General features: G+C 72.8%; 50 protein-coding genes (1 of these 50 cut by a window edge). 23 read left to right on the top strand and 27 right to left on the bottom strand.

Going from position 1 to position 55,390, the window contains the following annotated elements; all coding sequences use genetic code 11:
* Together ACZ7G1_RS28980 and ACZ7G1_RS28975 are read left to right on the top strand one after the other, a co-directional pair.
* A protein-coding gene (locus tag ACZ7G1_RS28980) for a rhamnogalacturonan lyase B N-terminal domain-containing protein (RefSeq protein WP_470871790.1) crosses the window boundary here: on the top strand, positions 1 to 1,016 show its 3' portion. 664 nt of this gene lie to the left of the window's left edge; only the last 1,016 of its 1,680 coding nucleotides appear in the window; the start codon falls outside the window, past its left edge; it ends in the stop codon at positions 1,014 to 1,016.
* Positions 1,017 to 1,140: 124 nt separating this feature from the next.
* Positions 1,141 to 2,691 carry a carboxylesterase/lipase family protein gene (locus tag ACZ7G1_RS28975; RefSeq protein WP_470871789.1) on the top strand — a complete coding sequence of 517 codons (1,551 nt, stop codon included), beginning with the start codon at positions 1,141 to 1,143 and terminating at the stop codon, positions 2,689 to 2,691.
* Positions 2,692 to 2,746: 55 nt separating this feature from the next.
* On the opposite strand, the gene ACZ7G1_RS28970 is transcribed toward ACZ7G1_RS28975, so the two are convergent.
* From ACZ7G1_RS28970 to ACZ7G1_RS28915, 12 genes are all read right to left on the bottom strand, one after another.
* Positions 2,747 to 3,889, bottom strand: a complete 1,143-nt coding sequence (locus ACZ7G1_RS28970; RefSeq protein WP_470871787.1) for a pectinesterase family protein — start codon at positions 3,887 to 3,889, stop codon at positions 2,747 to 2,749.
* 25 nt (positions 3,890 to 3,914) lie between these two features.
* Entirely contained in the window at positions 3,915 to 5,210 is a 1,296-nt protein-coding gene (locus ACZ7G1_RS28965) for a pectate lyase family protein (RefSeq protein WP_470871785.1), read from the bottom strand.
* Entirely contained in the window at positions 5,207 to 6,016 is an 810-nt protein-coding gene (locus ACZ7G1_RS28960; protein ID WP_470871784.1) for a rhamnogalacturonan acetylesterase, read from the bottom strand. Before ACZ7G1_RS28960 ends, ACZ7G1_RS28965 begins: the two co-directional genes overlap by 4 nt.
* Positions 6,013 to 7,353: an ABC transporter substrate-binding protein gene (locus tag ACZ7G1_RS28955; protein ID WP_470871783.1), complete on the bottom strand. Its 1,341-nt coding sequence runs from the start codon at positions 7,351 to 7,353 to the stop codon at positions 6,013 to 6,015. The genes ACZ7G1_RS28960 and ACZ7G1_RS28955 overlap by 4 nt, the downstream gene beginning before the upstream one ends.
* 120 nt (positions 7,354 to 7,473) lie before the next feature.
* Complete coding sequence (locus ACZ7G1_RS28950; RefSeq protein WP_470871782.1) at positions 7,474 to 9,003, bottom strand: glycoside hydrolase family 43 protein; 1,530 nt, start codon at positions 9,001 to 9,003, stop codon at positions 7,474 to 7,476.
* A complete protein-coding gene (locus tag ACZ7G1_RS28945) occupies positions 9,000 to 9,845 on the bottom strand; it encodes a DUF6807 domain-containing protein (RefSeq protein WP_470871781.1) in 846 nt (281 codons plus the stop codon). The genes ACZ7G1_RS28950 and ACZ7G1_RS28945 overlap by 4 nt, the downstream gene beginning before the upstream one ends.
* Positions 9,842 to 11,005: a Gfo/Idh/MocA family protein gene (locus tag ACZ7G1_RS28940; RefSeq protein ID WP_470871779.1), complete on the bottom strand. Its 1,164-nt coding sequence runs from the start codon at positions 11,003 to 11,005 to the stop codon at positions 9,842 to 9,844. The genes ACZ7G1_RS28945 and ACZ7G1_RS28940 overlap by 4 nt, the downstream gene beginning before the upstream one ends.
* A gap of 26 nt (positions 11,006 to 11,031) precedes the next feature.
* Positions 11,032 to 11,955 (bottom strand): carbohydrate ABC transporter permease, encoded by a 924-nt coding sequence (locus ACZ7G1_RS28935; protein ID WP_470871778.1) that lies wholly within the window; start codon positions 11,953 to 11,955, stop codon positions 11,032 to 11,034.
* Positions 11,952 to 12,890, bottom strand: coding sequence for a carbohydrate ABC transporter permease (locus ACZ7G1_RS28930; RefSeq protein WP_470871776.1), 939 nt, complete (start codon positions 12,888 to 12,890; stop codon positions 11,952 to 11,954). The genes ACZ7G1_RS28935 and ACZ7G1_RS28930 overlap by 4 nt, the downstream gene beginning before the upstream one ends.
* A gap of 87 nt (positions 12,891 to 12,977) precedes the next feature.
* Complete coding sequence (araD, locus tag ACZ7G1_RS28925) at positions 12,978 to 14,786, bottom strand: L-arabinonate dehydratase (RefSeq protein ID WP_470872007.1); 1,809 nt, start codon at positions 14,784 to 14,786, stop codon at positions 12,978 to 12,980.
* Positions 14,783 to 15,685 (bottom strand): dihydrodipicolinate synthase family protein, encoded by a 903-nt coding sequence (locus tag ACZ7G1_RS28920; protein ID WP_470871774.1) that lies wholly within the window; start codon positions 15,683 to 15,685, stop codon positions 14,783 to 14,785. Before ACZ7G1_RS28920 ends, araD begins: the two co-directional genes overlap by 4 nt.
* Positions 15,686 to 15,792: 107 nt before the next feature.
* Positions 15,793 to 16,431, bottom strand: a complete 639-nt coding sequence (locus tag ACZ7G1_RS28915; RefSeq protein WP_470871772.1) for a GntR family transcriptional regulator — start codon at positions 16,429 to 16,431, stop codon at positions 15,793 to 15,795.
* A 359-nt stretch (positions 16,432 to 16,790) separates the two neighbouring features.
* Between ACZ7G1_RS28915 and ACZ7G1_RS28910 the strand changes: the two genes are divergently transcribed.
* Positions 16,791 to 17,225 carry a YdeI/OmpD-associated family protein gene (locus ACZ7G1_RS28910; RefSeq protein WP_470871770.1) on the top strand — a complete coding sequence of 145 codons (435 nt, stop codon included), beginning with the start codon at positions 16,791 to 16,793 and terminating at the stop codon, positions 17,223 to 17,225.
* A gap of 198 nt (positions 17,226 to 17,423) precedes the next feature.
* Here ACZ7G1_RS28910 and ACZ7G1_RS28905 read toward each other — a convergent pair whose 3' ends face one another.
* The gene (locus ACZ7G1_RS28905; protein ID WP_470871768.1) at positions 17,424 to 17,837 is read right to left on the bottom strand and encodes a hypothetical protein; all 414 of its coding nucleotides are present in this window, start codon (positions 17,835 to 17,837) and stop codon (positions 17,424 to 17,426) included.
* Between the two features lie 60 nt (positions 17,838 to 17,897).
* A complete protein-coding gene (locus tag ACZ7G1_RS28900; RefSeq protein ID WP_470871767.1) occupies positions 17,898 to 18,548 on the bottom strand; it encodes a gamma carbonic anhydrase family protein in 651 nt (216 codons plus the stop codon).
* Positions 18,549 to 18,686: 138 nt separating this feature from the next.
* Here ACZ7G1_RS28900 and ACZ7G1_RS28895 point away from each other — a divergent pair, with 138 nt between their 5' ends.
* The 3 genes from ACZ7G1_RS28895 (at position 18,687) to ACZ7G1_RS28885 (ending at position 20,749) form a co-directional block, all read left to right on the top strand.
* Positions 18,687 to 19,154: a hypothetical protein gene (locus tag ACZ7G1_RS28895; RefSeq protein WP_470871765.1), complete on the top strand. Its 468-nt coding sequence runs from the start codon at positions 18,687 to 18,689 to the stop codon at positions 19,152 to 19,154.
* 155 nt (positions 19,155 to 19,309) lie between these two features.
* The gene (locus ACZ7G1_RS28890) at positions 19,310 to 19,777 is read left to right on the top strand and encodes a pyridoxamine 5'-phosphate oxidase family protein (RefSeq protein WP_470871764.1); all 468 of its coding nucleotides are present in this window, start codon (positions 19,310 to 19,312) and stop codon (positions 19,775 to 19,777) included.
* Positions 19,778 to 19,936: 159 nt separating this feature from the next.
* Positions 19,937 to 20,749, top strand: a complete 813-nt coding sequence (locus ACZ7G1_RS28885) for a glycoside hydrolase family 95 protein (RefSeq protein ID WP_470871762.1) — start codon at positions 19,937 to 19,939, stop codon at positions 20,747 to 20,749.
* Positions 20,750 to 20,767: 18 nt separating this feature from the next.
* Here the strand turns inward: ACZ7G1_RS28885 and ACZ7G1_RS28880 are convergent, their stop codons facing one another.
* Positions 20,768 to 21,799 (bottom strand): LacI family DNA-binding transcriptional regulator, encoded by a 1,032-nt coding sequence (locus ACZ7G1_RS28880; protein ID WP_470871761.1) that lies wholly within the window; start codon positions 21,797 to 21,799, stop codon positions 20,768 to 20,770.
* Positions 21,800 to 21,955: 156 nt separating this feature from the next.
* Here ACZ7G1_RS28880 and ACZ7G1_RS28875 point away from each other — a divergent pair, with 156 nt between their 5' ends.
* Complete coding sequence (locus ACZ7G1_RS28875) at positions 21,956 to 22,300, top strand: antibiotic biosynthesis monooxygenase family protein (RefSeq protein WP_470871759.1); 345 nt, start codon at positions 21,956 to 21,958, stop codon at positions 22,298 to 22,300.
* Here the strand turns inward: ACZ7G1_RS28875 and ACZ7G1_RS28870 are convergent.
* Positions 22,272 to 23,300: a zinc-dependent alcohol dehydrogenase gene (locus ACZ7G1_RS28870; RefSeq protein WP_470872005.1), complete on the bottom strand. Its 1,029-nt coding sequence runs from the start codon at positions 23,298 to 23,300 to the stop codon at positions 22,272 to 22,274. The two genes, ACZ7G1_RS28875 and ACZ7G1_RS28870, sit on opposite strands and share 29 nt — an antisense overlap.
* 149 nt (positions 23,301 to 23,449) lie before the next feature.
* Positions 23,450 to 24,604, bottom strand: a complete 1,155-nt coding sequence (locus ACZ7G1_RS28865) for a mandelate racemase/muconate lactonizing enzyme family protein (protein ID WP_470871757.1) — start codon at positions 24,602 to 24,604, stop codon at positions 23,450 to 23,452.
* A 221-nt stretch (positions 24,605 to 24,825) separates the two neighbouring features.
* Between ACZ7G1_RS28865 and ACZ7G1_RS28860 the strand changes: the two genes are divergently transcribed.
* Positions 24,826 to 25,599, top strand: coding sequence for an IclR family transcriptional regulator (locus ACZ7G1_RS28860; protein WP_470871755.1), 774 nt, complete (start codon positions 24,826 to 24,828; stop codon positions 25,597 to 25,599).
* A 49-nt stretch (positions 25,600 to 25,648) separates the two neighbouring features.
* Here ACZ7G1_RS28860 and ACZ7G1_RS28855 read toward each other — a convergent pair whose 3' ends face one another.
* On the bottom strand, positions 25,649 to 26,926 hold the full coding sequence (locus tag ACZ7G1_RS28855) for an ROK family protein (protein ID WP_470871754.1): 1,278 nt from the start codon (positions 26,924 to 26,926) through the stop codon (positions 25,649 to 25,651).
* Between the two features lie 141 nt (positions 26,927 to 27,067).
* On the opposite strand from ACZ7G1_RS28855, the gene ACZ7G1_RS28850 reads away from it, so the two are divergent.
* From ACZ7G1_RS28850 to dgoD, 5 genes are all read left to right on the top strand, one after another.
* Positions 27,068 to 27,988: an SMP-30/gluconolactonase/LRE family protein gene (locus ACZ7G1_RS28850; RefSeq protein ID WP_470871753.1), complete on the top strand. Its 921-nt coding sequence runs from the start codon at positions 27,068 to 27,070 to the stop codon at positions 27,986 to 27,988.
* Positions 27,989 to 28,148: 160 nt separating this feature from the next.
* On the top strand, positions 28,149 to 28,787 hold the full coding sequence (locus tag ACZ7G1_RS28845; protein WP_470871751.1) for a bifunctional 4-hydroxy-2-oxoglutarate aldolase/2-dehydro-3-deoxy-phosphogluconate aldolase: 639 nt from the start codon (positions 28,149 to 28,151) through the stop codon (positions 28,785 to 28,787).
* A gap of 14 nt (positions 28,788 to 28,801) precedes the next feature.
* The gene (locus tag ACZ7G1_RS28840) at positions 28,802 to 29,833 is read left to right on the top strand and encodes a sugar kinase (RefSeq protein WP_470871749.1); all 1,032 of its coding nucleotides are present in this window, start codon (positions 28,802 to 28,804) and stop codon (positions 29,831 to 29,833) included.
* A 91-nt stretch (positions 29,834 to 29,924) separates the two neighbouring features.
* Positions 29,925 to 30,677, top strand: a complete 753-nt coding sequence (locus ACZ7G1_RS28835) for an SDR family NAD(P)-dependent oxidoreductase (RefSeq protein WP_470871747.1) — start codon at positions 29,925 to 29,927, stop codon at positions 30,675 to 30,677.
* The gene (gene dgoD / locus ACZ7G1_RS28830; protein ID WP_470871745.1) at positions 30,674 to 31,819 is read left to right on the top strand and encodes a galactonate dehydratase; all 1,146 of its coding nucleotides are present in this window, start codon (positions 30,674 to 30,676) and stop codon (positions 31,817 to 31,819) included. The genes ACZ7G1_RS28835 and dgoD overlap by 4 nt, the downstream gene beginning before the upstream one ends.
* A gap of 70 nt (positions 31,820 to 31,889) precedes the next feature.
* Here the strand turns inward: dgoD and ACZ7G1_RS28825 are convergent, their stop codons facing one another.
* Both ACZ7G1_RS28825 and ACZ7G1_RS28820 read right to left on the bottom strand, forming a co-directional pair.
* Positions 31,890 to 33,470: a glycoside hydrolase family 53 protein gene (locus tag ACZ7G1_RS28825; protein ID WP_470871743.1), complete on the bottom strand. Its 1,581-nt coding sequence runs from the start codon at positions 33,468 to 33,470 to the stop codon at positions 31,890 to 31,892.
* Between the two features lie 195 nt (positions 33,471 to 33,665).
* A complete protein-coding gene (locus ACZ7G1_RS28820) occupies positions 33,666 to 35,690 on the bottom strand; it encodes a beta-galactosidase (protein WP_470871741.1) in 2,025 nt (674 codons plus the stop codon).
* Between the two features lie 209 nt (positions 35,691 to 35,899).
* Between ACZ7G1_RS28820 and ACZ7G1_RS28815 the strand changes: the two genes are divergently transcribed.
* The 4 genes from ACZ7G1_RS28815 to ACZ7G1_RS28800 are packed head-to-tail and all read left to right on the top strand — an operon-like array spanning position 35,900 to position 40,108.
* Positions 35,900 to 37,213, top strand: a complete 1,314-nt coding sequence (locus ACZ7G1_RS28815; RefSeq protein ID WP_470871739.1) for an ABC transporter substrate-binding protein — start codon at positions 35,900 to 35,902, stop codon at positions 37,211 to 37,213.
* Complete coding sequence (locus tag ACZ7G1_RS28810; RefSeq protein WP_470871737.1) at positions 37,210 to 38,142, top strand: carbohydrate ABC transporter permease; 933 nt, start codon at positions 37,210 to 37,212, stop codon at positions 38,140 to 38,142. The genes ACZ7G1_RS28815 and ACZ7G1_RS28810 overlap by 4 nt, the downstream gene beginning before the upstream one ends.
* Complete coding sequence (locus tag ACZ7G1_RS28805; protein WP_470871736.1) at positions 38,139 to 39,053, top strand: carbohydrate ABC transporter permease; 915 nt, start codon at positions 38,139 to 38,141, stop codon at positions 39,051 to 39,053. Before ACZ7G1_RS28810 ends, ACZ7G1_RS28805 begins: the two co-directional genes overlap by 4 nt.
* A gap of 29 nt (positions 39,054 to 39,082) precedes the next feature.
* Entirely contained in the window at positions 39,083 to 40,108 is a 1,026-nt protein-coding gene (locus ACZ7G1_RS28800) for a LacI family DNA-binding transcriptional regulator (RefSeq protein WP_470871734.1), read from the top strand.
* An 82-nt stretch (positions 40,109 to 40,190) separates the two neighbouring features.
* Here the strand turns inward: ACZ7G1_RS28800 and ACZ7G1_RS28795 are convergent, their stop codons facing one another.
* The 6 genes from ACZ7G1_RS28795 to rhaI form a co-directional block, all read right to left on the bottom strand.
* The gene (locus ACZ7G1_RS28795) at positions 40,191 to 40,826 is read right to left on the bottom strand and encodes a LutC/YkgG family protein (RefSeq protein WP_470871732.1); all 636 of its coding nucleotides are present in this window, start codon (positions 40,824 to 40,826) and stop codon (positions 40,191 to 40,193) included.
* Complete coding sequence (locus ACZ7G1_RS28790; RefSeq protein WP_470872003.1) at positions 40,823 to 42,226, bottom strand: LutB/LldF family L-lactate oxidation iron-sulfur protein; 1,404 nt, start codon at positions 42,224 to 42,226, stop codon at positions 40,823 to 40,825. The genes ACZ7G1_RS28795 and ACZ7G1_RS28790 overlap by 4 nt, the downstream gene beginning before the upstream one ends.
* 71 nt (positions 42,227 to 42,297) lie before the next feature.
* Positions 42,298 to 43,014: a (Fe-S)-binding protein gene (locus tag ACZ7G1_RS28785; RefSeq protein ID WP_470871731.1), complete on the bottom strand. Its 717-nt coding sequence runs from the start codon at positions 43,012 to 43,014 to the stop codon at positions 42,298 to 42,300.
* Positions 43,014 to 44,504 (bottom strand): rhamnulokinase, encoded by a 1,491-nt coding sequence (locus ACZ7G1_RS28780; RefSeq protein ID WP_470871729.1) that lies wholly within the window; start codon positions 44,502 to 44,504, stop codon positions 43,014 to 43,016. The genes ACZ7G1_RS28785 and ACZ7G1_RS28780 overlap by 1 nt, the downstream gene beginning before the upstream one ends.
* On the bottom strand, positions 44,501 to 46,546 hold the full coding sequence (locus ACZ7G1_RS28775) for a bifunctional aldolase/short-chain dehydrogenase (protein ID WP_470871727.1): 2,046 nt from the start codon (positions 46,544 to 46,546) through the stop codon (positions 44,501 to 44,503). Before ACZ7G1_RS28775 ends, ACZ7G1_RS28780 begins: the two co-directional genes overlap by 4 nt.
* 86 nt (positions 46,547 to 46,632) lie before the next feature.
* Positions 46,633 to 47,799 (bottom strand): L-rhamnose isomerase, encoded by a 1,167-nt coding sequence (gene rhaI / locus ACZ7G1_RS28770; protein ID WP_470871725.1) that lies wholly within the window; start codon positions 47,797 to 47,799, stop codon positions 46,633 to 46,635.
* 157 nt (positions 47,800 to 47,956) lie between these two features.
* On the opposite strand from rhaI, the gene ACZ7G1_RS28765 reads away from it, so the two are divergent.
* A complete protein-coding gene (locus tag ACZ7G1_RS28765) occupies positions 47,957 to 48,277 on the top strand; it encodes an L-rhamnose mutarotase (RefSeq protein WP_470871724.1) in 321 nt (106 codons plus the stop codon).
* Positions 48,278 to 48,412: 135 nt separating this feature from the next.
* Complete coding sequence (locus ACZ7G1_RS28760; RefSeq protein WP_470871722.1) at positions 48,413 to 49,486, top strand: LacI family DNA-binding transcriptional regulator; 1,074 nt, start codon at positions 48,413 to 48,415, stop codon at positions 49,484 to 49,486.
* A 19-nt stretch (positions 49,487 to 49,505) separates the two neighbouring features.
* Here ACZ7G1_RS28760 and xylA read toward each other — a convergent pair whose 3' ends face one another.
* Positions 49,506 to 50,675 carry a xylose isomerase gene (gene xylA / locus ACZ7G1_RS28755; protein WP_470871720.1) on the bottom strand — a complete coding sequence of 390 codons (1,170 nt, stop codon included), beginning with the start codon at positions 50,673 to 50,675 and terminating at the stop codon, positions 49,506 to 49,508.
* 111 nt (positions 50,676 to 50,786) lie between these two features.
* Between xylA and ACZ7G1_RS28750 the strand changes: the two genes are divergently transcribed.
* From ACZ7G1_RS28750 to ACZ7G1_RS28735, 4 genes are all read left to right on the top strand, one after another.
* Entirely contained in the window at positions 50,787 to 52,706 is a 1,920-nt protein-coding gene (locus tag ACZ7G1_RS28750) for an FGGY family carbohydrate kinase (RefSeq protein ID WP_470871718.1), read from the top strand.
* Between the two features lie 148 nt (positions 52,707 to 52,854).
* Positions 52,855 to 53,460 carry a hypothetical protein gene (locus ACZ7G1_RS28745; RefSeq protein ID WP_470871716.1) on the top strand — a complete coding sequence of 202 codons (606 nt, stop codon included), beginning with the start codon at positions 52,855 to 52,857 and terminating at the stop codon, positions 53,458 to 53,460.
* Between the two features lie 46 nt (positions 53,461 to 53,506).
* The gene (locus ACZ7G1_RS28740; RefSeq protein ID WP_470871715.1) at positions 53,507 to 53,737 is read left to right on the top strand and encodes a hypothetical protein; all 231 of its coding nucleotides are present in this window, start codon (positions 53,507 to 53,509) and stop codon (positions 53,735 to 53,737) included.
* Positions 53,738 to 54,045: 308 nt separating this feature from the next.
* Positions 54,046 to 55,215 carry a serine hydrolase domain-containing protein gene (locus ACZ7G1_RS28735; protein ID WP_470871714.1) on the top strand — a complete coding sequence of 390 codons (1,170 nt, stop codon included), beginning with the start codon at positions 54,046 to 54,048 and terminating at the stop codon, positions 55,213 to 55,215.
* The last annotated feature ends 175 nt before the right edge of the window (positions 55,216 to 55,390 follow it).

The raw sequence follows: 55,390 nt of genomic DNA, 5'->3' as shown, positions 1-55,390 counted from the left end.
GCCCCTTCTACCGCTCCCTGCTCCGCCACTCGAACGAACTGGGCGTCGGCCTGTACGAGATCCTCCACTACAACCAGTCCCAGACGGAGGCCATGCGCTTCGGCCTCCAGGGCCCGTACATGCTCGCCTTCACCGACGGCGGCACACCCGACCCGGCGCTCCACGCGACCAACCACGACACCTCCTGGGTGGACGGCCTCGGCATCCCCGGCTGGGTCGGCGCCGCCGGACGCGGCAGGGTCGCCGGCGTCGGCCTCGCCGGCATGGACCCCGACCACGCCTACACCATCGGCTTCGCCAACGCCGACGCCCAGTACTGGACCCGCGCCACCGCGGGCACCGGCGCCTTCTCCTGCCGCGGAATGCTCCCCGGCACCTACACCCTCACCGTGTACAAGGGCGAACTCGCCGTCCACACCGCCACGGTGACGGTCACCGCCGGAACCGCCACCGCCCTCCACACCCTCACCCTCGTCAACGACCCCGCCACCGCCCCCGCCATCTGGCGCATCGGCGACTGGGACGGCACACCCGCCGGGTTCAAGAACGCCGCCCTCATGACGTACGCCCACCCCGCCGACGTCCGGGCCGCCTCCTGGACCGGGAACGTCGTCGTCGACGGCGGCGACGTCTCAGGCTCCTTCCCCTGCTACCTGTGGAAGGACGTCAACGACGGCGTCCTCGTGTACTTCCGGCTCACCGCCGCCCAGGCCGCGGCCGCCCACACCCTCCGCATCGGCGTCACCACCGCCTTCCTCAACGGGCGCCCCCAAGTCACCGTCAACGACTGGGTGTCCGCGATCCCCTCGCCGCCCGCCCAGCCCTCGACCCGCTCCCTGACGAACGGCTCCTACCGGGGCAACAACCACACCTTCACCTACGTCGTCCCGGCGAGCGCCTGGAAGACCGACCCCAGCCAGTACAACGTCCTCAGGCTCGGCATCGTCAGCGGCTCCTCCGGCACCGGCTTCCTCAGCCCCGGCACCGCGATCGACTGCGTCGACCTCCTGCCCTGACAACTTCCGGACGCCTCCCCGGGCGCCCCCGACCCGGCACCGGCACCCATTGACACCAGCGGCGCGTGAATCGTCGTGATCTTGGTGTTGGTGCCGGTCAGGGGTGTGATGGGAGGCTCCGTCCATGGACATCTTCAAGACGACGAACGGTGCCGTACGGGGCTTCCGGGCGTCCACCGGCGTCGTCGCCGCGCTCGGAATCCCCTACGCCGCCTCGCCGTTCGGCGCCGACCGCTTCCGGGCGCCACGCCCGGCCGCGCCCTGGAGCGGAGTGCGGGACGGTGCGGCCTTCGGCCCGATCTCCCCGCAGTCGGCCGAGCTGCCCGGCGCCCCCGGCTGGTCGCCCGGCGACGAGGACATCCTCACCCTCAACATCTGGACCCCGGCCCCGGCTCCGGCCGGCGGCGCCCTCCCCGTCCTCGTCTGGATCCACGGCGGCGCCTACACCTTCGGCTCCTCCGCCCAGCCCGACTTCGACGGTGCCGTCCTGGCCCGCGCGGGCCTCGTCGTCGTCACCCTCAACTACCGCGTCGGCTTCGAGGGGTTCGGACACATACCTCAAGACGGCAACGGCGAGAACGGCGAGAACGGCGAGCGCGGCGAACACCCCGACAACCGGGGCCTCCTCGACCAGATCGCGGCCCTGCGCTGGATCCGCGACAACATCGCCGCGTTCGGCGGCGACCCCGGCAACGTCACCCTCGCTGGCCAGTCCTCCGGCGCCGCCTCCGTCGCCTGCCTGACGGTCATGGACCGCGCCCGCGGCCTCTTCCACCGCGCCATCGTCCACAGCCCCGCAAGCCCCTGCTACACGCGGGAGATCGCGGCCGCCACCACTCGCGAGATCGCCGCAGCCGCAGGCCGCCCCGCCACCGCCGAGGGCCTCCTTGCCGCGAGCCCGCGTGACCTGGTCGAGGCCGCCGACCGGGTCGTCGACGCCTACCGGAACGACCCCTCATCGGGCTCCCGCCACTACGACCCCTCGCTCTACGCCCCCGTCCTCGACGACGACGTCCTGCCCGTCGACCCCCTCGCCGGGATGGCCTCCGGCGCGGCCGAGGGCATCGACCTCCTCGTCTGCCACACCACCGAGGAGTACTGGCTCCTCGACGCCGTCGGCAGCAGCGCCAAGGTGACCACCGACGGACAACTGGACCGATTCGCCGCCTACTTCGGCCTCCCCGACGGTCTCGTCGACGGCTACCGGGCCGAACTGCCCGACGCCCCCGTGCTCGACGTCTACCTCGCCGTCTTCGGCGACCTCCTGTTCGGCGCCTACGCCGAACGCCTCGCCGAGCGGCACGCACGGGCCGGCGGCCGGGCGTACCTCGCCCGCTTCGACCGCCGCCGCACCGGCCCCGACGGCCCCGTCCGCGCCTGGCACTGCGCCGACGTCCCCTTCGCCTTCGGCACCATCGACCGCGACTACGCGGCCTTCCTCATCGGCGGCGCCCCCACCCCCGCCGACCACGCCCTGTCCGACCGCATGGTCGACGCCTGGGCCCGTTTCGCCGCCACCGGGGACCCGGGCTGGCCCTCGTACGACGAGACCACCCGGCGGGTCCGGCTGTGGCGGACATCCGAAGACGCCGAAGCCCCGCACGACAGCCATGACCCCCACGCCGTCCTCCGCGCCCTCTGGGACCAGGCGCACTTCCCGCTCCTGCGCCCGTGAACACGGAAGCCACCCGGACCCCTGCCTGGGGGTCCGGGTGGTTCGGCCGTGGGCGTCAGGCGCGGGGCCGCCGGGGGGCCCAGTCGCCCAGGTAGCCGGTCCGGGTCGCGGTGGCGGCCCGGGCGGCGTCGAGCTGGGGGCGGTTCTCCGGGACGGGGAGCGCGGCCCCCGGGCCGGTGTTGCGGTACTCGGCGAAGCGCTGGGCCTGCCAGGGGTAGGCCTCGCGCATGTTCGCGTACGGGGCGGAGGAGTCGATCCCCGGGCCGAGGACGCTCTCGCGGACCACGAGCGAGGGCCAGGCGGTGGGGTCCGAACCGGGCACCCAGGGCCGGGCCAGCTTGTAGTAGCCGTCCGGCGCCTCGCCGGTGACCCGGCAGTGGGCGGCGAGGAAGCCGTACGGGTTGGCCCGGGCGGTGGAGGGGGCGAAGACGAAGCCGTGCGGGGCCGTGGCCAGGTCGGTGCGGAGCAGCGTGCGGAAGTGGCAGTGCTCGAAGACCGCGCGGGCCCGCCCGAAGACGAAGTCGACGTCGCCCTCGACGTGGCAGTGGGCGAAGTACTGGCGGGCGACGGCGGTCAGGGACGTCGAGTCGGCGTACAGGGTGTCCTGGTGGCCGAGGAACCGGCAGTGGAAGAAGGCCGATCGGTCGCCCTGCGCCTTGAGCGCGACGGCCTGGGTGCCGGGGTTCCCGGGGAGGTCGGTGCGGAGGAAGTCGTTGGCGAAGGTGACGGCCTGGGCGGTGAAGCCGTCCGCCTGGACGATGGTGGTCGCGGAGCCGCTCGTGCCGTACGTGCCGCCGTCGGGCCGGGGCGTGCCGGCTGCGTTGGCGTACACCACGACGACGTCCCGGGGGTCCCCGGTCGCGCCGAGCCACGTCATGTCCGTACGGGCCGGGCCGACCGTGACGGTCTCGCGGTAGGTGCCGGCGGCGAGGACCAGGGTCCAGCCGCCGCCGGAGGCCGCGGTGACCGCCGCCTGGACGGTGGTGTGGTCGCCGAGGCCGCCGGGATGCACGTACAGCGTCCGCCCGGTCGGACGGGCCGCGGGCGAGCCGAAGCGGCCGAACGGTCTCGGGTCGCGGTGGGGTGCGGCGGCGGTCGCCGTCCCGCCCGGCAGGGCCAGGGCGAGTGCGGCGCCTGCGCCGGCGGTGAGCAGGGAGCGGCGGCCGAGGGCCCCCGCTCCGGTGGAGTGCGCGGGCATGCGGGTCCTCCTGGGAAGCCGGGGGTCAGCGGAGCCGGCCGGCGCCGGCCAGGTGGTCGACGAGGGCGGGGACGGCCCGGGGGTGGTCGACCCGGGTGCGCAGGACGGGGGTCCAGCCCGCGTCGGCGCGCAGGGTCTCGGCCGGGTACTGCTCGTTGTGGACGGCGAGCAGGTCCACCGGGGCGCCGTTGACGTAGTTGCCGGCGACGGTGACCGGTGCGTCCTTCCACTTCTTCAGGATCTTCCCGGCGGGGACCTCGGAGGCGAGCGTGAACGCGTTCTTCTCGGCGACGAGCCGGGACTCCAGGCCGATGCCGAGGCTGTACACGTACGAGCCGTCCGGCACCACGAAGTGGTTGTTGTACGCGTCGACTTGGCCGAAGCGGACCCGCGGCGCGCGCTCCACGACGTTCTCGAAGAGGTTGTGGTGCAGGGTGACGCGGAGCTTGCCCCGGTCGGTGGCGCCGGCGCCGTCGCTGTTGCCGATCATCAGGGTCTTGTCGTGGTCGGTGAAGACGTTCCAGGAGGCGGTCACGAGGTCCGCGCCCCGCACGACGTCCAGCTCCCCGTCGTGCCGCTGGTAGACCTCCCCGTAGTACGAGGGCAGCGAACTGTCCGGGTGGGACCCGTCGGTGAACGTGTTGTGGTCGATCCAGACGTGGGTGGAGCCGTACACGACCAGGCTGTCGTACTCGGAGTTCCAGGCGCCCGTCGATCCGTCCTTCGGGTCCCACATGGGGAAGCAGTCGAGGGGGCTCTCCAGGGTGAGGCCGCGGACGATCACGTTGTCGACGCCCTGGACCTGGAGGCTGCCGCCGGTGATGCCCGCGTTCCGCCCGACGCCGACGATCGTGGTGTTGGCGGGGACCTTCGCCTTGACGGCCAGGGCCTGGGCGTCGGCCGAGGCGAGGCGCAGGTCCTCCTGCGGGCCGCTGACCGCGTTCTCGTACCCCCAGACGGCCGGGTCGTAGGCGGCGAGGTAGCGGGCGAAGTCGTAGCCGGGTGCCTCGAAGGCGGAGCAGCCGGCGGCGGTCGCGTCCAGCGTGCCCACGACCTTCACGATCCGCGGCGCGGTGCCGGGCACCGCGAGCGCGGCCCGGAACTCCTCCCAGGTGCTGACGGTGAAGACCCGCGAGGCGTCGGCGGCCGATCCGCCGGTGGTGCCGGTGCCGTCGGAGGCCCAGCCGTCCCCGGCCGGCAGGGTGGCACGGGCCGGGTCGCCGCCGGGCCGGTGGCCGGCGTGCGCGCCCGCCGCGGGCGCGGTGACGGTCAGAACGAGGGCGGTCGCGGCCACCACTCCCAGTCGCTTGCGTCGGTTCACGGTCTGCTCTCCTCGGAGACGGGCCAGGTGATCAGGGCGGTGGGTATCGCGTCGTCGAGGCGCCGGGTCTCCCTCGGCGCCAGGACATGGGTGCGCAGGAGCTCGGCGGCGACCATCCGTGCCACCTCGATCGCCCCCGGCGGGTTGAAGTGCGTGTTGTCCTGCTCGGTCGCCGTCCAGTTGAAGTACGTCTTCGTGGCCTCCGGACCGAGCCGCTGCCACAGGGCCAGGGACAGCGCCTCGATGTCGAGCAGCGGCACGTCCGACTCGGCCGCCACCTCCCGCATCGCCGCCGGATAGGCGCCGTGCGTGCGCAGCGCCGTCCCGTCCGCGGCGAACTTCCGCCGCTCCACCGAAGTGGCGAGCACCGGCAGTGCGCCCCGGGACCGCGCACCCTCGACGAATACGCGCAGGTTGTCCTGGTAGCTCGTCCAGGGTTCGGTGTGGCGGGTGGGGTCGGCGGCCTTCTCGTCGTTGTGCCCGAACTGGACGAGTAGCGGGTCGCCGGGGCGGATCGCCGCCAGGATGGGTTCGAGCCGTCCCTCGTCGAGGAAGCTCTTGGTGCTGCGCCCGTTGACCGCGTGGTTGGCGACCGTGATCTCCCGGTGGAGGAAGAACGGCAGGGCCATGCCCCAGCCGGTCTCGGGCGCCGCGTCCGCGTACTTCTGCGCGGCCGTCGAGTCCCCCGCGACGAACAGCGTCCGCGTACGGGGCCTCCCGGTCGTCGCCTGGGCCGCCGGCGCCCCGGCCAGGGCGAGCGCGAGGCCCGCCCCGGCCGTGACGACCTGGCGTCGGCCGACGCTCACCGGTTCTGCTGCTTCCACTCGGCCTGGGCGGCGTTCAGCTGCTCGGCGAAGTGGTCGAGGAACTCCTTGGCGGTGGACTTGCCGAGGAGGACCTTCTGGAAGGCGGGCTCGTTGTCGGCCTTGGAGAGGGTGTTCCAGTCGGGAAGGTAGTACGGCAGCTCGACGATGGTGGCCTTGCCGCTGAAGAGGACCTCGGCGCCGAGCTTGGTCGGCTCGGCCTTCCCGAGCCAGGGGTCGGCGGCGGCCTCGGTGTTGGCGGGGATCGCGCCGGCGGACTCGTTCCACTTGCTGTTGGACTCGTGGGAGGCGGCGAACTCGATGAACTTCCACGCCGCGGCCTTGTTCTTGCCGGACGAGAAGAGGCCGAGCCCGTCGACCGGGTTGGAGACCTGCACCCGGGTGCCGTCGTCCAGGGTCGGGTTGGGGATGCCCCGGAACTTCTCCGTCCCGAGCGCCTTCACGTGGTCCTTGTACGAGCCGAGGTTGTGGTTCAGCATGCCGATCTGGCCGCTGTCCCACTGGGCGACCATCTTGGTGAAGTCGTTGTTGACGTCGGCGGCCGGGGTGGTCCTCTTGAACAGGCCGGCGTACTTCTCCAGGGCCGCCACGTTCTTCGGGTCGTTCACCGTCGTCCGGTCGCCGTTCCAGAACGAGGTGATGCCGCTCTGGCCGTACATGGCGTCCAGGGCCTGGGCGATGGAGCCGGCGCCGCCGCGGATCGTGTAGCCGAAACGGTTCTTGTCGACGGCCGTCAGCTTCTCCGCCGCCGCGTAGAACTTCGACCAGGTGGACGGCTCTTCGAGACCGGCCGCCTCGAACAGGTCGGTGCGGTAGTACAGCACGCCGTTGCTCGCGGAGGTGGGGACGGTGAACAGCTTGTCCCGGCCGCCCGCCGCCTTCACGCTCGCCACCATCCCGGCGTTCAGCTTCCCCTTGAGCGGGCTGCCCTCGATCCGGGCGTCCAGCGGCTCCAGGGCGTTCTGCGCCGCGATCCCGGCGAGCATCGCCGCGCCGACTCCGCCGACGTCCGGCAGCCCGCCGCCCTGGATCGCCGTGTCGTACTTCGACTGCACCTCCTTGGAGGCGATCCCGACGTACTCGACGTCGATGTCGGGGTTCGCCTTCTCGAAGTCCGCGATGATCTCCTTCCAGACCTCGGTGCGGACCCCGCCGTTGTTGTCCCAGAAGGTGATCTTTCCCTTGCCCGAGCCCTCGGTGCCCTTGTCGCCGCCCGCACCGCTGCCGTCGTCACCGCAGGCGGTGGCGGTCAGGGCGAGGACGCCGGACAGGGCGAGGGCGAGGGCGGCTCTGCGGCGTCCGCCGTGGAAGATGGTCATCGTCGGCTCTCTTCTCTCGGTGCTTCGGGGTGACGCGGGGTGGTGCGGGGTGACTCGGGGTGACTCGGGGTGAACGGTGCGGGGGAGCGGGGGCCCCGGAGGGCCAGGTGCCGGTGCCGTTCAGGCGGTGACGCGGAAGGCGGAGAACACGGCCGTCCCGGCGTGCCCCGCGCCCACCGGCGCGCCCGCGAACAGGCCGAGCAGCGCGCCGACCCACCGCCAGGGCCGCGCCGTGAACTCCGGCCCTAGCCGGACCGGTTCCGCCGCGCCCCGCGCGTACGAGAACCGGCACCGTGCGTCCGGTGTGACCTCGATCCGCAGGAGGACGCGGTCGGTGGTGAGGGGCCGCGGGGGTGCCGCGTCCCGTTCCGTGGGGGTGTCGGCCGGGGCGAAGCGGTGGACGAGGTGGGCGGTGCCGTCCGGGGCGCGTTCCAGGCCGATCCAGGCGTAGGCGTCGCCCAGGACGGCGAGGCCGGCGCGGGCGCCGGGTGCCTCGCTGTCGAGCCGTAGCCCGACCTCGACGAGGCGGGCGCCGGCGGGCAGCCGCTGGGTGAGGACGTGCGGCACACCGCGCAGGTCGTCGAGGCGTTCCGTACGGACACAGGCGAGGCGCAGTCCGTCGCCTCCGTGCAGGGTGGCCCAGCCGTCCTCCGGGTTGGCGGTCCACTGCCACTGGCGGCCGAACCGCCCGCCGGGGAAGGTGTCGTCCACCGCGGGACGCGCGACGGTCTGTTCCGGCAGGTCCGGCTTGCGGTGCACCCGCACCGGGGATCCGCCGTCACCGAGCACCGGCCAGCCGTCCCCGTCCCAGCGCATCGGCTGGAGGTGGACGACCCTGCCGTACGCGCCCGCCTGCTGGAAGTGCAGGAACCAGTCCTCGCCCCGCGGGGTGCGCACCCAGCCGCCCTGGTGGGGTCCGTTGACGTCGGTGTCGCCCTGGGACAGGACGATCCGCTCCTCGTACGGTCCCTCGAACGACCGTGACCGCAGCGCGCCCTGCCAGCCGGTGGCCACGCCCCCGGCCGGGGCGAGAATCCAGAACCAGCCGTCGTGCACGTACAGCTTGGGGCCCTCCAGGGTGAACCAGCCGGGTATCAGGTCGGCGTCGACGAGGACCCGGCCCTCGTCGAGGAGCTTCGTGCCGTCGGGGCTCATCCGGTGGCCGACGAGCCGGTTGTTGACCCCGGCGCGCGACTTGGCGAGGGCGTGCACGAGGTACGCCTCGCCGGAGGCCTCGTCCCACAGCGGACAGGCGTCGATGAGGCCGCGCCCGGCCTTCACGAGGTGCGGCGCGGTCCAAGGGCCCCGCACCGAGGCCGCGTTGACCTGGTGAATCCCGTGGTCGGGGTCGCCCCAGAAGATCCAGAACCGCCCGTCGTGGTGCCGGATGGAGGGCGCCCACACTCCGCGGTCGTGCCGGGGCACGGTGAACGCGGCCGCGGGCTCCAGGCGTTCGAGCGCGTGGCCGACGAGCGTCCAGTTCACCAGGTCACGCGAGTGCAGCAGGGGCAGCCCCGGCGCCCGGCCGAAGCTCGACGCGGTGAGGTAGTAGTCCTCGCCCACCCGCACGACGTCGGGGTCCGACCAGTCGGCCGCCAGGACGGGATTGCGGTACGTGCCGTCCCCGAGGTCACCGGTGGCGGTCGTCACGAGACCACCGCCCTGCGGACGAGGGCCGCGGCCCCGGGCCGGTCGAGGCGGCCGTCGGCGACGACGGTCACCACCCGGCGTACGACGGTCTCCCCGGCGGGCACGGCGAGACGGGCGGTGTGGGCGAGGGAGGAGCCGACGCCGGGGTACTCGGCGGCGCGGACGAACCAGGGGTCGCCGCGGGTCGGCCCGGTCGCCCCGGCGAACACCAGCGTCCAGCCGTCGCCGGCGAGCGCCACCCAGTCCGCCGCGCGGCCGTGCACGGCCTCCTCGCCGTCCGCGTCCGGGCCGAACACCACCGGTGCGGCCGCCTCTTTGGGGGCGCGCCAGAAGAAGCCGCCGTACGCGGCGCCGGGGCGGCCGTTCGTGGCGGGGCTGCCGACGGAGAGGTCGCGGCCCGAGGTGTTGGTGAGGGAGAAGGTGAGGTCGAGGGCCCAGGCGGCGTCGGTGAGGGCGGCGGCGGCCACGGTGCGGTGCTCGCGGAGCAGCCGCTCGCCGCCCGCCGTCCACGTCAGGTCCTCGACGAAGCCGTCCGGGTCGCGGAGCTTGAAGCCGTCGTGCCGCTGCACGCCGTGGTTGTCGAGCGCGACGGAGCCGCGGCCCTCGACGAAGGTGCGCCCGCCCCAGAAGTTGTGCCCGGCGACGTCGGCCACGGCGATGCCCGCTCCGAGGTGGTGCGGGTGGTCGGCGGGCAGCGTCTCGGTCACCACGCGCCCCGCGAGGGTGGTGACGGGGTGCAGATACGGCCGGGGGGAGTGGTCGGCGGCCAGGTCGGGCCGGGTGGTGTAGCGGGCGACCGTGCGGCCCGCGCAGCGCAGTACGGTCGGCGGCTCGGGGTTCATCGGACCCCCGCCCGGTGCGAGGGCGCCCAGGCGGCGCCTAGTTCGGAGTAGAGCCGCAGCCCGTCGGCGCTCGCGTCGACCAGCGCGTCGACGCCGTCGACCACCCGGCGCGGCGCGCTCTCGCCGGGTTCGGCGCGCCAGTGCGCGGTGGGCACGGGCAGCGGGTCGGGGGCCGTGCGTACCGCCTCGACGACCCGCATGAACGCGCCGGTCGCGGACGGCGGCACCCACAGCGGCTCGCCGTCCGTGACGTGCGCGACCAGGTTCTCCAGGAGGTCGGTGCGGCCGTACTCGGTCTCGTCGGGCCCGTGCCCCGCGCGCTGCACGAGGACCCGGTCCTGCCGGTACCAGAAGGTGATCCGGCCCTGGCTGCCGTGCACGATCACGTACGGCTCCGAGGACCGCGCGGCGCAGAGCGTGGCGGCGACGGTGATCTGGGTGCCGGCGGAGGTGACCACCCGTACGGCGGAGGTGTCGTCGGACTCGATGGCGTGGGCGTGGAACAGCTCGGTCTCGATGTGCTCGACGTCCTCGGCGCGGGTGGAGCCGGAGAGCGCGAGGGCCGTGGCGACGGCGTGGGCGAGGGGGTTGGTGAGCGCACCGTCGACGACGTCGACGCCGTCGAGCCGCCGGTGGCCGGCCCAGGGGGCGCGGCGGAAGTAGGCCTCGTCGCGGACCCAGGCGCCGGCCGCGCCGACCCCGAGGAGTTCGCCGATGGCGCCCTCCTCGACCATGCGGCGGATCGCGGGGACCGCGTGCGAGCCGAGCGACTGGAAGCCGATCTGGCAGGCCACGCCGGCCGCCCGGACGCCGTCGGCCATCCTGCGGAACTCCGCGTACGAGGGGGCGGGCGGCTTCTCCAGGAGGATGTGCGCGCCGTGCCGGGCGGCGGCGAGCGCCATGTCGGTGTGGGTCTGGATGGGGGTGGAGAGCACGGCGATCCGGGCGCCCGTGGAGGCGAGGAGGGCCTCGAAGTCGGCGGACTGCTCCGGGTCTCCGATGCCGTCGAGCTCGGCCGCGTCCAGCGGGCGCAGTTCGCAGACGCCGGCGAGCCGGACAAGACCGCGCTCTTCGAGGCGGCGGATGTTGAGGAGGTGGCTGCGGCCGTGGCCGCGGGCGCCCGCGAGGACGACCGGCAGCGGGGTGCGTGCGGAGTTCATGTCTTCCTTGCTGGTGTGGATGCCGTTCATCCCTTCACCGCCCCGGCGCTGAAGCCGGTGACCAGCCACTTCTGGATGAAGGCGAAGACGACGACGACGGGGACGGCGGCGATGACCCCGCCGGCGGCGAGCGCGCCGAGGTCGACGCTGTCGGCGCCCATCAGGGTGTTGAGCCCGACCGGGATGGTCTGCTTGTCCTGGCTGCTGAGGAACATCAGGGCGAACAGGAAGTGGTTCCAGGCGTGGACGAAGGCGAACGAGCCGACGGCGACCAGGCCCGGCCTGAGCAGCGGCAGGACCACGATCCTGAAGGCGTGGAACCGGTTGCAGCCGTCGACCCAGGCCGCCTCCTCCAGGGAGTACGGCACGTTCCTGATGAAGCCGCTGATCAGGATCATCGACAGCGGCAGCTGGAACACCGTCTCGGCGATGACGACGCTGCCGAGCGAGTTGATCATCCGCAGCTCGGCGAAGATCTGGAAGAGCGGTACGAGGAGCAGCGCGCCCGGCACGAACTGGGAGCAGAGCAGGGCCAGCATGAAGCCCTTCTTGATCCGGAAGTCGAAGCGGGCCAGCGCGTAACCCCCGGCGAGCGCGACGACCGTCGTCATCACGAGCACCGCGACGCCGATGAGCAGGCTGTTCTGGAAGAAGACGCCGAAGCCGCGCTCGTTCCACACCTTCTCGAAGTGCGCGGTGGTCATCGGCCACGGCACGAGCGAGGTGGAGCCGGCGGGCCGCAGCGCGAACAGGAGGATCCAATAGAAGGGGACCAGGGTGAAGAGGAGGTAGATGCCCAGCGGCAGGTAGATCTGCCAGCGGGGCACCTCGTCCCAGGCCCGGCGCCTGCCCCGGGCGGGCGCGGGCGGTGTCCGCCCGGGCGGCGGGACGGCCCGCGTACCGGGGGCGGGGGCGGCCGGGACCGCGCTCAGGGTGGACTCGGCTGTCATTTGCCGTCGCCTCCGAACTTGCTCAGGCGCAGATAGACCATCGAGCAGAAGAGAAGGATCACGAACGCCACCGTGGTGAGGGCGGAGGCGTATCCGAAGTTGTGGGCGTCGACGCTGGTGTGGGCGATGTACAGCGGCAGCGTGGTCGTCTCGCCCGCGGGGCCGCCGCCGGTCAGCGTGTACAGCAGGTCGACGTTGTTGAACTCCCAGACCGCCCGCAGCAGCGTGGAGAGCACGATCGCGTCCCTGATGTGCGGGAGCGTGATGTGGACGAACTGGCGGACCCTGCCCGCCCCGTCGACCTCGGCCGCCTCGTACAGGTCCTTCGGCACGGACTGCAGGTCGGCCAGGATGAGGATGGCGAAGAACGGCACCCCGCGCCACAGGTCGGCGACGATCGCCGCCGGGAACACCGTCGCCGTGTCGGAGAGCCACGACGTGCCGTACGAGCCCACGCCCAGATCCGCCAGGTAACGGCTGATGCCCGTCTGGGAGTTGTAGAGCAGCACCCAGATCGCCGAGGTCAGCACACCGGAGACCGCCCACGGCGAGAACACCAGGGCCCTGCCCAGGGCGCGGCCGACGAACGTCTGGTTCACGATCAGCGCGAGCGCGAGCCCGAAGAGCAGCTGGAGCGTCACCTCGACGACGACCCATTTCAGGCTGAAGGTCAGCGTCCCCCAGAAGTGCGGGTCCTCGGTGAGGATCCGGGTGAAGTTGTCGAGGCCCGCGAACCCGTTCCGCCAGGGCTTCGTGGGGTTGTGGTGCCGGAGGCTGTAGTAGAAGACGCTGAGCACCGGGTAGGCGATGAAGCCCAGCATCAGCAGTCCGGCCGGGGCGATCAGCAGGTACGGCAGTCGGCGGGGTGTCGCTCCCGTGCGACGGCGTGCCCGCGCCGCGACGGCTGGGGGCGGTGGGGTCACAGCTGAGGCCATGACGGCGGCTCCGTTCTCGGTGAAGCGCTTCGCGAACGACGTTCGAGATTTCGGACAGGCAAGGCGTGGCGGGTCGGCCGGGCGGGCTCAGCCCGCGTACGGATCGGGGGTCGTTCCCGGCCGGGCCAGGAACTCGAAGTCGCAGCCGGTGTCGGCCTGGGAGATCTGCTCCATGTACAGCGCGCCGTAACCGCGCTCGTAGCGCGCCGGCGGTGGTGTCCACGCCGCCCGACGGCCGGCCAACTCCTCCTCCGATACGTGCAGATGGAGGGAGCGTGCCGCGACGTCGAGCGTGATCGTATCGCCCGTACGGACGAGGGCAAGAGGTCCGCCGACATGGGACTCGGGCGCCACGTGCAGCACACAGGTCCCGTAACTCGTCCCGCTCATCCGGGCGTCGGAGATCCGGACCATGTCCCGTACGCCCTGCTCCAGGAGGTACCGGGGGATGGGCAGCATCCCGTACTCCGGCATCCCAGGGCCGCCCTTGGGGCCCGCGCCGCGCAGCACCAGCACGTGGTCGGCGGTGATCCCGAGCGACGGATCGTCGATGGTCCGCTGCATCGCCCGGTAGTCGTCGAACACGACCGCGGGCCCCGTGTGCTTCAGCAGCCGCGGCTCGGCCGCGATGTGCTTGATCACCGCGCCGTCCGGGCAGAGGTTGCCACGCAGCACCGCGACCCCGCCCTCCGGCGCGAGCGGCCGCGCCCGGTCCCTGATCACCTCGTCGTCGTGCACGAGCGCCCCCGCCAGCTGCTCGCGCAGGCTCGCGTGCGCCACCGTCGGCCGGTCCAGGTGCAGCACGTCGGTCAGCCGGGACAGGAACCCCGTCATGCCGCCCGCGAAGTGGAAGTCCTCCATCAGATACCGCCCGCCGGGCCGCAGGTTCGCCAGCACCGGCACCGTACGGGCGATCCGGTCGAAGTCGTCCAGGGTGAGCCTCACCCCGGACCGTCCCGCCATCGCGATCAGGTGGATCACCGCGTTCGTCGAGCCGCCCAGCGCGAGCACCGCGGCCACCGCGTCCTCGTACGCCTCCCGGGTCAGCAGCTTCGAAAGCCGCAGATCACTCCGTACGAGCTCCACGATCCGCAGGCCCGAAGCGGCCGCCATCCGGTCGTGCCCGGAGTCCACCGCCGGCACCGACGAGGCCCCCGGCACCGTCACGCCCAGCGTCTCGGCCGCGGCCGTCAGCGTCGACGCCGTACCCATCGTCATGCAGTGACCCGGGGAGCGCGCCAGCCCGCTCTCCAACTCCGCCATCTCGCAGTCGCCGATCCGCCCGGCCCGCTTCTCGTCCCAGTACTTCCACATGTCCGTACCAGAACCCAGCGTCTCCCCCCGCCAATGCCCGGGCAGCATCGGCCCCGCCGGCACGAACACCGTCGGCAGGTCCACCGACGCCGCGCCCATCAGCAGCGCCGGCGTCGTCTTGTCGCAACCACCCATCAGGACCGCCCCGTCCACCGGGTACGAACGCAGCAACTCCTCCGTCTCCAGGGCGAGCAGATTCCGGTACAGCATCGGCGTCGGCTTCTGGAACGTCTCCGACAACGTCGCCACCGGGAACTCCAGCGGAAAGCCACCCGCCTGCCACACCCCCCGCTTCACCGCCTGCGCGCGGTCCCGCAGATGCACGTGGCAGGGGTTGATGTCCGACCACGTGTTCAGAATCGCGATCACCGGCTTGCCGAGATGCTCCTCGGGCAGATACCCGAGCTGGCGGGTGCGGGCGCGGTGACTGAACGACCGCAGCCCGTCGGTGCCGTACCACTGGTGACTGCGGAGCCGGCGGCTCCAGGGGGCGGGGCCGGTGCCGGTGCCGGTGCCGGTGCCGGTGACGGGGTCGGGGCTGGGGGTGCTGTCGGTGCCGGAGCCGTCCGGCTCCCCGCTCATATCGGCCACCCGCCCACGATCTCCGCGACCTCGGCCCGCTCGGCCTCCGGAAGCTCCCGGCTCGGCGGCCGGATCGCCCGGCGGCACAGACCCAGGGAAGCGAGGGCCTCCTTGACCACGGTCACGTTGTCGGCGCTCCCGTTCGCGGCCCGCAGCTCCTCGAAGCGCCGGATCCGCTCCCAGACCTTCATCGCGGTCGGATAGTCCCCGGCCCGCAGGGCATGCAGCATCTCCAGGGAGAGCGCGGGGGAGACGTTGACCAGACCGGACGTGAACCCGGTCGCCCCGCTCGCGAAGTACGCGGGCGCGTACGGCTCGGCCAGCCCCGCCACCCACACGAACCGGTCGAGACCCGCGTCCCGCGCGAAGGCCGCGAACCGGGCCGCGTCAGGGACCGCGTACTTCACCCCCACCACGTTCGGGCAGGCGGCGCCGAGCTCCGCGAGCCGCGCCCCGCTCAGGAGCGGGTTCCGGATGTACGGGACGACGCCCAGCTCGGGCACGGCCTCCGCGACGGCACGGTGGTAGTCGACCCAGCCGCTCTCGGAGACGTACGGATGAACGGGCTGATGAACCATCACCATGTCCGCTCCGGTGGCCCGCGCGTGCCTGGCCGCCTCGACCGCCGTCGGTACGTCATGCCCGACCCCGACCAGGATCACGGCCCGCCCGCCCGCCTCCGCCACGGTCACCTCGGTGACCCCGCGACGCTCCTCGGGCGTCAGCGCGTAGAACTCCCCGGTGTTGCCGTTCGGGGTGAGGGTACGCACACCTCCGTCCAACAGCTTCCGAAGCAGGGTTCGTTGGGCGGCGGTGTCCACCGTCCCGTCCTCGCCGAAAGGGGTCACCGGGATCGCCACGACATCGGCGAGGGCGGCCCTCATAGTCTCGAATTCCATGGTGCCTCGCAGTTCGCTCACGTGCGGCGCGCTCACGGGATGGGCGCACGCCCGCTGTTCAGGGGGTAAGGGACCCGCGCACCGAGGCGCCAGGGCGCTACGGCGGTTCAGGTGGAATGGGGAAACGCGCGCTCCACGAAGGAGGCGATGTGGTCGTGTACGGCCCGGCCGGCCCCCTCGGCGTCCCCCGCGACGGCCAGCCGCAGGATCTCCTCGTGCTCAGCGGCCTCCCGCTCCCAGGAGGGAACGGCCGCCCAGGCGACCGTGGAGACCAGCGCGGCCTGGTCACGGACCTCGTCCAGCATCCTGCCGAGCAGTGGATTGCCGCAGGGCAGGTAGAGCGCCCGGTGGAACTCCCGGTTGGCCAAAGACCGTTCGGCCGTGTCCTCCGCGCCCGCCGCCCTCCGCAACGCCTCGCGCGCCGCGTCGAGCGGAGCCGCCGAAGCGACGGCACGACGCACCGCCTCCGGCTCCAGCAACAGCCGCACGTCGTACACGGCGCGCGCCATGTCCGCGTCGACCATCCGGACCGTCACTCCCTTGTACTGGCTCATCACCACGAGCCCACTGCCCGCGAGAGTCTTCAGCGCCTCGCGCACCGGAGTCTTCGACACCCCGAACCGCGCGGCGAGTTCCGTCTCCACCAGCGCCTGGCCGGGCGTGAGACCCCCGGTGAGAATGTCGTGCTTGATCGCTTCCAGGACGTACTGGGTCCGGGACGGGATGGGGCTGGGAGCGAAGGCCATGGAGCCTCTCAGATCTCGTGTATCGCGTCTCATATATGACGTACGAAGTGCAACGGGCATGAAGTTATGGGGGCGTTGGTGTTTCGTCAATGCTTCGCGCAGGGTTTGTGAAAGCGTTTTCTATCAACGGGGGTCCGGGTGGTCCGGTGGGGTCCGGGTGGTCCGGCGGAGTCCGGTGGGGCCCGGAGGGGTCCGGAGGCAGCGGGCCCCGGGCCCCGGGAGTCCTGGCGGGGGCGGGCCGGCTTCGCGGGGAGGCGAAGACTCGAACTGACCCACGACATTGCCGAGATGTGCCGACGAGCCGGAGAACGCCGACGTTACGATCCTCAAGCCCGCCGATGATCCACAGGAGGTAGATCGTGAAGTTCCGCTCCGAGGTCGAACCGCCCGAGCGCATGCGAGGCCTGGAAGTCCCGCCCGAGGTCGTGGAAGCCCTCGGCGGCGGCGCCCGCCCGCCCGTGACGATCACCGTCAACGGCCACTCCTGGAAGAGCCGCGTCGCCATCATGCGCGGCCGCCACCTCCTCGGCCTCAGCAAAGCCAACCGCGAGGCCGCCGGCGTCGAAACCGGCGACCAGGTCGAAGTCGAGCTCGAACTCGACACCGAGCCCCGCGTCGTCACCGAACCCGACGACTTCGCCGCCGCCCTCGACGCCGACCCCTTCCTCCGCGCCGCCTACGACAGCCTCTCCCACACCCGCAAACGCCAGCACGTCCTCTCCATCGAAAGCGCCAAGACCCCCGACACCCGCCTCCGCCGCATCGAAAAGGCCATCGACACCCTCCGCCCCTGACCGACGTCACCCACCGCGCCCCTGCCCCGCGACCCCGGCCCTCACCACCGTCACGCACTCCACCCGCACGGCGAACGTCCCACGCCCGTGCCCTCCGCGTGCACCCCCCCACCCGACCACGCCGGCCCGGGGCAGCGGCGCCGCCTGCCTTGCGGGCACCGGCCTCATCACGGACGCCCGACCGGCGCTGCGGATGCGTCAGTCGCCGTAGTACCGGTCGTAGTCGGCGGAGCGCTCCTCCACGGAGAAGCCCTCGAATTCACCATCCGCCTCGAGCTCGCGCAGCCGATCCAGTGCCGCCGTCGCAGAAGGCGCGGGGTCGGCCGAGAGGTGAGCCTTCGTCGCGTCGAGCCCGTGCCCCAGCAGGAACTCGATGTCGATCGAGCACGCCGCGTCGAAGCTGGCCTGCTTCGCACTCCAGATCAGGAGCACGTCGTCGAGGTCGCCGCTGCTGAACAGCTGGAAGCAGCAGAGCCTCATCAACTCAGTGTCGCCCGCGCCCTGGACGCGTCGCTCACGCGCCGTGTGCTCTGTGAGGAGTGCGCGGATCTCGTCGAGGTCCGCGCCGACGGGGCGAAGCCCGTAGCGGCGCACGCATTCCTCGGCATCCATCGATGGTCTCCTTGATCGTCCGACCCGTCCCGTGGCCTCTCGGCCTCTCGGCCTCACCCCTCACGTCGAGTGGCCGAGGTTCAGAACCTCATCATCCGCGTGCGTGCCGAACTCGGCGACGCGCACCTCCGCGATGTGCTCGTACCGGCTGATCCGGTCCGTCCACTCCGCGTCGACCCCGAACGCCACCTGCGCGAAGCCCACCTGCCTCACGGCCTCGGGCAGGCCCGGATCACCAGGAGCCAGCAGCCGCACCGGGTCGTCAAGCGCCACGGTCTGCGGCGGCACGAAGTACTCGTCCGGCAGAACGGTACGCGCATGGACGAGCGCGCCGACAGCGACGACCGATCCGGCCCCCAACCGTGCGCCCTGCAGAACCGTCGCCGAGGTCGCCACATAAACGCACCTGCCGACCTCGCAGCCCAGCAGCGTGGCATGCGGCCCCACGAACACGTGATCGGCGACAAGCACCGGCTGATCCCCTGCGACCGCGGACCCCCGCAACACCGCGTTCTCGCAGATCACCGCCGCCTCCCCGACCTCGATCCGAGCCCCCTCGGCATCGAGCACCGCCCCGTACATCACCCGCGCCCTCGGCCCCACCCGGACATCTCCGACGAGCGTTGCCGTCGGGGCGACGTAGGCGGTCGGATGGACCTGCGGTTCATACCCGCGATGCCGGATACGGATTCCCTGCGCTTCAGCGATCATGAGCGGATTCTTACCCGACCGACCGCGAGCACGCTGGCGGATTTCCGACGTCGCGCTCGCCGAGAAGCTGGTGAGGGTGGGTACGGGAAATCGTCCACGGACCCTTCCTTGCGCAGGTCACGAAGGATCGCCGTCGCCATGGCCGCGGCCACGTCGCTCATCCCGTTCTTCCTCGCCCCGTCCGCGTCGGCGGAAACCTCGCCTCAGGTGCGCGCCGACCACGTGTGCGGTCAGCCGCTCGGCGTGGCGCGCCAGGCGCACGCGTGCATCACCAACAACACGGACGAGGACCTGGAACTCGTATCGACCGAACTCGTCCACGGGGATTGGGCCTCGTACCCGCCGCAGACGATCAAGGCGCACGAGAGCGCCTCCTGGGCCGGTCGCTCGCACTGGGAAACCACGGGCTCCCAGATCCGCGCGAAGTACCGGACGGCCGGCGGTTGGGCCGGCAACTTCGAGGTCGGCATCGTGTACATCGGGAACCACTGTTGGGCCGGGTTCTGGACCGATGGGGACTCGCCCGACATCTACTCCGTGAGCAGCGAACGGGAAGAGCGCTGCTCGGCGATGATCCAGACGCGGTTCACCATCGACAAGAAGTAGCCGTATCCGTCGGTGAGCGGCCTCGGCCGGACTGAACCGCCCCCTCGCGCCGAGCGGGTGGGGCGGTTCCCGGTACCGGGGCTCCCGAGCGGGACGGTCGGGTCACCCCCCGGGCGCGTGAGTCCGAGCCGCACCCGGCCCGTAGGGTCGGGTGTATGACGATCACACAGCAGCCGCGGGATGCCGGGCAGCGCAGGCGGGACGTGTTGGCGCGGCTGGAGGAGGAGCAGGACATCTGGGTGGCCTCGGCGGATCCGGGGGGTGAGCCGTATCTCGTGCCGTTGTCGTTCCTGTGGGACGGCGCGGACGTCTGGCTGGTCACTCGGCTGAGCAACCCCACCGGCCGCAACCTTGCCACCGGCGGGAGGGTGCGGCTGGCGCTCGGGCACACGCGGGACGTCGTCCTTCTCGACGGGCAGGCGACGACGCTCACGCAGGAGGAGGTGCCGGGTGAGGCGGCCGACGCGTTCCACGCCAAGACCGGCTGGGATGCCCGGCGTTCCGGAGCCGCCTATGTGTGGTTCCGGGTCCGGCCGAAGGCCGTTCAGGCGTGGTGCGAGGAGCGCGAGCAGCCGGGGCGGCACCTCATGCGCGACGGGGTGTGGGTCGTCGACGGGGCCTGACCGCGCGGGCGTCGGCTTCGACGGAGGCGGACGGGTCGGTGTTCGTGATGGTCTCGGCTTTCGTGATGGTCTCGGCTGGTGTGCGATCGGCGGCAACCTTCAGGCCTTCGGCGGCGACAGAGACGTAGCCCTTGTTCCGAGGCGTACGAGGAGGTGACCGTGCTCGTGAGGTTCGAGACGGAAGGTTTCCTGGACGATCCAGTCGCCGGGTTCGTCGGCGGAGGCGCGGTTCGGGAGGCCGGGATCGCACCGGCGGCTTCCCGAACCGCGCCGGCCGCCTGCCGGGAGGAGGCCTTCAGGGCCGGGAGCGACAGGCTCGGCGCCCTGGTGCACGGCGACCCCGACGACGAGCGGGTGGTCGTCACCCACCATCACCGTCCCGTCTTCAGCACGCGCGTCCGGCGCGCCCCGGGCAGCCGGGCCGCGCCCGTGACGCGCTCGGTGGACCTCGCCACGGGCGTGGTCACCGGCGTGTGCGGGGAGCGGCGCGCCGAGCTCTTCGTCTCGCGCGTCGACGACGTCGTCGTGCAGTACGTGACCTGGCCCGGCCCTTCCGTCGAGATCGACCTCGACCACCGGCTGCCCGGCGTCCCCGCAGACCTCGCGATCGGCCGGGGCGTCTCCACGTCCCGCCGCGACTCGGTCCTCACCCTGCGCGCCCGCTACCCGGACAGCCCTCACGCATGCACGGGCCTCACCCTCCTGGTCACCGACACCGGCCGCACCACGATCACCGCCTCCGGTCTCCGCGTCGAGGGCGCCGGGCGACTGCTCCTGCTCACCCGCGTCAGGCGCCACGAGGGGAGTCGGAGTCTCGACGCGGAGGGGGAGGCGGAGGCGCTGCGGGGGTTGAGCGGTGTGCCCGGTACGCCGGGCGGCGTAGACCCCGCAGCCGTGGGGCCCATGGCCGTGGACCCGGCCGCTCTGTACGTTCGGCTGCTGGCCCGTCAGGAGCGGGCGGTCGATTCGTGAACCGAGCCGCTTGGAGCGTCAGTTGAGGGTTGCCGGCGGCGGTGGGCCCGTGCTGGCGCGCACGGTGAGGGAGGGGGTGAGGAGTTCGACGCCCGAGGCGCCCTCGGAGTCGGGCCGGTCGGCGAGTTGGGCGATGAGGCGTTCGACGGCGCGGCGGCCGAGTTCGTGGGCGGGGATGGCCACGGAGGTGAGGGGCACGGAGGCGTGGGTGGCGATCTGGTCGGCGCAGACCGCGATCACGGACACGTCTTCGGGTACGGCGCGGCCGGTTCGGCGGAGCAGGGCGAGCAGGGGTTCCACGGCGGTCTCGTTCTGTACGACGAAGGCGCTGACGGTCGGCCGTTCGTCGAGGACGCGGGCGAGGACGCCCGCCACGGCGTCGTGGCTGCCCTCGCACGGCCGGTGCAGCAGTCGGACGTCGTGCGCGGCGGCGCGGGAGCGGAGTCCGCTCAGGGTGCGTTCGGCGAAGCCGGTGTGCCGGGCGTAGACGCCGGGGGATTCGCCGATGACGGCGATCTCGCGGTGGCCGAGGCCGGCCAGGTGGTCCACGCAGAGCGCCCCGGCGGCCCGGAAGTCCAGGTCGACGCAGTTGAGGCCGGCCGGGTCGGCGGGGAGGCCGGTCAGGACGGCGGGCGGTCCCGCCGCGCGCAGGACGGGAAGACGCTCGTCGTCGAGCTGGACGTCCATGAGGATGACCGCCTCGGCGAGGCCGCTGCCGGTGACACGGCGGAGCGCCGACGAGCCTTCCGCGCCGGTGAGGAGCAGGACGTCGTGGCCGTGGGCGCGGGCGGTGGTGGCGACGGCCACCGCGATCTCCAGCATCACCGGCACGTACATGTCGGTGCGCAGGGGCACCATCAGCGCGATGATCCGGGAGCGGTTGCTGGCGAGGGCGCGGGCGCCCGCGTGGGGCTGGTAGCCGAGCTGCGCGATGCTGGCCCGTACGCGCTGCCGGGTGTCGTCGGAAATGGGCCGGTTGCCGCTGAGGACGTAGCTCACCGTGCTGGCCGACACTCCGGCGTGCCGGGCGACCTCGGCGAGGGTGACCATCGGCTCTCCCTGCGGGTCGTGACGGGTGAATCGCTTCGACGCGAGTCGCTTCGAGTCATGCACCGAACCGTTCAGTATTGACAGTGAACTGGTCGGTGTAGTTCAGTCGGGCTCGGGGCGGCGGGTGCCGTCGGCGCTGACGAGAGGGGCGGAGAGATGTTCGCTGTCGTGTACCGGTGGAAGGTGCGTCCGGGCCGTGAGCAGCTGCTCATCGACGGCTGGCACCGGGTCACCGAGGCGATCCACCGGGAGTGCGGCAGCTATGGTTCCCGGCTCCACCGGGCGGACGACGGCACGTGGGTGGCGTACGCCCGCTGGCCCGACCGGGAGACGCGCGAGAACTGCGGGACTCCCGACCCCGAGGGTGAGGCGATGATGCGCGAGGCGATCGAGGAGTACTTCCCCGAGACTCGCCTCGCCATCGTCGACGACCTGCTCGCGGAGCCGGGCGCCGACGACGTGTTGGGCAGCCCTATGGCAGCAGGAGCACCTTGCCTGTAGTCGGATCGCCGCCGCCGACCAGGGCGAGGGCTTCTCCGAACCGCTCCAGCGGGAAGGTGTGGGTGACGAGCGGGGCGGGGTTGAGGAGTCCGAGGGAGAGGGCGTGGACCGCGTCCGCCCAGGCGGCGGCGGAGGCGCCGAAGACGCTGCGGAGCTCCAGCTGGCTGACGGAGAGGTGGACGGGGTCGATGCCGGTGGCCCCGGCCGTGAACATGCCGGTGAGGACGACCCGGCCGCCCCGGCGGGCGAGGAGGCAGGAGGAGGCGGCCGTGGTCGGTGCTCCGGCGGTCTCCACGACGAGGTCGTAGCGGCCGGCGGTGTCGTCGGCCTCGGGTGGGGTGAGGGCCCGCGTCGCACCGAACCGCAGGGCGCGCGCCGCGCGTTCGGGGCGCGGGTCGACGACGGTCAGTTCGGTGGGGGAGGCGGCGGCGAGCCACTGGACGGCGAGGAGACCGAGGGTGCCCGCGCCGACGACGGCGATCCGTTCGCCGGGGCGAGGCCGGGCGGCCCTTAGGGCGGCGGCGACGACCGCGGCGGGTTCGAGCAGGGCGGCGGCCCGGAGGTCGACCCCGTCGGGCAGGGGGTGCAGCAGGCGGGCGGGGACCAGCAGGTGGTCGGCGAAGGCGCCCGGCTCGGTGAAGCCGGTCTCGGCGTACCCGGCGGTGCACAGGCTGGTCTCGCCGTGGCGGCAGCGCTCGCAGGTGCCGCAGGACCGGAATCCCTCCGCGACGCACGGCCGGCCGAGGAGCGCCGGGTCGACGCCGGTGCCGACGGCCTCCACGGTGCCGGACCACTCGTGCCCCGGGATGACCGGGTAGCGGACGTAGGCGGGCGCCCGGTGACCCTCGTACAGCTCGCGGTCGCTCATGCAGATGCCGGCGGCGGCGACCCGGACGCGGACCTCGCCGGGGCCGGGGGCGGGGAGTTCGCGCGCGACGAGCCGGTGTGCGCCGGGCCGGTCGACGACGATCGCGCGGCTGGACGTCGAGGGGTGGGGCATCGCGCGGCTGGACGTCGAGGGGTCGGGTATCGCGCGGCTGGACGTCGAGGGGCCCGACACCCAGCGGCTGGACATCGCGCGGCTGGACATCGCGCGGCGAGGCGCGGGCCTCTCCCTCGCCTGCCCGCGCGCATGCCCGGATGAGGCGCTCACTTGGGCTGTCTCCGCTCCCAGCCCTCGGCCCAGAGGTCGAACCTGGCCTGCTGCTGGGGGAATTCGGCGGCGGCGTCCACGTCGAGCTCGACGCCGAGCCCCGGTTCGTGGGAGATCGTGAAGCAGCCGGTCGCGGGGTCGACCTCGGGGGCGCCGCGGACGACCTTCTTGATCTCCGCGTCCGCGAAGTCGTTGAAGTGCTCCAGGATCTTGAAGTTGGGGGTGCAGGCGGCGAGTTGGAGGGACGCGGCGGTGAGGACGGAGCCGCCGACGTTGTGCGGGGCGACGAGGACGTAGTGGGTCTCGGCGGTGGCGGCGAGCTTGCGGGCCTCCAGGATGCCGCCGATGTGACCGACGTCGGGCTGGATGATGTCCGCCGCCTGCGACTCGAACAGCTCGCGGAACTCGATCCGGTCATGGATCCGTTCTCCGGTCGCGATCGGCAGGTCCACCTTGTCGGCCACCTTCGTCAGCGCCTTGAGGTTCTCCGGCGGTACCGGCTCCTCCAGCCACGCGGGCCGGAACGGGGCGAGTTCGCGGGCGAGCCGGACCGCCGTCGCGGGGGAGAAGCGGCCGTGCATCTCCACCATCAGCTCGGTGTCCGTGCCGATCGCGTCCCGCACGGCCTCGATCAGCGCGACCGCCTCCCGGGAACGCTCGGCGTCCAGCTCGAAGTGGCCGTTGCCGAACGGGTCTATCTTCAGCGCCCGGTAGCCGCGCGCCACGACCTCGCGGGCCGCCGCGTGATAGGCCTCGGGGGTGCGCTCGGTGGTGTACCAGCCGTTGGCGTACGCCTTCACCCGGTCGGTCACCCGGCCGCCGAGCAGCTGCCAGACGGGCACGCCGAGCGCCTTGCCCTTGATGTCCCAGCAGGCCATCTCGACCACCGCGATGCCGGACATGACGATCTCGCCGGCCCGCCCGAAGTCGCCGTACTTCATGCGCCGTACGAGATCCTCGACCGCGAACGGGTCCGAGCCGGCGATGTGGTTGGCCTCCGCCTCGCGGAGGTAGCCGAGCAGGGCGTCCGTGTGTCCGAGCATCCGGGTCTCGCCCACACCGGTCAGCCCCTCGTCCGTGTGGACCAGGACGTAGGCGAGGTTGCGCCAGGGCGTGCCGACGACATGAGTGGTGATTCCCGTGATGCGCACGGTTTTTGCTCTCCTTGCTGGCCGGTGGGACGAAGGGGACGCTCGGGATGTCCGATCACGTCCGGTGGACCGGCGCGACGGTAGGCAGCGGCCCTCCGGGGTGTCAATGGGAGTGCGCCCGCCCCCGGTCCATTGCCGGGCCCCGGGTCCGCCGCTAGTCTCTGTTCGCGATTTCGGTCGCAGTACGGGATTTCGAACGGCAGAGGGTGAGGTGGGGCCCGATGGGACGGCTCGTTCCGGCGGTGACCAGGGCATTCGACATTCTGGAGCTCTTCCTCCAGGGCGACGGCACACTGTCCGCCCCCGAGATAACCCGCAGACTCGGCCTGCCGCGCACGACCACCCACGAGCTGGTCACCACCCTGTCCGCCCGCAACTACCTGGTGGCGGTGCCGGATCAGCCCGGCCGCTACCGGCTCGGCGTCAGGACGTACCAGCTCGGCAGCCGGTACGCCGAGCAGCTCGACCTCGCCGCCGAGGGCCGGCAGGTCGCCACCGAGGTGGCCGAGACCTGCGGCGAGACCGTGCACGTGGCCCTCCTGGAGGACACGGACGTCATCTACGTGGCCAAGGTCGACTCCACCCACGCGGTACGGATGGTCTCGGCGGCCGGCCGCCGCCTGCCCGCCCACTGCACCGCCGTCGGCAAGATGCTCCTGGCCAGCCTTCCCGAGGCCGAGCTCGACGAGCGCCTCGAAGGGCGCGAACTCGTCGCCATGACCCCCCGCAGCCTCACCGACCCGGACGTCCTGCGCGCCGCTCTCGCCGAGATCCGCATCCTCGGAGTCGCCCTGGAGCAGCAGGAGTCCAACCCCGACGTCAGCTGCGTCGCCGCCCCCGTCCGCGACCGCTCCGGCCGCGTCGTCGCGGCCCTCTCCATCTCCGTGCCCGTCCACCGCTGGAACGAGGACCGCGAGAACGAGCTCACCGCCCTCGCCGTCAAGGGCGCCGGCGAACTCTCCGCCCGCCTCGGCCACCGGCCGGCCGCCCGCTGAGACCCCCGGCTCGCGTCGGGTTCCCCGCACCCCGGCCCCCACCCCCGCCTCAGGCCCCCGCATCGGCCTGCCCCGCGCGCCGGCCGTCGCGGCGTTCGCGTGGCTGGCGCATGCGGCTGACGGGTCCGAAGACCTCGCGGTCGTCGAGGAAGCCCTCGAGGGCGAAGGCGGCCGCGCCCCGGGTGACGGCGTTGTGGGGGACGGCGCTGCGGCGGAGGGTCGCCGCGCGGTGGGGGAGCGGGAGGGCGTGCCGGGTGACGGCCTCGTGGGTCGCGGTCAGCAGGCGTTCGCCGAGAAGGTCGACGACCTGGTTGCCGAGGATGAGGACCCGGGGGTTGAGCAGGTTGAGCAGATTGGCCACGGCGGCGCCCAGATAGCGCCCGGTCCGGTCGATGACAGTGGCGGCCACCGGGTCATGCTCGGCCGCCGCGCGCGCGAGGGCCGCGACGGTGGCCGCGTCGTCCGGTCCGGTGGCCCGCTCGTCGTCCGGGGCGAGTTCGCGCCACGTCTGGGCGATGCCGCGGGTGCTGACGTACGCCTCCACGCAGCCCTGGTTGCCGCAGGTGCAGAGCCGTCCGTCGAGCGCGAGGCAGGTGTGGCCCCACTCGCCGGCGCTGTTGGTGAAGCCCCGGTACAGCTGCCCGCCGATGGCGATCCCGGCGCCGACGCCGGCCCGCAGGGTGAGCACCACCAGGTCGTCCACCTCGCGGCCCGCGCCGAACCACAACTCGGCGACCGTGCTGGCCCGCAGCGGGTTGTCGAGCCAGAGCGGCAGCCCGAGGCGTTCGTCGAGGAGTGCGCGCAGCGGCACCTCGTGCCAGGACCAGTACGGCGAGAAGGACGAGACGCCGCCCTCGCGCTCCACCATGCCGGGCACGCTGACCCCGGCGCCGAGCACCCGCTCGCGGGGCACCCCGGAGCCGGCGAGCAGTTCGTCGACGCAGGCCGCGAGCCGGTCGACGACGTCGGCGGGCCGGACGTCGCCGGGTGGGAGGGGGCGCTCGACCGAGTGGCGCACGTCCAGGGCGAGGTCGAAGAGTTCGGCGTGGACGGCGGTCTCGGCGATGTCGATGCCGATGAGCGCGCCCCGCTCGGCGTTGACGGCGAGCCGCGCGCGGGGCCGGCCGCCGCTGGAGCCCTCGTGCCCCGCCTCGACGAGGACGCCGGCCTCCAGGAGCTCGGCGGTGAGGTTGGCGACGGTCGCGAAGGAGAGACCGGTGGCCGCGGCGAGGTCCTGACGGCTCATCGCGCCCGCCCCCGCGTAGAAGCGACGCAGGACCTCGAAGCGGTTGAGGCGACGGATGTCCTGGGATGTCCGCTTGATCATCTGTGCTGTCCTCCGCTCGCCCGTTCCGTTCATGAGGATCTTATTCGAAGGGTTGGAAGAAGCGTGCGAGGGCTATTTACAACCGTTAGACGAAGCCGTACTTTTTTGATCCGCACCCCCGTGACCCACCGAGGAGGCCAGATGCAGCACCTCAGGGCCGTGCCCTGCTCCCCCCTGCCCGGACGCCTGACGGAAGGCCCCGTGTGGGACCCCCGGCGCCGCGAACTGCTCTGGGTGGACATCCCCGACGGCCTCGTCCACCGCGCCGCCCTCACGCCCGGCGGCCGGGAGCCGGACGACGACCTGCCCGACCTCGCCCCCGTCGCCACCCTCCGCTTCGACCGCCCTGTCGGCGCCGTCGTGCCCTGCGCGTCCGGAGCCCTGCTCGCCGCCGCCGGCACCTCCTTCCTCCACCTCGCGCGGGACCGCCAGGTCACCGAAGCCGTCGAGATCGCCGGCCCCGCCCTGCCCGACGACGGCGTGCCCCGCCGGATGAACGACGCCGCCGTCGACCCCGCCGGCCGCCTCCTCGCCGGCACCATGGCGTACGACGAACGCCCCGGCGCCGGCTCCCTCTACCGTCTCGACGGCCGCGGCCTGGAAACCCTCCTCGACTCCGTCACCATCTCCAACGGCCTCGGCTGGAGCCCCGACGGCAGCCGCCTCTACTACGCCGACAGCCCCACCGGCCGCGTCGACGTCTTCGCCTACGACCCCGCCACCGGCGCCTTCGGCGACCGCCGCCCCTTCGCCGTCCTCGACCGCGGCGTCCCCGACGGCCTCACCGTCGACAGCGAAGGACGCGTCTGGGTCGCCGTCTGGGGCGGCGGCGAAGTCCTCGCCTTCGCACCCGACGGCACCCTCCACGCGCGCGTGGAGGTCGCTGCCTCCCACGTGACGAGCTGCGCCTTCGCCGGCCCCGCCCTCGACGTCCTCCTCATCACCACCGCCACCGCCGGCCTCGACGAGGACCGGCTGCGCGCCGAACCCGACGCCGGCCGCCTCTTCGTCTGCCGCCCCGGCACCACCGGCCTGCCCACCACCCCGTACGCCGACCGCTGAGCCGTCCTCCGTACGCCGACCGCTGAGCCGTCCTCCCTACGCCGACCGCCGAGCCGCCCCCGGCACGCCGAGTGCTGAGCCCCCCGTGCCTCAACCGCCGAGCCGGCCCCCGGTACGCCGACCGCTGAGCCGCACCCCTCCCCGACAAGGAACAACCCCCATGACCACCCCGTACGAGGGGCTGCGCGCCGCCCTGGCCGCAGCCCCCGTCATCGCGATCCTCCGCTCCGCCTCCGCCACCCGCTTCGCCGAGGTCACGGACACCCTCGTGGCTTCCGGGGTCCGGGCGGCCGAGTTCACCCTCACCACGCCCGGTGTGCTCGACGCCCTCCGCGAGTACGCGGCGGACGCGCCGCCCGGCCTGGCGCTCGGGGCCGGGACCGTCACCACCCCCGCCGAGGCACGGGCCGCCGTCGAAGCGGGAGCCACGTACCTCATCACCCCCACCACCTCCGCCGAGGTCATCGCGGAGGCCGTGCGCCTCGACGTGCCGGTGCTCCCCGGGGCGTACACGCCGAGCGAGATCCTCACCGCCTGGCGGGCGGGCGCCACCATGGTCAAGCTCTTCCCCGCCGCCACCGGCGGCCCCGAGTACCTCCGCGCCGTCCGTGCCCCGCTCCCCGCCGTCCCGCTCGTCCCCACCGGCGGCATCGGGGCCGCCGACGCCCCCGCCTACCTGGCGGCCGGCGCCGCCGCACTCGGCGTCGGCGGTCCCCTCGTCGGCGACGCCTGCGAAGGCGGGTCCCTCGCCGCGCTCACCGACCGCGCCGGCGCCTTCCTGGACGGGATACGCCGATGAAGGGAGATACGCCGATGACGGGGAGTACGCCCACAGCGGGGGACCCGCACGCTGTCGCACCCGCACCCGCACCCGCACCCGCACCCGCATCCGCCCCCGCGTCCCCACCCGCGCTCTACACCCTCGGCGAGGCCATGGCCGTCGCCGCCGCCACCGAGCCCGGCCCGCTCGCCTCGGGGGCGCCGCTCCGGCTGGGCTGGGCGGGCGCCGAGGCGACCGTCGCCATCGGGGTGAGCCGTCTGGGGCACCGGGCCGGGTGGACCGGCCGGGTCGGCGAGGACGCGGTGGGCGCGATGGTCCTCGCGGGCCTCCGAGCCGAGGGCGTGGACGTCGCCGCAGCCCGTACGGACCCGGCCGCGCCGACCGGGCTGATGATCCGTGAACGGCGGACCGCCGACCGGATGCGCGTCACCTACTACCGGGCCGGTCTCGCGGGCTCCCGGCTCGCACCGGAGGACCTCGACGAGGAGCGGCTCGCCAGCGCCCGCGTGCTCCATGTCACCGGTATCACAACGGCGTTGAGCGCCGGCGCCCGCGCCGCCGTCGAACGGGCGGTCGCTGTCGCCCGCGAGGCCGGGGTGACGGTCTCGTTCGACGTCAACCACCGCGAGCGGCTCTGGAGCCGCGCCGAGGCGGCCGAGGTCCTCGCCCGGCTGCTGCCGTACGCCGACATCGTGTTCGCCGGGCCCGAGGAGGCCTCCCTCTTCGTGCCCGAGGACGAGCCCGAGCGGATGGCCCGCGCGCTCGGCGGGCTCGGCCCCGCGGAGGCCGTGCTCAAACTCGGCGCGCGGGGAGCCCTGGTGGTCGCGGACGGCCGCGTGCACGTCCAGGACGCCGTGCCCGTCACCGCCGTGGACCCCGTCGGCGCGGGCGACGCCTTCGTCTCCGGCTATCTCGCCGCCGCCCTCGACGGCTCCCCGGTCCCGGAGCGCCTCCGGCTCGCGGCCCTCTGCGGAGCCTTCGCGGTCTCCGTCCCCGGCGACTGGGAAGGCCTCCCGCGCCGGGCCGAACTCGCCCTGCTCGCCGCCGAGGACATCAGCCGCTGAGGCCGCCGGGCCTTCACGCCCGGCCGGCCTCCCCCGTACTCGTACACAGGAAACTCGTACACAGGAAACTCGTACACAGGAACTCGAACCCATGAACCGTTTCTCCGGACAGACAGCCGTCGTCACCGGCGCGGCATCCGGCATCGGCGCGGCCAGCGCCGTGCGTCTCGCCGCCGAGGGTGCCTCGGTGGTCGTCTCCGACATCGCCGACGAGGCCGGGGAGGCCGTCGCCGCGGCGATCCGCGCGGACGGTGGGCGAGCGGCGTACGTGCGCTGCGACGTGTCCTCCGAACAGGACTGGAGCGCGCTGCGAGAGGAGGCGCACAGCCGGTTCGGGCCGGTCGCCGTCCTCCACAGCAACGCCTTCGTCCACACCCCGGGCGCCGCCCACGAACTGCCCGTCGCCGTCTGGGACAAGGAGATGGCGGTCAACCTGCGGGCCCTGTACCTCGCCACCCGCACGTTCCTCGACGACCTGCGCGCCGAGCGGGGCAGCCTCGTCGCCACCTCCAGCGTCCACGCCGACTTCGGTCTGCCCGGCTATCCCGCGTACGCCGCCGCGAAGGGCGGAATGTGCGCCCTGGTCCGCCAGTTCGCCGTCGAGTACGGGCCGGAGGTGCGTTTCAACTCCGTCCTGCCGGGACCGATCCTCACCGACGTGTGGAACGACGTCGACGAGGAGGGGCGGCGGATCTCCGCCGACGCGACCGCGCTCGCCCGCCTCGGCCGTCCCGAGGAAGTGGCCGCCGCCGTCGCCTTCCTGGCGTCCGCCGACGCCGCCTACATCACCGGAACGAACCTGGTCGTCGACGGCGGCTGGACCGTGAAGAAGGAATCCAAGTGAAGATCACCTCCCTGCGCACCTACCTCGTCGCCCCCCGCTGGTGCTTCCTGCGCGTCGACACCGACGAGGGCATCACCGGCTGGGGCGAGCCCGTCGTCGAAGGCCGCGCCCACACCGTGGCCGCGGCCGTGGAGGAGCTCTCCGACTACCTGATCGGCCAGGACCCGATGAAGATCGAGGACCACTGGCAGGTCCTCACCAAGGGCGGCTTCTACCGCGGCGGCCCGGTCCTCTCCAGTGCCGTCGCCGGCATCGACCAGGCCCTGTGGGACATCACCGGCAAGGCCCTCGGGGTCCCCGTCTGGCAGCTGCTGGGCGGCAACGTCCGCGACCGGGCCCGCGTCTACAGCTGGATCGGCGGCGACCGGCCCGACGAGGTCGCCTCGGAGGCGCTGGCCCGCAAGGACGAGGGCTTCACGGCCGTCAAGATGAACGCCTCCGCGCAGCTGCGGCTCATCGACACCCCGGCCGCCGTCCACGGCATCGTCGACCGCGTCGCCTCCATCCGCGAGGCCGTGGGAGACGACTTCGACATCGCCATCGACTTCCACGGCCGCCTCACCGCCCCGATGGCCCGCCGGGTCCTGCCGCTCCTTGAGCCCTACCTGCCGTTCTTCGTGGAGGAGCCGGTCGTCCCCGAGCTGAGCGACCACATCGGCGACATCGTGCGCTCCACCTCCATCCCCATCGCGACCGGCGAACGCCTCTACTCCCGCTGGGACTTCAAGAAGGTCCTCGACCAGGGCATCGCCGTCGCGCAGCCGGACCTCTCGCACGCCGGCGGCATCTCGGAGGTGCGCAGGATCGCCGCCATGGCGGAGGCGTACGACGTCTCCCTCGCCCCGCACTGCCCGCTCGGCCCGATCGCGCTCGCCTCCTGCCTCCAGGTCGGCTTCGCCGCGCCGAACCTGCTGATCCAGGAGCAGAGCCTCGGCATCCACTACAACACCGGCTCCGACCTGCTCGACTACCTCGTCGACCCCTCGGTCTTCCGGTACGAGGACGGGCACGTGGGCCTGCCCACCGGGCCGGGCCTCGGCATCGAGGTCGACGAGAAGGCCGTCGAGCGGGCCGCCGAGGTGGGTCACCGCTGGCGCAACCCGGCCTGGCGCCGGGACGACGGCTCGCTGGCCGAGTGGTGACCAGGACGCACCGAAGGGGCGGGCTCCGGGAGGAGCCCGCCCCTTCTTCCCGTTCTTCCGGCGATACGGATCAGCGGTGGGCCAGCCAGCCCGCCGCCGGGAGCAGCTTGCTGTCGTAGTCGAACAGGGCCTGGTTCTCCCAGCCGTTGCCGGACGAGGAGTCCGCCGGGTCCCAGCCGTTGCCCGCGACGGCGGTCCACGCCGGCTCCCAGTAGACGACGCCCAGACCGCGGCCGTTCGGCACCGCCTCGACGACGTTCATCACGTCGCGCAGCCAGGCCGACTGGCCGGCGCTGCTCGCCGGGTAGCCGGAGACGAGCTCGCTCGACAGGTCGATGATGTTCTCGTGGGCGTCCTCACTGTCCAGCCGGAACGGGTAGGCGGTCTCCGCGACCATCACCTTCTTGCCGTAACGGGCCGAGATGTCGTCCAGGTTGGCCTGGAGCGAGGACAGGGCGCCGTGCCAGTAGCCGTAGAAGGACAGCGCGATCACGTCGTAACTCACGCCCTGCGCCGTCGCGTTGTCGAACCAGGTGCGGTAGAGGGAGTTGTCCCCGCCGTTGGCGAGGTGCAGCGCGATCTGGGTGTTGGAGCTGACCGCCTTGGCGGCGGAGATCCCGGACTTCAGCAGCCCGGCGAGCTGGGTCCAGTTGCTGGTGGAGCCCTCCGGCCACAGCATGCCGGTGTTGATCTCGTTGCCGATCTGCACCATGTCGGCCGTGGTGCCCTGTGCCTTGAGGGCGTTGAGCACGTCGTAGGTGTGGTTGTAGACGTCGGTCTTCAGCTGGCTGTACGAGTGCCCCGACCAGGCCGCCGGCTTCGTCTGGGCCCCCGGGTCGGCCCAGATGTCCGAGTAGTGGAAGTCGACGAGGAGCTTCATGCCCTGCGCCTTGATCTTCTGCGCGGTGGCCAGGACACGGGCCTTGTTGTTGTAGCCGTCGGCCGGGTTCACCCACACCTTGAGGCGGCCGTAGTTCGCGCCCGCCCCCTTGAGCAGCGCCACCGCGTCACCGGTGGTGCCCGCTGCCGACTTGTACGTCCCGCCGAGGTCCTCGCTCTTCTTCAGCGCGGACAGGTCGACGCCCTTGACCGTCAGACCGCTCGTGCCCGAGGTGAACGTCAGGTCGTCGACGTTGATCCAATTACCGGCGTTGGCATCGGAGTTGATGCTGATCGTGCAGGCGCCGCCGGTCACCGTGATCGGCGTGACGATCCGTATCCACGACGAGGTCGTCACCGGCAGGTCGGTGCGCTGCTCGGCCGAGCCGCAGTTGCGCAGGGCCAGGTAGGCCGACTTCTGGCCGCCGCCCGAGCGCACCCAGGCGCTCAGCGTGTACGTGCCGTTGGCGAGCCCGGACAGGTACTGGTACGTCTCCACCTTGTACGCGGTCGACGACCAGTGGCTCAGGCGGTAGCCGCCGCTGTGGCCCCCCGCCTCGGTGAACGAGGCGGCGTTCTGCCCCGCGGCGGAGTAGGTCGACCAGCCGGCCGGCGTCGCGGTGCCGGCGGCATCGCTCTCGAACCCGGTGTTGGTCAGCGTGGCGGCTGCCTCCGCCTGCTGCGCGGCGGGCAGCGGCGCCAACAGCAGAGCGCCCAGCGCGGCGGCGACGGCCGCGGCCCGCAGGCGGATGCGGCTTCGTACGGGGTGCATCGTCGAGTCCCTTCGACGGTGGCCAATGGGGGATGTGGTGCGGGTGTTTCCTCACGGGTGGTACGGCTCACCCGGGGGCGGCGCAGCGGGTACTGCCGCCCCCGGGGAGATCGGGGGGTTCCGGCCTGCGACTAGGGGCTAGGGGCCGGATCCGGACCGGGCCGCCACGGGGCGGCCGGCCGTCGGGGCGCCGGCTCAGTGCTCCAGGCGTACGACGCGGACCGCGCCGGCCGGCACGGTGACCTTTCCGTCGGCCGGCGTGCCGGCGAGGAGCTCGGTACCGGCGCCGTCGAGGGGCACGACGGCGTCCTCGGCGGAGTGGTTGAGGGCGAAGAGGTAGCGGCGGCCGTCGTCGCCGGCGCGGTGGACGACCTCCACGTCACGCGGGAGCGCCGGGCGCGCGGCGACCCCGGCGTCGGCGGAGGCGGCGGCGAGGATCGCGTCGAGCGAGGCCGCGTCGAGGCGGGTGGAGACGTACCAGGCGGTGCCCTCGCCCAGGCGGTGCCGGGTGACGGCGGGGCCGCCGGCGGCAGGCCCGTCGGCGTACGTCCACACGGTCTCGGCGCCGCGCGGGCGGACGAACTCGGTCCAGACGTCGCCGGTGAGCGTGGCGCCTTCGGGGCCGGTGACCGTCACGCGCTGGTCGTCGAGGAGCGGGGACCACTCGTCGACGGTGAGGCCGAGGACCTCCCGCAGGGCGCCGGGGTAGGCGCCGGGGTGCACGGCGTCGTGTTCGTCGACGATGCCGGAGAAGTAGGAGACGACGAGCGTGCCGCCGTTCTCGACGTACTCGCGCAGGTTCTGCCCGGCGGCCTCGGTCATCAGGTAGAGCGCGGGGACGACGACCAGCGGGTAGCCGGAGAGGTCGGCCTCGGGGTGGGCGAAGTCGACGGTGAGGTGCCGGTCGTAGAGGGTCTCGTAGAAGCTGTCGGCGCGCTCGCGGGCGTCGTGGGCCTCGGTCGGCCGCCACTCCAGGTTCTGCGCCCACCAGGAGTGCCAGTCCCAGAGCATGGCGACGTCCGCGACGGTCCGGCTCCCGCGCACCTCGGCGAGCGCGTCGAGGCCGGCCCCGAGGGCGACGACCTCGCGCCAGATCCGGGTGTCGGTGCCGCCGTGCGGGACCATCGCCGAGTGGAACTTCTCGGCGCCGCGCCGGGACTGCCGCCACTGGAAGAACATGGCGCCCTCGGAGCCGCGGGCGACGTGGGCGAGGGAGTTGCGGGCCATCTCGCCGGGGCGCTTGGCGGGGTTGCGGGCCTGCCAGTTCACGCCGGAGGTGGAGTGCTCGAGCAGCAGCCAGGGCGCGCCGCCGGCGACGGAACGGGTGAGGTCGGCGGCCATCGCGAGGTTGACGTGGGTGCGGCGGCCGTCGGTGATCAGGTAGTGGTCGTTGGTGACGAGGTCGACCTCGCGGCCCCAGGCCCAGTAGTCGATGGAGTCGCACTGGCTGAGGGCGGTCATGAAGTTGGTGGTGACGGGGATGCCGGGCGCGAGTTCGTGCAGGATGTCCCGTTCCGCCCGGAAGTTCTCCCGGATGGTGGCGTCGGCGAAGCGGCGGTAGTCGAGCTGCTGGGCCGGGTTGCCGACGGTGGGGGTGACGCGGGGCGGGAGGATCTCCTCGTACGAGCCGTAGCGCTGGCCCCAGAAGGCGGTGCCCCAGGCCTCGTTCACGGCGTGCACGGAGCCGTACGTCTCCGCCAGCCAGCCGCGGAAGCGGGCGGCGCAGGTGTCGCAGTAGCAGGCGCTGACGGGGACGCCGTACTCGTTGTGCACGTGCCAGAGGGCGAGCGCGGGGTGGCTCGCGTATCGGCGGGCCAGCTCGGTGGTGATGCGGGCCGCGGCGACGCGGTAGGCGGGCGAACTGTGACAGATCGCCCCGCGTGAGCCGTAGGAGAAGCGGACGCCCTCGGCGGTGACGGGCAGCGCCTCGGGGTGGGCGCGGTAGAACCAGGCGGGCGGGGCGACGGTGGGGGTGCCCAGGTCGACCCGGATGCCGTGCTCGTGGAGCAGGTCGAGGAGCCGGTCGAGCCAGCCGAAGTCGTACCGGCCGCGCTCGGGCTCCAGGAGGGCCCAGGAGAAGATGCCGACGCTCACCATGGTGACCCCGGCCTCCCGCATCAGCCGGACGTCCTCCTGCCAGACGCTTTCCGGCCATTGTTCGGGGTTGTAGTCCCCGCCGAACGCGAGCCGGTGCAGGCCCTTGGGAGTGGTCTGCGGCATGAGTCTCTCCTGAAAGCTCGGAAGATGGAAGCTTTGGCCGATTGGGAACGTGCACACACTCGATCTCGATGTGGCAACGCAACATAACCGCACACGAACAACCATTGACAAGTGTCTGGAACGTTTCTCTACTGTGAACGCTCACAGACGCATGACCGGCCTCCCCGCTGGAGGGAGAGGCCCCTTTTTCGGTCAGGGAGAAGCACCCCATGCCTCAGATCACGCGCCGCGGCCTCGCCGCCGCCACCGTCGTCCTCCTCGGCGCCACCGCGCTCACCGCCTGTGGATCCGCCGACTCCGGCGACAAGGCCGGCGCCGAGTCCGGCCCCGTCTCGCTCACCTACTGGGCCTGGGCGCCCGGCATGGACAAGGTCGCGGCCCTCTGGAACGCCGAACACCCCGACATCCAGGTCACGGTGCAGAAGCAGGCCTCCGGCGACGACCTGGTCACCAAGATCATCACGGCGACGAAGGCGCACAAGGGCCCGGACCTGGTCCAGGCCGAATACCAGGCCCTGCCCACCCTGGTCAGCAACGACTCCCTGGCCGACATCGCCGCCGAGGTCCCCGGCGCCAAGGACAAGTTCGCCCCCGGCATCTGGCAGCAGACCACCTTCGGCGGCGACGCCGTATACGCCCTGCCGCAGGACTCCGGCCCGCTGATGTTCTTCTACCGCGAGGACCTCTTCAAGCAGTACGGCCTCACCGTCCCCACCACCTGGGACGAGTTCGCCGCCACCGCCCGCACCCTGAAGAAGAAGGACCCGAAGAAGGCCCTCACCACCTTCTCCGCCAACGACTCCGGCCTCTTCGCCGGCCTCTCCCAGCAGGCCGGCGCCAAGTGGTGGAGCTTCGAGGGCGACACCTGGAAGGTCGGCATCGACGACGCCGGCACCAAGAAGGTCACCGACTTCTGGGGCGGCCTGGTCGCCGAGGGCGCCATCGACAACCAGCCCATGTACACCCCCGCCTGGAACAAGGCCCTCAACTCCGGCGAGCAGCTCGCCTGGGTCAGCGCCGTCTGGGCCCCCGGCACCCTCACCACCGCCGCCCCCGACGGCAAGGGCAAGTGGGCCATGGCCCCCCTCCCGCAGTGGACCAAGGGCGACAACGCCACCGGCAGCTGGGGCGGTTCCTCCACCGCCGTCACCTCCGACTCGAAGCACAAGGCGGCCGCCGCGAAGTTCGCCCTCTGGCTGAACACCGACCCCAAGGCCCTCGCCGCCCTCGTCAAGGAGAGCGGCATCTACCCCGCCGCCACCGCCGCCCAGACCAGCGGCGCCCTCGCCAAGGCCCCCGACTACTTCGCCAACCAGCCCGACTTCTACACGCGCGCCGCCGAGATCGCCAAGACCACCGCCCCCGCCGCCTGGGGCCCCAACGTCAACGTCGCCTACACCTCCTTCAAGGACGAGTTCGGCAAGGCCGCCAAGGCCAAGTCCGGCTTCCCCGCCGCCCTCACCGCCGTCCAGAACACCACCGTCGAGGACCTGAAGAAGCAGGGCTTCGAGGTCGCCAAGTGACGCAGCCCGCCCAGGGCGTGCGCCGGTCGTACGGGGTCAAGGCGGCCCCGTACGGCTTCCTGCTCCCCGCCGCCGTCCTCTTCGCTCTCTTCTTCGCGCTGCCGATCGGGTACGCGCTCTGGCTCAGCTTCCACAAGGTCGAGATCAAGGGTCTCGGTCTCGGCAAGGGTGCGCGGAACGAGGTGTGGGCCGGGCTCGACAACTACGTCTCCGCGCTCACCGACGCCGAGTTCCTGCACAGCGCCCTCCGGGTCCTCGGATACGGCGCGATCGTGGTGCCGGTGATGCTCGGTCTGGCCCTCTTCTTCGCGCTGCTGCTGGACTCCGAGCGGGTGCGCGGCCGTTCGTTCGCGCGGCTCGCGATCTTCCTGCCGTACGCCGTGCCCGGTGTGATCGCGGCCGTGCTGTGGGGCTTCCTGTACCTGCCGGCCGTCAGCCCGTTCCACTACCTGCTCGAACGGTTCGGACTGCCGCAGCCCGATCTGATGGACGGCGGGCCGCTGTACCTGGCGATGTCGAACATCGCCGTCTGGGGCGGCACCGGCTTCAACATGATCGTCATCTACACCGCGCTGCGGTCGCTGCCCGCCGAGGTGTACGAGGCGGCGAAGCTGGACGGCTGCTCGGAGCTGCAGATCGCCCTGCGCGTCAAGATCCCGATGGTGGCGCCCTCCCTGGTGCTCACCTTCTTCTTCTCGATCATCGCGACGCTCCAGGTCTTCAACGAGCCGATGACGCTCAAGCCGCTCACCAACGGCATCCCGTCCGACTGGAGCCCGCTGATGAAGGTGTACAGCGACGCCTTCACCGGCGGGAACGTCTACGCCGCCTCGGCCACCGCCGTCGTGCTCGCGCTCGCCACGTTCGCGCTCTCCTTCGCCCTCCTGAGGGTGTCCAACCGCCGCACCACACAAGGAGCAAGCCGATGACCGGGCTCGCCTCCCCGCCGCTCCGCGCCCCGGCGCCCGCCGCCGGCACCACCCCCGGCACCTCCCAGGGCCCCCCGCGCCCCCGCCGCACCGCCCTGCTGCCCACGGCGGCCCTCGTCCTCGGCGCGCTGTACTGCCTGCTGCCCGTCGCCTGGGTCGTCGTCGCCGCCACGAAGTCGGGCCAGGACCTCTTCTCCACCTTCACGTTCCTGCCCGGGGACGGCTTCTCCGACAACGTCGCCGAGCTCCACACATACCGCGACGGCATCTACTGGCGCTGGATGGCCAACTCCGTGTTCTACGCGGGCCTCGGCGCCGTCCTGTCCACGGTCGTCTCCGCCTTCGCCGGCTACGCCTTCGCCATGTACCGGTTCCGCGGCCGCGAGGCCTTCTTCAACGTGATCCTGACCGGCGTGCTCATGCCGCCCGTCATCCTCGCCATCCCGCAGTACCTGCTCATGGCCGAGGCCGATCTGACGGACACCTACGCGTCGGTCCTGCTGCCGCTGATCCTGTCCCCGTACGGGGTCTACCTCGGCCGCATCTACGCCGAGGCCGCCATCCCGATGGAACTCGTCGAGGCGGGACGCATGGACGGCGCAGGGGAGTGGCGGATCTTCCTGCGGATCGCGGTCCCCATGATGTCCCCGGGCCTGGTGACGATCTTCCTCTTCCAGTTCGTCGCCATCTGGAACAACTTCCTGCTGCCGTTCATCATGCTCGGCGACGACGAGAAGTTCCCCATGACGGTGGGCCTGTTCACCCTCCTCAAGCAGGGCGCGAGCCAGCCCGCCCTCTACACCCTCGTCATCACCGGAGCGCTCCTCGCCATCGTCCCGCTGATCGCCCTGTTCCTCGTCATCCAGCGCTTCTGGAGCCTCGATCTGCTCTCCGGCGCCGTAAAGTCCTGACCACAGGGGATCGAGGGGAAACACACAGCATGAGCACAGCAGCGAGCAGGCGCCGCCCGGCGACCATCCACGACGTGGCCCGCGAGGCCGGGGTCTCGCGCGGCACCGTCTCCCGTGTCCTCAACGGCGGCCACTACGTCAGCCCGACCGCCAAGGCGGCCGTCGACGCCGCGATCCGAAGAACGGGATACGTCGTCAACCGGCACGCCCGCTCGCTGATCACCGGCAAGTCCGACTCGGTCGCCTTCCTCCTGACCGAGCCCCAGGAACGGTTCTTCGAGGACCCCAACTTCAACGTCCTGCTGCGCGCCTGCACCCAGGCCCTCGCCGCCCAGGACATCCCCCTGCTCCTGATGATCGCGGGCACCGAGGACGAGCGCCGCCGCAACCTCCGCTACATCGAGGCCGGTCACGTCGACGGCGTCCTCCTCGTCTCCAGCCACTCCGGCGACCCCGTGGTGGCCCGGCTGCACGAGGCCGGCGTCCCCGTCGTCGCCTGCGGGAAGCCGCTCGGCCAGACTGCCAAGATCGGCTACGTCGCCGCCGACGACCGCGACGGCGCCCGCGACATGGTCCGCCACCTGTACGCCTCCGGGCGGCGCAGGATCGCCACCGTCACCGGACCGCTCGACACCCCCGGCGGCGTCGAGCGGCTCGCCGGCTACCGCGAGACCCTCGCCGAGTGCGGCCTCCCCGTCGACGAGGAACTCGTCGCCACCGGCGACTACAGCCGCGCCAGCGGCGAGGACGCGGCCCGCGCCCTCCTGGAGCGCGCCCCGGACATCGACGCCGTCTTCGTCGCCTCCGACCTGATGGCCCAGGGCGCCCTCGACGCCTTCGCCCGCGCGGGCCGGCGCGTCCCCGAGGACATCGCCGTCGGAGGCTTCGACGACTCCCCGGCCGCCCTCTCCTCCCGGCCCTCCCTCACCACGATCCGTCAGCCGTGGGACCGGATCAGCACCGAGATGGTCCGGACGCTGCTCGCGCGGATAGCGGGCGAGGAACCGGCGGCCGTGATCCTCCCCACCGAACTCGTCCGCCGCGAATCCGCGTAGCGCGACCCTTCACACGGTCACCGACGGCCGGGCCCCGACAGGGCCCGGCCGTCCGCCGTTCCTCGTCCCCCGTCCCGCACCGTCAGCCGCCGGTCACCAGGATCACCTCAAGTGTGCGTGGCCCGTGGACGCCCTCCACCCGGTCGAGCTCGATGTCGCTCGTCGCCGAAGGGCCGGAGATCCAGGTCAGCGCACGCGCAGGGTCGAGCCGGGGCAGCGCGAGCGGCACCGAGGCCACCACCTGCTCGGGGGCCCGCACCACGCAGAGGTGCAGGTCGGGCACGAGCGTGAGCGCCCGCCGGCCCTGCCCGGGGCCGCCGTCGAGCACGATCGTGCCCGTCTCCGCGATCGCGAGCGCGCACCCGGTCACCACGGCGTCGGCGCCGTCCAGTTCGTACGGGGTCAGGCGCGGTTCGTCGGTGAGCCGCTCGGCACCGGTGCCGTCGAGCCAGCCGTCCGGCAGACCCGGCGGGACGACGACGCTCCGGGCCCCGCGCTCCGCGAGCAGCCGGCCGATCAGCGCGGCGAGCCCGTCGGGCGCGGTCCGGTGGACGTGGGCGCGGTAGTCGGCGAGGTTCTCGTGGAGCAGGTCGAGGACGGTGTCCGGGTCGTCCGGGACGTGGCTGCTCCGGTAGGCGCGGACGACGTCGGGCACCTCGGGCGCCCCGTCGACGGCGGCGCGGACGCGGGCGAGGACCTTCGCGCGGGAGTCGGTCATGTGCGGTTCTTCTTCCACCAGTCGCGGAACGGTTCGGCGGGCAGTTCGGGCAGGTCCCGGTGGTCGGACCACTGGCGGGCGCCGGGTCCCGGCAGGCGCTTGGGGTGCAGGGCGCGGGTCGCGGAGGCGAGCCGCTCGCCGGCCGCGAGGGCGTTCGGGTGGTCGAGGAGCCAGGTGGAAGCCTTGACGGCGGCCTTCTCCAGGCGGTGCCCCTTGCCGCCCGCGTCGGCGACCCGCTCGCGCAGGTGCACCAGGACCTCGGGGATGTCGATGGCGACCGGGCACACCTCGTAGCAGGCGCCGCAGAGCGAGGAGGCGTACGGGAGCGAGGCGTCGATCTCGCTGGCCGTACCCCGCAGTTGGGGGGTGAGGATGGCGCCGATCGGGCCGGGGTAGACCGAGCCGTACGCGTGCCCGCCGGCCCGTTCGTACACCGGGCAGACGTTGAGGCAGGCCGAGCAGCGGATGCAGCGCAGCGCCTGGCGCCCGACCTCGTCGGCGAGCGCGTCGGTGCGGCCGTTGTCGAGCAGGACGAGGTGGAAGGCGTTCGGTCCGTCGCCGTCGGTGGTGCCGGTCCACATGCTCGTGTACGGGTTCATGCGCTCGGCCGTCGAGGAACGGGGGAGGGTCTGGAGGAAGACCTCCAGGTCCTGCCAGGTCGGCACGACCTTCTCGATGCCGACGACCGAGATGAGGGTCTCGGGGAGGGTCAGGCACATGCGGCCGTTGCCCTCGGACTCGACGACGACGAGGGTGCCGGTCTCGGCGACCATGAAGTTCGCGCCGGAGATCCCGACCTTCGCCCGCAGGAACTTCTCCCGCAGGTGCAGCCGGGCCGCCTCGGCGAGCTCGGCCGGCTCGGCGCTCAGCCCCTCGGGCGCCGGGCGTCCCCAACTCCCCATCTTCCCGCGGAAGATGTCGCGGATCTCGCCCCGGTTGCGGTGGATCGCCGGGACCAGGACGTGTGAGGGCCGGTCGTCGCCGAGCTGCACGATCAGCTCGGCGAGGTCCGTCTCGTAGGCGGCGATGCCCTCGGCCTCCAGGTGCTCGTTGAGTCCGATCTCCTGGGTGGCCATCGACTTGACCTTGACGACCTCGGTCTCCCCGGTGGCCTTGACGAGCTCCGCGACGATCCTGTTGGCCTCGGCCGCGTCGGCGGCCCAGTGCACGGTCCCGCCCGCCGCGGTCACCGTCTCCTCCAACCGCAGGAGATATGTGTCCAGCTGACGGAGCGTCCGGTCCTTGATCTCCTTCCCGGCCTGGCGCAGCGCGGCCCAGTCGTCCAGCTCGGCCACCGCCCGCGCCCGCTTGTCGCGGATGGTGTGGGTGGCGTGCCGGAGGTTGGCCCGCAGGGTCGTGTCGCCGACCGCCGCGTGCGCGGCCTCCGGGAAGGACGGCATCCCGATGAAAGCCCGCCCGTCGCCCGACCACCGCCCCTCATCGAGCGCTGACGCGCGCCCCTTCTCGTCACTCACTGCCAGGGCTCCTCTTCCGTGCTCGCCAGAATCTCCGCCAGGTGCAGCGCACGCAGCGGCGCCGCCTGCCGTCTCAGCATTCCGCCGACGTGCAGCAGACAGGAGTTGTCCGCGCCGCACAGCACGTCGGCGCCGGTGGACAGCGCGTTGGTGATCTTGTCGGTGCCCATCGCGGCCGAGACGTCGGGGTTCTTCACCGCGAAGGTGCCGCCGAAGCCGCAGCACTCCTCGGCGCCGGGCAGTTCGACGAGCTCCAGCCCCTTCACGGCCCCGAGCAGCCGGCGCGGCCGGTCGCCGAGGCCGAGCATCCGCAGTCCGTGGCAGGACGGGTGGTAGGTGACCTTGTGCGGGAAGTACGCGCCGACGTCCGTCACCCCCAGGACGTCCACGAGGAACTCCGTCAGCTCGTAGGTGCGCGGGCCGAGACCGGCGGCCTCCTCGCCGAAACGGGGGTAGTGGTGGCGCACCATGGCCGCGCACGAACCGGAGGGGGTGACGACGTGGTCGTACCCCTCGAAGGCGCGGACCGTGCGGCGTACCAGCGGTGTGGTCTGCTCGCGGTAGCCGGTGTTGAACTGGGGCTGCCCGCAGCAGGTCTGCGCGGCGGGGAAGTCGACCTGGACGCCGAGGCGTTCGAGGAGCCGGACCGTGGCCACGCCCGTCGAGGAGAAGACGGCGTCGTTGACGCAGGTGACGAAGAGGGCGACGCGCATCACGGGTTCCTCGTGGACGGTTCGGTTCGGGCGGCGGCCGCGTCCCAGGCGGCACGGGCGACAGGGTCATTCTGCGGTACGTGGTGACGCAGCGGCTGGGTACGCGCCACGAGCGCCCGCATCGAGGCGAGATCGCCGACGAGGCCGGCGGCGCGCGCCTGGACGAGCACGTTGCCGAGTGCCGTGGCCTCGACGGGGCCCGCGACCACGGGCAGCCCGGTGGCGGCCGCCGTCAGTTCGCAGAGCAGTTCGTTACGGGCTCCGCCGCCCACCAGGTGGATCCGCGTGACCTCCCGGCCCGCCAGCTCGGCCGCCTGTCGCAGGGTGCGCCGGTGGGCGAGGGCCAGGCTCTCCAGGACGCAGCGGACCACCGCGCCCCGGCTCTCCGGCGCGGGCTGTCCGGTGCGGCGGCAGTACTCCCGTATGCGCTCCGGCATGTCGCCGGGCGCGAGGAACTCCGGCGCGTCCGGGTCGACGACCGCCGCGAACGGCTCCGCGCGGGCCGCCTCGGCGAGGAGGCCGTCGAGGCCGGCCGGCAGGCCCCGGGCGGCCCAGGTGCGGCGGCACTCCTCAAGGAGCCACAGGCCCATGATGTTGCGCAGATAGCGGACGGTGCCGTCGATCCCGCGCTCGTTGGTGAAGTTGGCCGCCCGTGACTCCTCGGTGAGCACCGGCGCCTCCAGTTCGAGGCCGGCGAGCGACCAGGTGCCGCAGGAGATGTAGGCGGCGCCCGGGGCCGTCGCGGGCACGGCGACGACGGCCGACGCGGTGTCGTGCGAGGCGACCGTCGTCACCCGCGTCCCGGGGGCGAGCCCGGTGAACTCGGCCACGTACGGCAGGAGTTCGCCCGCCGGGTCGCCCGGGGAGCGCAGCGCGGGCAGCAGTGCGGGGTCGATGCCGAGCCGGGCGAGCAGCTGCTCGGACCAGGTGCCGGTGCGGGCGTCGAAGAGGCCGGTCGCCGAGGCGTTCGTCTCCTCGGCGCCGACCGTCCCGGTCAGCCAGTGGACCATCAGGTCCGGGATCGGCAAGAGGGTGCGCGCCAGGCGGAGTTGGGCGGACCCGGCGGCCGAGGCGAGCTGGTAGACGGTGTTGAACGGCAGGTGCTGGAGGCCGTTGACGCGGTAGAGCCCGGCCGCGCCCAGCCTCTCCCGTACCGCCTCCGCCACGCCTTCCGTGCGCCGGTCGCGGTAGTGGTACGGAGGGCCGAGCAGCGTGCCGTCGGCGTCGAGGAGCCCGTAGTCCACCGCCCAGGAGTCCACGCCGACCGAGTCGACGCGACCGGAGCGGGCGGCGGCCCGCAGGCCCTCCAGGATGCCGCCGTGGAGGGCGAGGACGTCCCACCGCAGCCCGTCGGGCAGCGGGACCGGGGTGTTGGGGAAGCGGTGGACCTCGGTGAGGTCGAGCAGGCCGGGGCCGACGCGGCCCACCATCACCCGCCCGCTGGTGGCGCCGAGGTCGGCCGCGGCGAAGACGCCCTGGGTCCCGCTCATCGCAGGAAAGCCGCGGCCACGCCCGCGTCCACCGGCACGTGCAGCCCGGTGGTGTGGCTGAGGTCGCCACCGGTCAGCGCGAACACCGCGTTCGCCACGTGCTCGGGCAGCACCTCCCGCTTCAGGAGCGTCCGGCCCGCGTAGAACGCGCCGAGCTCCTCCTCCTCGATCCCGTACGTGGCGGCCCGCTGGGCACCCCAGCCGGCCGAGAAGATGCCCGAGCCGCGCACCACGCCGTCCGGGTTGACGCCGTTGACACGGATGCCGTGCTCACCCAACTCGGCCGCCAGGAGACGCACTTGATGTGCCTGATCGGCCTTGGTGGCCGAATAGGCGATGTTGTTCGGGCCGGCGAAGACCGCGTTCTTGGACGCGATGTACACCAGGTCGCCGCCCAGCGCCTGCGCCGTCATCACCCGCGCCGCCTCCCGGGACACCAGGAACGAACCCCGGGCCATGATGGCGTGCTGGACGTCCCAGTCCTGTGCCGTCGTGTCGAGGAGCGGCTTGGAGATGGAGATGCCGGCGTTGTTGACGACGAGGTCGACCCCGCCGAAGGCGAGCAGCGCCGCGCGGAACGCCGCACCGATCTCCTCCTCCGACGTGACGTCCACGGCGACGGCCACCGCCTTGTCCGGGCCGCCCAGTTCCTCGGCGACCCTCGCCGCGCTCTCCGCGTTCAGATCGGCGACGACCACACACGCGCCCTCGGCGACGAGCCGGTGCGCGATGGCCCGCCCGATGCCGCTGCCCGCGCCCGTCACGAGCGCGATCCGGGTCGCCAGCGGCCGGGGCCTCGGCATCCGGCGCAGCTTGGCCTCCTCCAACTCCCAGTACTCGATGCGGAACTTCTCCGACTCCTCGATCGGCGCGTACGAGGACACCGCCTCCGCGCCGCGCATCACGTTGATCGCGTTGACGTAGAACTCGCCCGCCACCCGAGCCGTCTGCTTGTCGCGGCCGAAGGAGAACATGCCCACGCCCGGCACGAGCACGATCGCCGGGTCCGCGCCCCGCATGGCGGGGGAGCCCTCGCCGGCGTGCCGCGCGTAGTAGGCCGCGTACTCCTCGCGGTACGCGGAGTGCAGCTCCCGCAGCCGGTCGACCGCCTCCGCGAGCGGCGCGTCGGCCGGCAGGTCGAGGACGAGCGGCCGGACCTTCGTCCGCAGGAAGTGGTCGGGGCACGAGGTGCCGAGGGCGGCGAGCCGGGGGTGTTCGGCGCGGGCCAGGAAGTCGAGCACCGCGTCGGAGTCGGTGAAGTGGCCGACCTGCGGCCGGTCCTGGGAGGCGAGCGCCCGCACGTACGGGGCGAGCGCCGCGGCCCGCTCCCGCCGCCGGTCCGCCGGCAGCGCCGCGTAGCCCTCCACGACAGGCCCGAACGGCTCGGGTCGGCCCCGCTCGGCGAGGAACGCCTCGGCGGTGCGGATGATGAGCAGCGCGTTGCGCTCGCACTCCTCCGAGGTCGCGCCCCAGGCTGTGATGCCGTGCCCGCCGAGCACGCAGCCGATCGCCCCGGGGTTGCCCGCCTTCACGGCGGCGATGTCCAGGCCCAGTTGGAAGCCGGGGCGGCGCCACGGCACCCAGGCCACCGCGTCGCCGAAGCACTCGGCCGTCAGCTTCTCGCCGTCTGCGGCGCAGGCGAGCGCGATCCCCGCGTCCGGGTGGAGGTGGTCGACGTGGTCCGCGTCCACCAGGCCGTGCATCGCGGTGTCGATGGACGGGGCCGCGCCCCCCTTCCCGTACAGGCAGTGGTCGAAGGCGTCGACCATCTCGTCCTCGCGGTCGACGCCCGGGTAGACGTCCGCGAGGGCCCGCAGCCGGTCGACGCGCAGGACCGCGAGGCCGTCCTCGGTGAGGGTGCCGAGGTCGCCGCCGGAGCCCTTGACCCACATCAGGGTGGTCTCGTCGCCGGTGACGGGGTCGGTGACGGTGCCCTTGGCGGAGGTGTTGCCGCCCGCGTAGTTGGTGACGCGGGGATCGGAGCCGTACCGGTGGGACCGGCCGAGCAGGGAGGTGACGTCGGGGTGGAGGGCGGAGGCCATGGGGGATCTTCCTTCGGGCGAGGAGTGGACGGCGGTCGGGTGGGGGTGCGCGCACCGAGCCGGCCCGGTCGCCGGCTCGGGCGGGGTCACGCGCCCCAGCCGGCCTGGTCGCCGCCGGTGCGCGCGGCGGCGATCCGCTCCTGCCGGCCGGAGCCGAGGTACGCGGCGACCGGGTCCGGGTGGAGGCCCCGCTCCTCGCGCAGCGCGCGCAGCAGGGGCCGTACGTCGGTGGCGTAGGCGTCCATCAGGACGGCGTTGGCGGCCAGCACGTCACCGTCGCGCTGGGCGGCGGCGAGGGCGTCGGCGTCGACGAGCAGCGCCTTGGCCGTGGCCTCCTGGACGTTGACCACCGAGCGGATCACGGCGGGGACCTTCGCCTCGATGTTGTGGCACTGGTCGAGCATGAAGGCGATGCCGGCGGCGGGCTCCAGGCCGCCGTTGCGGACGACCTCGGACATGATCCGGAAGAGCTGGAACGGGTCGGCGGCGCCGGCCATCAGGTCGTCGTCGGCGTAGAACCGGGAGTTGAAGTCGAAGCCGCCGAGCCTGCGCTCGCGCAGCAGCAGGGCCACGATGAACTCGATGTTGGTGCCGGGGGCGTGGTGCCCGGTGTCCACGACGACCCGGGCCTTGGGGCCGAGCTTGAGGCAGTGCGCGTAGGCCGTGCCCCAGTCCGGCACGTCCGTCGTGTAGAAGGCGGGCTCGAAGAGCTTGTACTCCAGGAGCATCCGCTGGTCGGCGCCGAGCCGTGCGTACACCTCGGCCAGTGACTCCGCGAGCCGCTCCTGCCGGGCCGTGACGTCGTCCTGCCCGGGGTAGTTGGTGCCGTCCGCGAACCAGAGCTTCAGATCGGCCGAGCCGGTCGCGTCCATGATGTCGACGCAGTCGAGCAGATGCCGCACCGCCTTGCGGCGCACCGCCGGGTCAGGGTGGCAGACGCTCCCAAGGCGGTAGGCGTCGTCCTGGAAGGTGTTGGAGTTGATCGCCCCGAGTTCGACCCCGCGCTCCTTCGCGTACGCGGCGAGCGCGGCGTAGTCGTCGACCCGGTCCCACGGGATGTGCAGCGACACCTTCGGGGCGATGCCGGTGTACGCGTGGACCTGCGCGGCGTCGTCGAGCTTCTCGTACGGGTCCCGGGGCACGCCCCGCTGGGCGAACACCTTGAACCGGGTGCCGGAGTTCCCGTAGCCCCAGGAGGGGGTTTCGATCCGCTGGGCGGCGAGTGCGGCCTTCACGGCAGCGATGTCGGGCATGTCCACCTCGGAGCCTGGAATGAATCGATTCACTACCCCGGGGAAGCTAGCCACCACGCGCGATGCCGTCAAGACTCTTGACCACGCAAGCACCCACGCCCTAGCGTCCTGACCCACGGAAATGAAACATTTCAGTCGCGAGCGACGGAGGTCGAACGTGCAGCGGGTCTGCTTCCTGCTGAAGGTCAGGGCCGACCGGGCCGACGAGTACCGCGCCCGCCACGCCCACGTCTGGGCCGACATGCTCACGGCGCTCACCGCCGCCGGCTGGCACAACTACTCCCTCTTCCTGCGCGAGGACGGACTCCTCGTCGGCTACCTGGAGACCCCCGACTTCGACCGGGCACGCGCCGCCATGGACGCCGCCGACGTCAACGCCCGCTGGCAGGCCGAGATGGCGGACTTCTTCGAGGAACTCGACGGACAGGCGCCGGACACCGCCATGCGCCCCCTGACCGAGGTCTTCCACCTCGCGTGAGGCGCCCGGCACCTCGCGTGGAAGCGCCCGGAACTCGCGTGAAGAAGCCGGGCCGACCGGTCCGCATAGGATGAAACACGGGGCGGGACCGCACCCGGACGGGGCGGCAGGGGCAGGACGGACCAGGTGGGACGGATGACGGACACCGCGCGCACGACCGGGAACGGCGGGAGCGCCGGCCACGGCGGCGGCGCCGGAAGCGTCGGCATCAAGGACGTGGCACGCGAGGCGGGCGTCTCCGTCGGCACCGTGTCCAACGTGATCAACCAGCCGGACCGGGTCTCACCCGCCACCCTCCAGCACGTGCGCGGCGTCATCGCCCGCCTCGGCTACGTCCGCAGCGAGTCCGCCCGCCAGCTGCGCGCCGGCCGCAGCCGCATCATGGCGCTCCTCGTCCTCGACATGGGCAACCCCTTCTTCGTCGACATCGCCCGTGGCGCCGAACGCACCGCCCGCGCCGCCGGCCTCGGCGTCATGGTCTGCAACAGCGACCAGAACCCCGCCGACGAGGCCGACTACCTCTCCCTCTTCGCCGAGCAGCGCGTCCGGGGTGTCCTCGTCACCCCCGCCGACCCCAGCGGCGCGAACCTGCGCGACTTCCGGCGCCACGGCATCCCGTCCGTCCTCGTCGACCGCGTGGCGGGCGACGACACCGGCTGCTCCGTCTCCGTCGACGACGTCGCCGGCGGCTCCCTCGCGATCCGCCACCTCGCCGCCACCGGCCACCGCACCTTCGCCTACGTCAGCGGCCCGGCCCACCTCCAGCAGGTCCGCGACCGCCGCGAAGGCGCCCTCCTCGCCCTCGCCGAGGCCGGACTCCCCGCCTCCGCCCTCAGGGAACTCCCCGCCGACCGGCTCGACGTCGCTTCCGGACGCGACGCCGGCTCCCGCCTCCTCGGCCTCGCCACCCGGCCCACCGCCGTCTTCTGCGCCAACGACCTGCTCGCCCTCGGCGTCCTCCAGGCCCTGTACGCCGCAGGCGTCCGGGTGCCCGAGGACATGGCGATCGTCGGCTACGACGACATCGAGTTCGCCGCCGCCGCGACCGTCCCCCTCACCTCGGTCCGCCAGCCGGCCCTCACCCTCGGCGCCAAGGCCGCCGAACTCCTCCTGGCGGAGACCGGCGACCACGCCGCCGACCACCGCCACGAACACGTCGTCCTCCAGCCGGAACTGGTGGTGCGGCGGTCGACCCTGGCGGGGCGCTGAGGGGAGGGCCCGCCGGCGCTCAGCGCACGCCGATGAGGTGTTCGAGGGCCAGCTGGTCGAGGTGCTCGAAGGCCATCGACCGTGCCGCCGCCGCGTCCGGGTCGAAGCTCTCGTACGCCGTCGGGTCGGCGAGCAGCCCCGCGAGCCCGTCGGCCGCCGTGGGAACGGCCAGCTCGGGCAGCCGGGACGCGGCGAGGGCCGCCACGACGTCCGGGTCGGCGCGGAAGGCCGCCGCACGCTCCTTGAGGATCAGGTAGTTCCGCATGCAGTTCTTCGCGGACTCCCACACCCCGTCGTAGCCGTCCGTGCGCACCGGCTTGAAGTCGAAGTGGAGCGGCCCCTCGTACCCGGCCGACTCCAGCAGGTCCACCAGCCAGAACGCCTGCCGCAGATCGCCCGCGCCGAAGCGGAAGTCCTGGTCGTACTTGATCCCGGACTGGCCGTTGAGGTCGATGTGGAAGAGCTTGCCCGCCCACAGCGCCTGCGCGATGCCGTGCGGGAAGTTGAGCCCGGCCATCTGCTCGTGGCCCGTCTCCGGGTTCACGCCCACGAGCTCCGGGCGTTCGAGCCGCTCGATGAAGGCGAGCGCGTGCCCGATGGTCGGCAGCAGGATGTCGCCGCGCGGCTCGTTCGGCTTGGGCTCGATCGCGAACCGCAGGTCGTAGCCCTGCTCGGTGACGTACTGGCCGAGCAGGTCGAAGGCCTCCTTCATCCGGTCGAGCGCGACCCGGACGTCCTTCGCCGCGCCGGACTCGGCGCCCTCCCGGCCGCCCCACGCCACGTAGACCTCGGCACCGAGCTCGACGGCCAGGTCGATGTTCCGCAGGGTCTTGCGCAGCGCGAACCGGCGCACGTCACGGTCGTTGGCCGTGAACGCGCCGTCCTTGAAGACCGGGTGCGTGAAGAGGTTCGTGGTCGCCATCGGCACCGCGAGCCCGGTCCGGTCCAGAGCGGCCCGGAACCGCTTCACGGCCGTCTCGCGCTCGGACTCCGACGCGCCGAACGGGATCAGGTCGTCGTCGTGGAACGTGATGCCGTACGCCCCCAGGCCCGCGAGCCGCTCGACCGCCTCCACCGGGTCCAGGGCCGGCCGGGTGGCCTCGCCGAAGGGGTCGCGGCCCTGCCATCCGACGGTCCACAGGCCGAAGGTGAAACGGTCCTCGGGGGTGGGGGAGAAGCGCTCGGTCATGGTCTCTCCTTGGGTCCTTGCTCTGGCATCGGGATTTGTTTTCTGAGATAACTAATACGGGACGGAGCCGCCCGGCGCCAGCCCCGACGAGCTGAGAAATGAGGTGAGGGCGTGCCCGCGAGCCGCTCTGTCGTGATCGGCGTGGACAGCTCCACACAGTCCACCAAGGCCGCCGTCGTCGACGCGGACACCGGCGAACTCCTCGCCCTCGGCCGCGCCCCCCACACCGTCACCGGCACCGGCGGCGCCCGCGAGACCGACCCCGAGGAATGGTGGACCGCCCTCGTCACTGCCGTCCGCGCGGCCGTGCGGGAGGCCGGCGTCCCCGCCTCCGCCGTCACCGCCATCGCCGTCGCCGGCCAGCAACACGGCCTCGTCACCCTCGGCCCCGACTCCCGCCCCCTCCGCCCCGCCCTCCTCTGGAACGACACCCGTTCCGCCCCCCAAGCCGCCACCCTCACCACCCGCCTCGGCGGCCCCGCCTCCTGGCTCCACCGCACCGGTTCCCTCCCCGTCGCCTCCATGACCGCCCCCAAATGGCAGTGGCTCCGCGACCACGAACCCACCACCGCCGCCGCCACCACCGCCCTCCGCCTCCCGCACGACTACCTGACCGAACGCCTCTCCGGCGCCGCCACGACCGACCCCGGCGACGCGTCGGGCACGGGGTGGTACGGCCCGGGCGAAGAGGGCGCCGCCTTCACGACCGTGCCGGGCGCGCCTGCCGCACCCGGCGCGCCTGCCGCGCCGGGCTCGGTCGTCGCGCCCGGCTCGCTGGCTGCGCCGACCTCGGCTGCCGCGCCGGGATCGGCCGCTGCGCCGAGTTCGGCCGTCGCGCCCAGCAGGACGGCTGCGACCAGGTCGGTTGCCGGGCCCGGCTCGCTGGCTGCGTCGACCTCGGCTGCCGCGCCGGGATCGGCCGTCGCGCCGAGTTCGGCTGCCGCGCCCGGCTCACCGGCTGCGCTGACCACGCCTGCCGCACCCGGCTCACCGGCCGCGCCGAGCTCCTCCGCTGAGCCCGGCCCGTCCGCCGGACCGTCCGCCGGCCCAGGCCCGCTGGCCGTGCCCGCTCCGGGTGGTGCGCGGACCGCAGGCGCCGCAACCGCCCCCGCCACCACGCCCCCACCCGGGGCCTATGACCCCGAGATCCTCGACCTCCTCGGCCTCGACCCCTCGCTCCTCCCCGCCGTGGCCCCCTCCGGCGCGACCCCCGTCGGCACGCTGGCGCCGGCGGCCGCCGATGCGCTCGGGCTTTCTCGTACGGTCGTCGTGGCGGCGGGAACCGGCGACAACATGGCCGCCGCTGTCGGTCTCGGGCTCGGTGGCGCGGGGCTGCTCGACCATCCGGTCGTCAGCCTCGGGACGTCCGGGACGGTCTTCGCGGCGACCAAGGCGCGCCCGGGGCACCCCGGGCTCGCCGGGTTCGCCGCCACGGACGGCACGTATCTCCCGCTCGGCTGCACGCTGAACTGCACGCTCGCGGTGGACCGGTTCGCCACGCTCCTCGGCCTCGACCGGGAGGACGCCCGACCCGGTGAGGGGGTCGTCGTGCTGCCGTACCTCGACGGTGAGCGCACCCCCGACCTGCCGCACGCCGCCGGGCTCGTCACCGGACTCCGGCACGGCACGGACCCGCGGGCGATTCTCGGCGCTGCGTACGAGGGCGCGGCCTTCACCGTGCTGCGCGCGCTCGACGAACTCCTTGCCGCCTGTGGCCTCGACCCCGCCGACCCGGAGGTACGGGACCGCCCGCTGCGCCTCATCGGCGGCGGCGCCCGTGGCCGGGCCTGGACGGAGACCGTCCGCCGGCTCTCCGGCCGGCCGCTCGTCGTGCCCGACGCGGGCGAACTCGTCGCCCTCGGCGCGGCCGCCCTCGCCGGTGCGGCCGCTACCGGCGTCGACCCCGTCGCACTGGCGACCGCCTGGGGTACCGGCACCGGGAACGTCCTGCCGCCGCTCGCCCGCGACGAAGCGACCTGGCAGCGCATCGAGGACGTGCTGACGGCGGCGACACCCACCCTCCTGAGCTGACGGCGCCGCCCCCGCCGCACGGCGGGATTCGGCCAGAAGCCCGGCCCCCTCCCTCGCCCGGAAAGCGTTGCTCTAGGGTCGACGGACAGGGGGCCGGAGGAGCAAGTAGCCGAACGACAAAGGGAGTTCCATGCGAGGGGGGCGTTCCATGTCCAAGTCCGCCGTGCCGGGCGCGCTGGTCGTCGCCGTCGCCCTGGCCGCGCTGAGCGTCGGCTGCGGCGCGGCGCAGGACGCGGACGCGGGCGGGCCGCGCTCGAAGAGCCCGGAGGCCGTGACCGCCACCGCCCCGTCGACGCCCCCCGATCAGGACACCGCCGCGCCAGGCGGGGAATCGGGCGGGGCGCCCAGGACCGGAGGCACGGCCGACACGGGCGGGACAGAAGGTACGGGCGACACGGGCGGCGCGGAAGGACCCGGTACGCCCACCCCCGACACCCGGCCCCCCGCCCAGGTCCGCGACGCCTTCGCCGGCCTCCAGGCCACCCTCTTCGACTCGACCTGCGATGTCGCCGCCGACTGCCGGCACCACCTCCTCAGGGTCTACGAGGAACTCCGGAACCTGGACCGGGCCATGAAGGCGGACCCGCAGGGCCCCGCCCATTTCTCGGAGCCGATCGCCCGGATCCAGCAGCTGAACGGGGAGCTCGCGGGCGACCGTTCCGCCGAGAACCTGAAGCGGCATCAGAGTCTGCTGATCGGCACGCGGGACCAGATCAACACCTGGATGCAGGGCCACCCCGAGGACTATCGCTGACGCGGGGGTCCCGGGTTACGGTGGCGGGAACGACGGGGGAGGCACAGTGGTCGCTCTACTGATCTTTTTCGGGGTGCTCGCCGGTACGGGGGTGTGGATGACGGTCGTCCTGCTGCGCCGGGGCACCCGCCGTACCGAGACGGCCGAGGGTCTGCTGCTCGAAGAGCGGGCGCGGCGCCAGGCGCGCCATGACCGGGTGTCCTACAACACCAGGTCCGTCCACAACTCCGCCCCGACGGCGAGCGACTCCTACAGCCGCCGCGACCTCAGCCCGTGACGAGGCCCCCGGCCCCGTAACCCCTGAGCCGTCACCCCTGACCCGGAACCCGTAGACCGCAACCCGGAACCCGGAACCCGGAACCCGGAACCCGTAACCCGGAACCCGCGACCCCGGCCCCGTACCGCCGAACGCCACTCCCGCCTGCCCCGCACGGGCGGGTCTGGGGCGGTCAGCGGAGTGTTCGGACGGGAGGGCGCGGGTCGTCCGGACATAGTGCGGCCATGACACGCACCCCGTTTTCCCGTATCCGCGCACGGGTCCTTACCGGTACGCGCGGGGCGCTCCTATGCGCCGCGCTGCTCGCCGTGACCGCTCAGACCGGTGCCGTGGCGCCGGCCGTGGCCGACGGGCCGGGTGGCCGGGGCGGGAGGGACTGTGCGCGGACCGAGCGGCCGCTGGGCGGGCAGGCGCGCGAGGTGCTGGAGATCGCGCGGAAGGCGAAGAAGGACCTGCGGCTGAAGGCGGTGGAGCTGCGGGTGACGGTGGACGGCCGTGAGGTCGTGACGGACGCTCTCGGCGAGTCGATGACCGGCGTGCGGGCCGAACCGGACATGCACTTCCGGGCCGGCTCGGTGGCCTTCGCGCACATCGGCACCGCGCTGTTGCAGTTGGTCCAGGAGCGGAAGGTGAGCCTCGACGACACGGTGGAGCGGTGGCTGCCGCACCTGCCGAAGGCGGACAGGATCACCCTGAGGATGCTGGCGTCCAACACCAGCGGTCTGCACGACTACGTGACAGACCCGGCGTTCGGGGCCGAGCTCGGGCCCCACCCGTTCCGGGCGTGGACGCCGAGCGAGCTGCTCGCGTACCCGCTGCGGCACTCGTTCTGGTACGAGCCGGGCACCAGTTGGAGCTACTCGCACGCGAACTACCTGCTCCTCGTCGCCGCGCTCGAGAAGATCACCGGCGTCCGGATCGACGAGTTCGTGAAGGAGCGGGTCACGGGGCCGCTGGGGCTGCACGACACCAGGGCCGGTCTCACTCCGGAGATCCCGCGTCCGGTGCTGCACGCGTTCACGTCCGACCGGGGGTTCTACGAGGAGTCGACGTTCTGGAACCCGTCGTGGACCACCGCGCCGGGCGCCGTCATCACCACCCACATCTGCGACCTCGCCCGCTCGGCCGAGGGCATCGGCAGCGGTGAGCTCCTGTCGCCCCGCGCCTACCGCACGCTCCTGAACCCGGGCACGGTCGGCCTCGGCGGCCAGTCCGCCACCTGCCCCGCGTCGATCTGCCTGAAGATGACCGAGGCGAAGCACTTCGGTCTCGGTGTGATCGTCGTGAACGGCTGGGTGCTCCAGAACCCGTCGTTCTCGGGGTACGCGGCGATCCAGGCGTATCTGCCGTCGAAGCGTCTCGCCATCGCCGTGTCGACGACGAAGACGGAGACGACCCCGGACGGCAACACCGCCGAGGTCGTCGCGCAGCGCATCGCGGCCGAACTGGCCCCGGGCATCCCGCTGTCGATCGCCTGACGGCCGCGGGGGGGGGGGGGGGGGGGGAGGGGGGGGGGGGGGGGGGGGGTTTGGGGGGGGGGGGGGGTGGGGGGGGGGGGGGGGGGGGGGGGGGGGGGTGTGGTGGGGGGGGGGGGGGGGGGGGGGGGGCCTCCCTGCGCCGGCCCCCCCCCGGCCCGCCGCGCGGCCTCCAGGG

Source organism: Streptomyces sp. NPDC037273, from assembly GCF_055603625.1.
The sequence above is the reverse complement of the archived record's forward strand: the minus strand, read 5'-3'. Positions and strand labels throughout refer to the sequence as shown.

Excerpts from the sequence above, each read along its gene's own strand:
- ACZ7G1_RS28870 (WP_470872005.1), bottom strand. The coding sequence starts at position 23,300 with ATGCCCCACCCCTCGACGTCCAGCCGCGCGATCGTCGTCGACCGGCCC.
- ACZ7G1_RS28855 (WP_470871754.1), bottom strand. The coding sequence starts at position 26,926 with ATGATCAAGCGGACATCCCAGGACATCCGTCGCCTCAACCGCTTCGAG.
- ACZ7G1_RS28940 (WP_470871779.1), bottom strand. The coding sequence starts at position 11,005 with ATGAACTCCGCACGCACCCCGCTGCCGGTCGTCCTCGCGGGCGCCCGC.
- ACZ7G1_RS28760 (WP_470871722.1), top strand. The coding sequence starts at position 48,413 with ATGACGGACACCGCGCGCACGACCGGGAACGGCGGGAGCGCCGGCCAC.
- ACZ7G1_RS28800 (WP_470871734.1), top strand. The coding sequence starts at position 39,083 with ATGAGCACAGCAGCGAGCAGGCGCCGCCCGGCGACCATCCACGACGTG.
- ACZ7G1_RS28880 (WP_470871761.1), bottom strand. The coding sequence starts at position 21,799 with ATGGTCACCCTCGCCGAGGTCGCCCGGCACGCCGGAGTGTCGGCCAGC.
- ACZ7G1_RS28795 (WP_470871732.1), bottom strand. The coding sequence starts at position 40,826 with ATGACCGACTCCCGCGCGAAGGTCCTCGCCCGCGTCCGCGCCGCCGTC.
- ACZ7G1_RS28905 (WP_470871768.1), bottom strand. The coding sequence starts at position 17,837 with ATGGATGCCGAGGAATGCGTGCGCCGCTACGGGCTTCGCCCCGTCGGC.
- ACZ7G1_RS28975 (WP_470871789.1), top strand. The coding sequence starts at position 1,141 with ATGGACATCTTCAAGACGACGAACGGTGCCGTACGGGGCTTCCGGGCG.
- ACZ7G1_RS28840 (WP_470871749.1), top strand. The coding sequence starts at position 28,802 with ATGACGGGGAGTACGCCCACAGCGGGGGACCCGCACGCTGTCGCACCC.
- ACZ7G1_RS28970 (WP_470871787.1), bottom strand. The coding sequence starts at position 3,889 with ATGCCCGCGCACTCCACCGGAGCGGGGGCCCTCGGCCGCCGCTCCCTG.
- ACZ7G1_RS28860 (WP_470871755.1), top strand. The coding sequence starts at position 24,826 with ATGGGACGGCTCGTTCCGGCGGTGACCAGGGCATTCGACATTCTGGAG.
- ACZ7G1_RS28780 (WP_470871729.1), bottom strand. The coding sequence starts at position 44,504 with ATGAGCGGGACCCAGGGCGTCTTCGCCGCGGCCGACCTCGGCGCCACC.
- ACZ7G1_RS28900 (WP_470871767.1), bottom strand. The coding sequence starts at position 18,548 with ATGATCGCTGAAGCGCAGGGAATCCGTATCCGGCATCGCGGGTATGAA.
- ACZ7G1_RS28935 (WP_470871778.1), bottom strand. The coding sequence starts at position 11,955 with ATGACAGCCGAGTCCACCCTGAGCGCGGTCCCGGCCGCCCCCGCCCCC.
- ACZ7G1_RS28955 (WP_470871783.1), bottom strand. The coding sequence starts at position 7,353 with ATGACCATCTTCCACGGCGGACGCCGCAGAGCCGCCCTCGCCCTCGCC.
- ACZ7G1_RS28895 (WP_470871765.1), top strand. The coding sequence starts at position 18,687 with ATGGCCGCGGCCACGTCGCTCATCCCGTTCTTCCTCGCCCCGTCCGCG.
- ACZ7G1_RS28850 (WP_470871753.1), top strand. The coding sequence starts at position 27,068 with ATGCAGCACCTCAGGGCCGTGCCCTGCTCCCCCCTGCCCGGACGCCTG.
- ACZ7G1_RS28875 (WP_470871759.1), top strand. The coding sequence starts at position 21,956 with ATGTTCGCTGTCGTGTACCGGTGGAAGGTGCGTCCGGGCCGTGAGCAG.
- ACZ7G1_RS28785 (WP_470871731.1), bottom strand. The coding sequence starts at position 43,014 with ATGCGCGTCGCCCTCTTCGTCACCTGCGTCAACGACGCCGTCTTCTCC.
- ACZ7G1_RS28775 (WP_470871727.1), bottom strand. The coding sequence starts at position 46,546 with ATGGCCTCCGCCCTCCACCCCGACGTCACCTCCCTGCTCGGCCGGTCC.
- xylA (WP_470871720.1), bottom strand. The coding sequence starts at position 50,675 with ATGACCGAGCGCTTCTCCCCCACCCCCGAGGACCGTTTCACCTTCGGC.
- ACZ7G1_RS28930 (WP_470871776.1), bottom strand. The coding sequence starts at position 12,890 with ATGGCCTCAGCTGTGACCCCACCGCCCCCAGCCGTCGCGGCGCGGGCA.
- ACZ7G1_RS28835 (WP_470871747.1), top strand. The coding sequence starts at position 29,925 with ATGAACCGTTTCTCCGGACAGACAGCCGTCGTCACCGGCGCGGCATCC.
- ACZ7G1_RS28815 (WP_470871739.1), top strand. The coding sequence starts at position 35,900 with ATGCCTCAGATCACGCGCCGCGGCCTCGCCGCCGCCACCGTCGTCCTC.
- ACZ7G1_RS28805 (WP_470871736.1), top strand. The coding sequence starts at position 38,139 with ATGACCGGGCTCGCCTCCCCGCCGCTCCGCGCCCCGGCGCCCGCCGCC.
- ACZ7G1_RS28845 (WP_470871751.1), top strand. The coding sequence starts at position 28,149 with ATGACCACCCCGTACGAGGGGCTGCGCGCCGCCCTGGCCGCAGCCCCC.
- ACZ7G1_RS28820 (WP_470871741.1), bottom strand. The coding sequence starts at position 35,690 with ATGCCGCAGACCACTCCCAAGGGCCTGCACCGGCTCGCGTTCGGCGGG.
- ACZ7G1_RS28890 (WP_470871764.1), top strand. The coding sequence starts at position 19,310 with ATGACGATCACACAGCAGCCGCGGGATGCCGGGCAGCGCAGGCGGGAC.
- ACZ7G1_RS28945 (WP_470871781.1), bottom strand. The coding sequence starts at position 9,845 with ATGAACCCCGAGCCGCCGACCGTACTGCGCTGCGCGGGCCGCACGGTC.
- ACZ7G1_RS28790 (WP_470872003.1), bottom strand. The coding sequence starts at position 42,226 with ATGCCGTCCTTCCCGGAGGCCGCGCACGCGGCGGTCGGCGACACGACC.
- ACZ7G1_RS28920 (WP_470871774.1), bottom strand. The coding sequence starts at position 15,685 with ATGGAATTCGAGACTATGAGGGCCGCCCTCGCCGATGTCGTGGCGATC.
- ACZ7G1_RS28825 (WP_470871743.1), bottom strand. The coding sequence starts at position 33,470 with ATGCACCCCGTACGAAGCCGCATCCGCCTGCGGGCCGCGGCCGTCGCC.
- ACZ7G1_RS28745 (WP_470871716.1), top strand. The coding sequence starts at position 52,855 with ATGTCCAAGTCCGCCGTGCCGGGCGCGCTGGTCGTCGCCGTCGCCCTG.
- araD (WP_470872007.1), bottom strand. The coding sequence starts at position 14,786 with ATGAGCGGGGAGCCGGACGGCTCCGGCACCGACAGCACCCCCAGCCCC.
- rhaI (WP_470871725.1), bottom strand. The coding sequence starts at position 47,799 with ATGCCCGACATCGCTGCCGTGAAGGCCGCACTCGCCGCCCAGCGGATC.
- ACZ7G1_RS28915 (WP_470871772.1), bottom strand. The coding sequence starts at position 16,431 with ATGGCCTTCGCTCCCAGCCCCATCCCGTCCCGGACCCAGTACGTCCTG.